49 protein-coding genes (2 of these 49 running past the window's edge) are annotated in these 57,671 nt (G+C 57.2%); 25 read left to right on the top strand and 24 right to left on the bottom strand.

Features of this window, described 5'->3' with window-relative positions; all coding sequences use genetic code 11:
• The 3 genes from DFP90_RS05945 to DFP90_RS05935 form a co-directional block, all read left to right on the top strand.
• Positions 1-403 carry the final stretch of an AraC family transcriptional regulator gene (locus DFP90_RS05945; RefSeq protein WP_181905210.1) on the top strand. It extends 419 nt beyond the left edge of the window, so only the last 403 of its 822 coding nucleotides appear in the window; its start codon lies beyond the left edge, outside the window; its stop codon occupies positions 401-403.
• Between the two features lie 241 nt (positions 404-644).
• Positions 645-1,103, top strand: a complete 459-nt coding sequence (locus DFP90_RS05940) for a (2Fe-2S)-binding protein (RefSeq protein ID WP_115935450.1) — start codon at positions 645-647, stop codon at positions 1,101-1,103.
• A 2-nt stretch (positions 1,104-1,105) separates the two neighbouring features.
• Complete coding sequence (locus DFP90_RS05935; RefSeq protein ID WP_115935449.1) at positions 1,106-3,277, top strand: xanthine dehydrogenase family protein molybdopterin-binding subunit; 2,172 nt, start codon at positions 1,106-1,108, stop codon at positions 3,275-3,277.
• Between the two features lie 76 nt (positions 3,278-3,353).
• On the opposite strand, the gene DFP90_RS05930 is transcribed toward DFP90_RS05935, so the two are convergent.
• Positions 3,354-4,190, bottom strand: coding sequence for a substrate-binding periplasmic protein (locus DFP90_RS05930; protein ID WP_147300943.1), 837 nt, complete (start codon positions 4,188-4,190; stop codon positions 3,354-3,356).
• Between the two features lie 424 nt (positions 4,191-4,614).
• Between DFP90_RS05930 and DFP90_RS05925 the strand changes: the two genes are divergently transcribed.
• From DFP90_RS05925 to DFP90_RS05910, 4 genes are all read left to right on the top strand, one after another.
• Complete coding sequence (locus tag DFP90_RS05925) at positions 4,615-5,199, top strand: LemA family protein (protein WP_245956972.1); 585 nt, start codon at positions 4,615-4,617, stop codon at positions 5,197-5,199.
• Entirely contained in the window at positions 5,196-7,133 is a 1,938-nt protein-coding gene (locus DFP90_RS05920; protein WP_115935446.1) for a DUF2207 domain-containing protein, read from the top strand. Before DFP90_RS05925 ends, DFP90_RS05920 begins: the two co-directional genes overlap by 4 nt.
• 19 nt (positions 7,134-7,152) lie before the next feature.
• Positions 7,153-7,980, top strand: coding sequence for a hypothetical protein (locus DFP90_RS05915; protein WP_115935445.1), 828 nt, complete (start codon positions 7,153-7,155; stop codon positions 7,978-7,980).
• Positions 7,981-8,068: 88 nt separating this feature from the next.
• Positions 8,069-8,773: a DUF899 domain-containing protein gene (locus DFP90_RS05910; protein WP_115935444.1), complete on the top strand. Its 705-nt coding sequence runs from the start codon at positions 8,069-8,071 to the stop codon at positions 8,771-8,773.
• Here the strand turns inward: DFP90_RS05910 and DFP90_RS05905 are convergent.
• Together DFP90_RS05905 and DFP90_RS05900 are read right to left on the bottom strand one after the other, a co-directional pair.
• Complete coding sequence (locus DFP90_RS05905; protein WP_115935443.1) at positions 8,767-9,426, bottom strand: HAD-IA family hydrolase; 660 nt, start codon at positions 9,424-9,426, stop codon at positions 8,767-8,769. The two genes, DFP90_RS05910 and DFP90_RS05905, sit on opposite strands and share 7 nt — an antisense overlap.
• Positions 9,427-9,507: 81 nt before the next feature.
• Positions 9,508-10,368 carry a LysR family transcriptional regulator gene (locus tag DFP90_RS05900; protein WP_181905209.1) on the bottom strand — a complete coding sequence of 287 codons (861 nt, stop codon included), beginning with the start codon at positions 10,366-10,368 and terminating at the stop codon, positions 9,508-9,510.
• A 103-nt stretch (positions 10,369-10,471) separates the two neighbouring features.
• Between DFP90_RS05900 and DFP90_RS05895 the strand changes: the two genes are divergently transcribed.
• Positions 10,472-11,143, top strand: a complete 672-nt coding sequence (locus DFP90_RS05895) for a glutathione S-transferase family protein (protein ID WP_115935549.1) — start codon at positions 10,472-10,474, stop codon at positions 11,141-11,143.
• A 7-nt stretch (positions 11,144-11,150) separates the two neighbouring features.
• Here the strand turns inward: DFP90_RS05895 and DFP90_RS05890 are convergent, their stop codons facing one another.
• Entirely contained in the window at positions 11,151-11,693 is a 543-nt protein-coding gene (locus DFP90_RS05890; RefSeq protein WP_181905208.1) for a TetR/AcrR family transcriptional regulator, read from the bottom strand.
• 1 nt (position 11,694) lies between these two features.
• Positions 11,695-12,249, bottom strand: coding sequence for a dihydrofolate reductase family protein (locus tag DFP90_RS05885; RefSeq protein WP_115935440.1), 555 nt, complete (start codon positions 12,247-12,249; stop codon positions 11,695-11,697).
• A gap of 163 nt (positions 12,250-12,412) precedes the next feature.
• Between DFP90_RS05885 and speB the strand changes: the two genes are divergently transcribed.
• A complete protein-coding gene (gene speB / locus DFP90_RS05880) occupies positions 12,413-13,402 on the top strand; it encodes an agmatinase (RefSeq protein ID WP_115935439.1) in 990 nt (329 codons plus the stop codon).
• On the opposite strand, the gene DFP90_RS05875 is transcribed toward speB, so the two are convergent.
• Both DFP90_RS05875 and DFP90_RS05870 read right to left on the bottom strand, forming a co-directional pair.
• A complete protein-coding gene (locus DFP90_RS05875) occupies positions 13,389-14,084 on the bottom strand; it encodes a GNAT family N-acetyltransferase (RefSeq protein ID WP_115935438.1) in 696 nt (231 codons plus the stop codon). The genes speB and DFP90_RS05875 overlap by 14 nt on opposite strands.
• A gap of 77 nt (positions 14,085-14,161) precedes the next feature.
• Positions 14,162-15,835, bottom strand: coding sequence for an adenylate/guanylate cyclase domain-containing protein (locus tag DFP90_RS05870; RefSeq protein ID WP_245956971.1), 1,674 nt, complete (start codon positions 15,833-15,835; stop codon positions 14,162-14,164).
• Positions 15,836-15,940: 105 nt separating this feature from the next.
• Here DFP90_RS05870 and DFP90_RS05865 point away from each other — a divergent pair, with 105 nt between their 5' ends.
• Positions 15,941-16,879 (top strand): alpha/beta hydrolase, encoded by a 939-nt coding sequence (locus tag DFP90_RS05865; RefSeq protein ID WP_115935437.1) that lies wholly within the window; start codon positions 15,941-15,943, stop codon positions 16,877-16,879.
• 61 nt (positions 16,880-16,940) lie between these two features.
• Here the strand turns inward: DFP90_RS05865 and DFP90_RS05860 are convergent, their stop codons facing one another.
• The 4 genes from DFP90_RS05860 to DFP90_RS05845 are packed head-to-tail and all read right to left on the bottom strand — an operon-like array spanning position 16,941 to position 21,989.
• Positions 16,941-18,584, bottom strand: a complete 1,644-nt coding sequence (locus DFP90_RS05860) for an ABC transporter ATP-binding protein (RefSeq protein ID WP_115935436.1) — start codon at positions 18,582-18,584, stop codon at positions 16,941-16,943.
• Positions 18,584-19,408, bottom strand: coding sequence for an ABC transporter permease (locus tag DFP90_RS05855; RefSeq protein WP_115935435.1), 825 nt, complete (start codon positions 19,406-19,408; stop codon positions 18,584-18,586). The genes DFP90_RS05860 and DFP90_RS05855 overlap by 1 nt, the downstream gene beginning before the upstream one ends.
• 9 nt (positions 19,409-19,417) lie before the next feature.
• Complete coding sequence (locus DFP90_RS05850) at positions 19,418-20,380, bottom strand: ABC transporter permease (protein WP_115935434.1); 963 nt, start codon at positions 20,378-20,380, stop codon at positions 19,418-19,420.
• Between the two features lie 13 nt (positions 20,381-20,393).
• The gene (locus tag DFP90_RS05845) at positions 20,394-21,989 is read right to left on the bottom strand and encodes an ABC transporter substrate-binding protein (protein WP_115935433.1); all 1,596 of its coding nucleotides are present in this window, start codon (positions 21,987-21,989) and stop codon (positions 20,394-20,396) included.
• A 365-nt stretch (positions 21,990-22,354) separates the two neighbouring features.
• Here DFP90_RS05845 and DFP90_RS05840 point away from each other — a divergent pair, with 365 nt between their 5' ends.
• Positions 22,355-23,185 carry an alkaline phosphatase family protein gene (locus tag DFP90_RS05840; RefSeq protein WP_115935432.1) on the top strand — a complete coding sequence of 277 codons (831 nt, stop codon included), beginning with the start codon at positions 22,355-22,357 and terminating at the stop codon, positions 23,183-23,185.
• A gap of 102 nt (positions 23,186-23,287) precedes the next feature.
• On the opposite strand, the gene DFP90_RS05835 is transcribed toward DFP90_RS05840, so the two are convergent.
• On the bottom strand, positions 23,288-25,339 hold the full coding sequence (locus DFP90_RS05835; protein WP_245956970.1) for a CocE/NonD family hydrolase: 2,052 nt from the start codon (positions 25,337-25,339) through the stop codon (positions 23,288-23,290).
• Positions 25,340-25,449: 110 nt separating this feature from the next.
• Between DFP90_RS05835 and DFP90_RS05830 the strand changes: the two genes are divergently transcribed.
• Complete coding sequence (locus DFP90_RS05830; RefSeq protein WP_115935430.1) at positions 25,450-26,118, top strand: DNA-3-methyladenine glycosylase I; 669 nt, start codon at positions 25,450-25,452, stop codon at positions 26,116-26,118.
• Positions 26,119-26,135: 17 nt separating this feature from the next.
• Here DFP90_RS05830 and DFP90_RS05825 read toward each other — a convergent pair whose 3' ends face one another.
• Positions 26,136-27,026 carry an MBL fold metallo-hydrolase gene (locus DFP90_RS05825; protein WP_115935429.1) on the bottom strand — a complete coding sequence of 297 codons (891 nt, stop codon included), beginning with the start codon at positions 27,024-27,026 and terminating at the stop codon, positions 26,136-26,138.
• Positions 27,027-27,090: 64 nt separating this feature from the next.
• Entirely contained in the window at positions 27,091-27,666 is a 576-nt protein-coding gene (locus tag DFP90_RS05820; protein WP_115935547.1) for a cysteine hydrolase family protein, read from the bottom strand.
• Positions 27,667-27,801: 135 nt separating this feature from the next.
• Here DFP90_RS05820 and DFP90_RS05815 point away from each other — a divergent pair, with 135 nt between their 5' ends.
• Positions 27,802-28,242, top strand: a complete 441-nt coding sequence (locus DFP90_RS05815; RefSeq protein ID WP_181905207.1) for an Lrp/AsnC family transcriptional regulator — start codon at positions 27,802-27,804, stop codon at positions 28,240-28,242.
• A gap of 3 nt (positions 28,243-28,245) precedes the next feature.
• Here the strand turns inward: DFP90_RS05815 and DFP90_RS05810 are convergent, their stop codons facing one another.
• The gene (locus tag DFP90_RS05810; protein WP_115935427.1) at positions 28,246-29,016 is read right to left on the bottom strand and encodes an isocitrate lyase/PEP mutase family protein; all 771 of its coding nucleotides are present in this window, start codon (positions 29,014-29,016) and stop codon (positions 28,246-28,248) included.
• Between the two features lie 411 nt (positions 29,017-29,427).
• Positions 29,428-30,753, bottom strand: coding sequence for an isocitrate lyase (gene aceA, locus DFP90_RS05805; protein WP_245956969.1), 1,326 nt, complete (start codon positions 30,751-30,753; stop codon positions 29,428-29,430).
• A 243-nt stretch (positions 30,754-30,996) separates the two neighbouring features.
• Between aceA and DFP90_RS05800 the strand changes: the two genes are divergently transcribed.
• A complete protein-coding gene (locus DFP90_RS05800) occupies positions 30,997-32,487 on the top strand; it encodes a helix-turn-helix domain-containing protein (protein WP_115935426.1) in 1,491 nt (496 codons plus the stop codon).
• Here the strand turns inward: DFP90_RS05800 and DFP90_RS05795 are convergent.
• On the bottom strand, positions 32,484-33,218 hold the full coding sequence (locus tag DFP90_RS05795) for an SAM hydrolase/SAM-dependent halogenase family protein (RefSeq protein WP_115935425.1): 735 nt from the start codon (positions 33,216-33,218) through the stop codon (positions 32,484-32,486). The two genes, DFP90_RS05800 and DFP90_RS05795, sit on opposite strands and share 4 nt — an antisense overlap.
• Positions 33,219-33,311: 93 nt before the next feature.
• Between DFP90_RS05795 and DFP90_RS05790 the strand changes: the two genes are divergently transcribed.
• Positions 33,312-33,812 carry a putative pterin-binding protein gene (locus DFP90_RS05790; protein ID WP_181905206.1) on the top strand — a complete coding sequence of 167 codons (501 nt, stop codon included), beginning with the start codon at positions 33,312-33,314 and terminating at the stop codon, positions 33,810-33,812.
• Positions 33,809-36,898, top strand: coding sequence for a hybrid sensor histidine kinase/response regulator (locus DFP90_RS05785; protein WP_115935423.1), 3,090 nt, complete (start codon positions 33,809-33,811; stop codon positions 36,896-36,898). The genes DFP90_RS05790 and DFP90_RS05785 overlap by 4 nt, the downstream gene beginning before the upstream one ends.
• Before the next feature lie 52 nt (positions 36,899-36,950).
• On the opposite strand, the gene DFP90_RS05780 is transcribed toward DFP90_RS05785, so the two are convergent.
• The gene (locus DFP90_RS05780; RefSeq protein WP_115935422.1) at positions 36,951-37,430 is read right to left on the bottom strand and encodes a peroxiredoxin; all 480 of its coding nucleotides are present in this window, start codon (positions 37,428-37,430) and stop codon (positions 36,951-36,953) included.
• 87 nt (positions 37,431-37,517) lie between these two features.
• The gene (locus DFP90_RS05775; protein WP_115935421.1) at positions 37,518-39,662 is read right to left on the bottom strand and encodes a protein-disulfide reductase DsbD family protein; all 2,145 of its coding nucleotides are present in this window, start codon (positions 39,660-39,662) and stop codon (positions 37,518-37,520) included.
• A 254-nt stretch (positions 39,663-39,916) separates the two neighbouring features.
• On the opposite strand from DFP90_RS05775, the gene DFP90_RS05770 reads away from it, so the two are divergent.
• Positions 39,917-40,495, top strand: coding sequence for a YqgE/AlgH family protein (locus DFP90_RS05770; RefSeq protein ID WP_245956968.1), 579 nt, complete (start codon positions 39,917-39,919; stop codon positions 40,493-40,495).
• Positions 40,496-40,568: 73 nt separating this feature from the next.
• Positions 40,569-40,907: a DUF1491 family protein gene (locus DFP90_RS05765; RefSeq protein ID WP_115935420.1), complete on the top strand. Its 339-nt coding sequence runs from the start codon at positions 40,569-40,571 to the stop codon at positions 40,905-40,907.
• 1 nt (position 40,908) lies between these two features.
• Here the strand turns inward: DFP90_RS05765 and asnB are convergent, their stop codons facing one another.
• A complete protein-coding gene (asnB, locus tag DFP90_RS05760; protein ID WP_115935419.1) occupies positions 40,909-42,729 on the bottom strand; it encodes an asparagine synthase (glutamine-hydrolyzing) in 1,821 nt (606 codons plus the stop codon).
• Entirely contained in the window at positions 42,729-44,663 is a 1,935-nt protein-coding gene (locus DFP90_RS05755) for a motility associated factor glycosyltransferase family protein (protein ID WP_147300942.1), read from the bottom strand. The genes asnB and DFP90_RS05755 overlap by 1 nt, the downstream gene beginning before the upstream one ends.
• A gap of 222 nt (positions 44,664-44,885) precedes the next feature.
• Here DFP90_RS05755 and DFP90_RS05750 point away from each other — a divergent pair, with 222 nt between their 5' ends.
• Positions 44,886-45,725 carry a branched-chain amino acid aminotransferase gene (locus DFP90_RS05750; protein ID WP_115935417.1) on the top strand — a complete coding sequence of 280 codons (840 nt, stop codon included), beginning with the start codon at positions 44,886-44,888 and terminating at the stop codon, positions 45,723-45,725.
• Between the two features lie 69 nt (positions 45,726-45,794).
• Positions 45,795-47,480: a sensor histidine kinase gene (locus DFP90_RS05745; RefSeq protein WP_115935416.1), complete on the top strand. Its 1,686-nt coding sequence runs from the start codon at positions 45,795-45,797 to the stop codon at positions 47,478-47,480.
• A 106-nt stretch (positions 47,481-47,586) separates the two neighbouring features.
• On the opposite strand, the gene DFP90_RS05740 is transcribed toward DFP90_RS05745, so the two are convergent.
• Positions 47,587-49,179 carry a lysine--tRNA ligase gene (locus DFP90_RS05740; protein ID WP_115935415.1) on the bottom strand — a complete coding sequence of 531 codons (1,593 nt, stop codon included), beginning with the start codon at positions 49,177-49,179 and terminating at the stop codon, positions 47,587-47,589.
• 243 nt (positions 49,180-49,422) lie between these two features.
• Here DFP90_RS05740 and DFP90_RS05735 point away from each other — a divergent pair, with 243 nt between their 5' ends.
• Entirely contained in the window at positions 49,423-50,559 is a 1,137-nt protein-coding gene (locus tag DFP90_RS05735; protein ID WP_115935414.1) for a PAS domain-containing sensor histidine kinase, read from the top strand.
• 77 nt (positions 50,560-50,636) lie between these two features.
• A complete protein-coding gene (locus DFP90_RS05730; protein ID WP_115935413.1) occupies positions 50,637-53,411 on the top strand; it encodes an ATP-dependent DNA helicase in 2,775 nt (924 codons plus the stop codon).
• On the opposite strand, the gene DFP90_RS05725 is transcribed toward DFP90_RS05730, so the two are convergent.
• The gene (locus DFP90_RS05725; RefSeq protein ID WP_115935412.1) at positions 53,396-54,334 is read right to left on the bottom strand and encodes an AEC family transporter; all 939 of its coding nucleotides are present in this window, start codon (positions 54,332-54,334) and stop codon (positions 53,396-53,398) included. The genes DFP90_RS05730 and DFP90_RS05725 overlap by 16 nt on opposite strands.
• Positions 54,335-54,550: 216 nt before the next feature.
• Between DFP90_RS05725 and DFP90_RS05720 the strand changes: the two genes are divergently transcribed.
• Positions 54,551-54,955 (top strand): tellurite resistance TerB family protein, encoded by a 405-nt coding sequence (locus tag DFP90_RS05720; RefSeq protein ID WP_115935411.1) that lies wholly within the window; start codon positions 54,551-54,553, stop codon positions 54,953-54,955.
• Positions 54,956-54,974: 19 nt separating this feature from the next.
• Positions 54,975-55,880, top strand: coding sequence for an NAD(P)-dependent oxidoreductase (locus tag DFP90_RS05715; RefSeq protein WP_115935410.1), 906 nt, complete (start codon positions 54,975-54,977; stop codon positions 55,878-55,880).
• Between the two features lie 283 nt (positions 55,881-56,163).
• Here the strand turns inward: DFP90_RS05715 and DFP90_RS05710 are convergent, their stop codons facing one another.
• Positions 56,164-56,610 carry an Lrp/AsnC family transcriptional regulator gene (locus DFP90_RS05710; RefSeq protein ID WP_115935409.1) on the bottom strand — a complete coding sequence of 149 codons (447 nt, stop codon included), beginning with the start codon at positions 56,608-56,610 and terminating at the stop codon, positions 56,164-56,166.
• Between the two features lie 122 nt (positions 56,611-56,732).
• Between DFP90_RS05710 and DFP90_RS05705 the strand changes: the two genes are divergently transcribed.
• Positions 56,733-57,671, top strand: the beginning of a protein-coding gene (locus DFP90_RS05705; RefSeq protein WP_115935408.1) for an aminotransferase class III-fold pyridoxal phosphate-dependent enzyme. Its footprint extends 2,097 nt past the window's final position; 939 of the gene's 3,036 nt are visible here — the first part of the coding sequence; it begins with the start codon at positions 56,733-56,735; its stop codon lies off the right edge, out of view.

The raw sequence follows: 57,671 nt of genomic DNA, 5'->3' as shown, positions 1-57,671 counted from the left end.
GTATCGCGATACCATGACATTGGCGTTGGCGGCGCATCTCTTCCGGGCTTATGGCCGCCTGGAAGATCCGGCGGCATCAAGCCGTGATCCCCGGATCAAGCGGGTGATGGATTATATCGAAGACCATCTGGCCGATCCTCTGAGCCTGGATGAATTGGCGGGCGTGGCTGCCATGAGCCGTTATCATTTTGCCAAGACGTTCAAAGACCATACCAACATGCCGCCGCACCGCTATGTGGCGGAACGGCGGATTGAACGCGCCAAGAGGCTTCTGGCGGGGTCAAACCTCCCGGCATCTGAAATTGCTTTTCAGGTAGGCTATGGCAGCCAGAGCAATTTTTCCGCCACTTTCCGGCGGCTGACCGGCGTGACCCCGATCGGATATCGTACGGCTTTGGCCTGACGGTGGCGGGGGGGGTGGCATAGGGGCCGCGATCACAATTTCGCGCGCGGCAGGCCAGAACCCCAAGAATTTGATAAACTTCCCCAAGATCCGGCCTAACGGGGGATGGCTCCCTGCCTTATCTTCAAGCTGTATCGTTTTATTAGGATCGGAACGACCCGTAAGACCAACCGGTTTTTATTAACCGCGTGATTTGGTTGAAAACGGGCAACTTAACCAGAATCAGGTTGGGATCAGGACAATGATCAAATTCAAATTAAATAACGAAGAACGGACGGTGGATGCCGACCCGGATACTCCGCTGCTTTGGGTGATCCGGGACGAGATCGGCCTGACGGGGACAAAATTTGGCTGTGGCCAGGGCCTGTGCGGTGCCTGCACAGTGCATCTTGACGGCGAGGCCGTGCGCTCCTGCCAGACCTTTGTCGGTGATGTGGAAGGCCTCTCCGTGACCACCATCGAAGGTATTGGAAGCAAGGCGGCCAAGGCTGTCCAAACCGCCTGGCAGTCGCTGGAAGTGCCGCAATGCGGTTATTGCCAATCGGGCCAGATCATGCAGGCGACAGCCCTTTTGACCGAGAATGCCAAGCCGAGCGACGCGGAGATTGACGAAGCGATGAATGGCAATGTCTGCCGTTGTGCCACCTATGTGCGGATCCGCAAGGCGATCCATCATGCATCCGAACTGATGGAGGCCTGATCATGAACCAGATTAAAACCATTGAAACCAGCCGACGCGGCTTTTTGAAAGGCGCGGGCACGGCGGCTACCGGGCTTGTGGTCGGTTTCCAGCTCACGGGGCGTGGTGCCAAAGCGGCCCATCATGAAAAAGCCTTTGAAGCCAATGCGTTTGTTAGGATTGCCAAAGACAATTCGGTTACCGTGATCGCCAAACATATTGAGTTTGGCCAGGGCAGCCATAGCGGCCTGGCAACGATCCTGGCAGATGAATTGGATGCGGATTGGGCACAGGTGCGGGTCGAAGCAGCCCCCGCCGATGCCACCAAATATAACAATCTCTTTTGGGGGCCTAGCCAAGGGACCGGCGGATCGACCGCCATCGCCAATTCCTGGATGCAACTGCGCGAAGCCGGGGCTAAAGCCCGTGCTATGCTGGTCCAGGCAGCCGCCGCCGAATGGAACGTGGCAGCCAGCCAGATCCAGGTCTCAAAGGGGATGGTTTCCCATGGCGGGAAAAGCCTGAGCTTCGGGGAACTGGCGGAAAAGGCGGCCATGCAGCCGGTGCCGGAAACGGTCACCTTGAAAACGGCGGATCAATTCACCCTGATTGGCGGCACAGGCAAACGGAAGGATATCCCGGGTAAGACCGATGGCACGGCTATCTTCACCATGGATGTCAAACGACCGGGCATGCTCTACGCGGTGTTGAAGCGTTCGCCGAAATTTGGTGGCGTGGCAAAAAGCTTTGATGATGCGGCCACAAAAGAAATCAAAGGCGTTGTCGGCGTGGTGGCCACTCCGCGCGGCGTGGCGGTGCTGGCCAAAAACACCTGGGCGGCGATCCAGGGGGCGGACGCGCTGGCAGTGGAATGGGATAATAGCCAGGCCGAACAGCGCAGCTCTGCCGAAATCATGGCCCATTACCATGAACTGGCGGATCAGCCCGGCGCGACTGCAGTGAAGAATGGTGATGCCGATGGGGCCATCGCCGGGGCCGTCAAAACCCTGGAAGCCAGTTTTGATTTCCCCTATCTCGCCCACGCACCGATGGAGCCGCTGGACGCGGTGATTGAAGTGACCGACCAGGGGGCGGAGATCTGGACCGGCAGTCAGATTCAGACCGGCGATCAGGCCTGGGCCGCGGGAATCCTCGGGCTTAAGCCTGAACAGGTAAAGGTCAACACCCTGCTGGCAGGTGGCAGTTTCGGTCGTCGCGCAACCCCGGATTCCGACATGGTGTCCGAGGCGGCGATGATCGCCAAGGCCATTGAGGGCCGCGCACCGGTAAAACTGATTTGGACCCGCGAGGATGATGTGCGGGGTGGGCGTTATCGTCCGGCCTATCATCACCGGCTGAAAGCGGCGCTGGATGAACAGGGCAACCTGATTGGCTGGCAACATAAGATTGTTGGCCAGTCCATTGCCAAAGGCACGGCATTTGAACCCTTCCTGGTGAAGGATGGCGTTGATGCCACCTCGGTGGAAGGCGCGCATAACCTGCCCTATGCCATCCCGAACATGGATGTCAGCCTGGTGACCAGTGACATTGGTGTGCCGGTGCTCTGGTGGCGCTCGGTTGGTTCCACCCATACCGCTTATTCCACGGAAACCTTCCTGGATGAGTTGGCCGAAGCGGCGGGCCGGGATCCGGTGGAATGGCGCTTGGAATTGATGAAGGATCATCCGCGTCATCTGGCGGCGCTGAAACTGGTGGCGGAGAAAGCGGAATGGGGTAAAGAACCCGCCCCGGGGCGGTATCGCGGTGTTGCGGTCCATGAAAGCTTCAATTCCGTGGTGGCCCAGGTCGCGGAAGTCAGCCTCCGGGCCGATGCCACCATCAAGGTGGAAAAGATCTGGTGTGCGGTCGATTGTGGCACGGTGATCAATCCGGATGTGGTTGCCGCCCAGATGGAAGGGGGCATCGGTTATGGGCTTGGGGCGATCCTGCGCAACCAGATCACTTTGGATGGCGGTGTTGTGGATCAATCCAACTTCCATGATTACGAGCCGCTGCGCTTAACCGACATGCCGGATGTCGAGGTCTTTATCGTGCCAAGCGATGCGGCCCCGACCGGTGTTGGTGAGCCCGGGGTACCGCCGGTGGGGCCGGCAGTTGCCAATGCGGTGTATCAGGCGACAGGAAAACGCATCCGCAAACTGCCCTTCACCGAAGGGCTGCCCAATTCAGTCTGATGCCCTAATCCGCCCGGTTTCGGTCGGGGGATGGGGGAAGCGGCCGGTTGCAGGTGCAACCGGTCGTTTTTTTTCACTAATTGAGGGCTGCCGGCGGGGAAAGGGCCTCTGGCATATGGGCGCGATAGCTGGGATCGATGTAGCGATCGAAGATATCTTCCAGGGTACCGTCTTCCGCCATGTCGGCAATGGCCTGATTGATGGCGGGCAGCAGCTGGACATTGGGATCCCCATTGCTGAAAGCGAGATGGACGTTATTGACGGCAACGGGGGGACGGATCGACCGGACGCTATCCAGGTTGTCTGTTTCCGCCAGCAGGTTCCATCCGGCGATTTCGACCGCCAGAAAGGCATCCAGCTTTCCTGCCTGCAGCTTGCGCAGGTTGCTCGCATCGTTTCTAACCTCTTCGACCCTGAACAGGCCCTGCTGGCGCAGGTGGTCAAAACGATCACCGTAGCTCCACCCCTGGATGGCTCCAATGGTCATACCGGTCAGATCGGACAAGGTGAACTTGTTGTTTTTAGGACGCTCGGTCGGCACGAATAACAGGATGGCATCACTGTGAAAGGGGCGGCTGAAAGCAAACACCTGATCACGCTCAGCCGTTCTATAGATGCCGCCTGCCGCCAGCTGACCGGTTTCCAGGCCCGCCAGGACCCGCCGCCAGGGGTAGGCCTTCAGGGATACAGGCTGATGGATACGGTTGAAAACCTCGCGCACAATCGCCGGATATAGGCCGGTCGCTTTGCCATTGTCTGAAAAACTGAAGGGCCGGCTGTCATGGTCAAAGCCGACCACGACGTGAACCTCCCTGGCCTCCGCGCCGGTTATTGAAATCCAAATGAACAGGAAAACCACAGCCATGGCTATCAGGCCTGCGGTGATCCTCGCTGTAAACCGTTCCAACATCATGGACGATAATAACACGGAGTGAGCACAAAAAAAATTGCCGGAAGCAAGGCTTCCGGCAAGTTGAACAGGGAGGCTTCACGTCTGGGAGACGTATGTCCGGCGGACGGCACAATCGGCTGGGGGCCGCAGCGTCTGCCGGGGTTGTTGCAACGCAACAACTGAAGCAGGTTGTATATAGGTACCACAGCCGCGATTGGCTAGAGCGATTTTTGCAAAGGAGCCATGCAAAAAAGCATAGCTCCCCTGAATTACGGTATTCTCCAAATTAAAGTGATATATATCAATGTACTAGGGAGAGGGGCCAATTTGTGATCCGGCCGGTTTTATCAGCGAAAATAATTGAACCCTTCTTGGAGGGAATCCGACTAACCTGTTGAGGGTGGCTCTGACAGGCTGCATCGGTTCGTAAAAGTTCAGGGGATTTATGATGTCAGGTTTAGGATTAGTGTTTGGGATCATCGTCCTGGGAGGCATTGCCGCCCTGCTGGCGGTGATTTTTCTCTATAACAAGCTGGTCTCCCTCCGCCAGCGTGTCCTGGAAGGCTGGAGCGGCATTGATGTGCAACTGAAGCGCCGGTCGAACCTTGTGCCCAACCTGATAGCGGCGGTGAAAGGTTACATGGCCCATGAAAAGGGGTTGTTGGAAGATATCACCAAGTTGCGGGCGCAATGTGTCGAGGCAGATACCGGTCCGAAAGATCGCCAGGCGATTGAAGGGGAGATGTCGACCGCGTTGATCCGTCTTTTTGCCGTGGCGGAAAACTATCCGGATCTGAAAGCCGACAGCACCTTCCTGGAATTGCAACAGGCCTTGGGGGAATTGGAAGACCAGATCCAGATGGCCCGCCGCTATTACAACGGCACGGTCCGGAATCTGAACATCCTGATCGAGAGCTTTCCGGCCAACCTGCTGGCCCAGCGTTTCGGGTTTGTAGCGGCGGATTATTATGAGGTGGAACATGCCGCCGAGCGTGCCGTGCCCCAGGTGGATTTCAAGGGGGGCGAATGATGATGCGTTTCCTTGCGGTTTTCTTCTTCGCGGCCCTGCTTTCCCTCGGCGCGCGGGCGGAAGAGCGGATCACTGATTTTGCGGTTGAGGTTGTAGTCCAGGCGGATGGCACCCTTCAGGTAACTGAAGAGATTGAGGTTCTCTCGGAAGGCCGGGAAATCAAGCGGGGGATCTATCGCGACATTCCCTTGCGTACGATCACGGCGGCCGGATTGAACCATGTTGCCGGTTTCGAGCTGTTGGATGTCTGGCGTGACGGGGTGCCTGAACCCTATTTCACCCAGGATCTGGCGGCGGGCATACGCATTTACATGGGGGAAGAAAGTGTTTTCTTGAAACCGGGCCGCCATCGTTATCGGATCCGTTATCTGACCGACCGGCAACTGATTCATGGTTCGGATCTTGACGAACTTTATTGGAATGTCACGGGTAACGATTGGGCCTTCCCCATCGACCAGGCCTCCATTCGTGTGACTTTGCCGGGCGGGATTACGATTCGCCAGCATGCGGCCTATACCGGTTACATGGGGGAACAGGGCCAGGATTTTGCCCTGGTTTTCCAAGGCGACAATGAAATGGCGCTGAAAACCACCCGGCGGTTGGAGAGCTGGGAAGGCTTCAGCATCGCGCTCGGCTGGCCAGCCGGTCGGATCAGCCGTCCGGACGCAAGCCAGGAATTTGCCTGGGTTGTGCAGGATAACCGTGGGCCGATCATTGGGATCGTCCTGTCTGGTTTCTTGGTCCTCTATTATTGGTTGGTCTGGCGCCGGGTTGGCCGGGATCCGGAAAAAGGCACGATCATCGCGCGTTTCGAGCCGCCAGAAGGTTTGTCGCCGGTTGGGGCGGGCACGATCTGGTACCGGGGCAACGGCGACCGCTTCCCTTCTGGCCGCGCTTTTTCTGTTGCCCTGACCAGTCTTGCGACCAAAGGGGTGATAACCTTGGAAGCGCTGGGCGGTGGACGTTATGAGGCCCGCAAGCTTTTGGAGCCGCATGGTTTGCCGGACGGTGAACGGGCCGTTGCCGAAAATATGTTTCCCAGCGGTAGAAAAATCACTTTTGGCAAGAAATATGATGCCCGGATCAGTCTTGCGCAGGATGCCTTGGGCAGCAGCTTTGGCAAGGAGTTTGAAAAGCTCTATTTCCGGAACAACTGGAAACAGTGGCTGGTGGGGGCGATCATGACCGCCATTGTTTCCCTGGCGACCCTGATGCTGGATGTTACCGATTCCAATAACCGGGCGATGGTTGCCTTCATGGTGCCGTTCGGGGCGGTTTTCTCGATCCCGAGCCTGTTTATCCTGGTGCGGCTGGTCCAGGGCATACCGCCCATGATCCGGCGCGGCAGTGTCGGCAGCTGGTTCGCCATGATCTTCATGCTGCTGATTGCTTTTGCCTTTCTGGGGCCGGTCGGCGCGATTTTCTATTTTGTATCAGATACGGTATCGCCTCTTGCCATGATCGTGGCGCTGTTGCCTGTGCCGGTCACGGTGGCCTTTTATCACTGGATGAAGGCCCCAACGCTGGCCGGGCGCGATATGCTGGATCAATTGGAAGGATATCGACTTTATCTGACCGTCGCGGAGGAAGACCGTCTGAATATGGCGGGCGAAGGTCAGGAAATCACGGAGGCGCTTTTTGAAAAACACTTGCCCTATGCCATGGCCATGGATGCGGAAGATGCCTGGACCGAGCGGTTTTCGGAAAGTCTGGCCCGCAGCGGGCATGACCCGGCGGCGGCAGGCAGCTATCAACCCCGCTGGTACAAAGGGGACAACAGACCCTGGCGGTCCAGTCTGGGCGGCGGCCTGTCCAGCAGCCTGACCGGGGCGGCCTCGAAGGCCGGATCCCGACCATCGAGCAGCTCTGGCAGCTCGTCTGGCGGCGGATCTTCCGGCGGTGGCGGCGGCGGTGGTGGCGGCGGTGGCTGGTGATGGATCAGGGAGAGGGATCATGAAACGCGAACTGTTGATCATGCTCTATCTGACCATCCCTTTCCTGCTGGTTGGATCGGTTTTCTTCCTCCTGGGCAAGACCACAGGTGACGGCCCCTGGAAGGCATTGGGATATCTGATCCTGATGGGCTATACGGCGATTGCCTGGACTGTGGTGATGGTCGGTTATTCCAGCTGGATCCTAATGCGGGACGGTTTCCAGGCCAGCAGCTGGCCCGCCATGGTTATTCCAGGGTTGGTACTGATTTCCGGCGTTTATTGGGGGATCAGTACCTTCCTGGCACATCATGGCGAGGGAAAGGCCCGGACCTTCATTGAAGAATTTGTTGCGGCACGCGGAACCGAAAAAGACCGGTTGGTGTCGGAAAACCGCGCCCTGCTGGAAAAGGGCGGGGATGTCATGCGCGAGACGATCGCCTTCAGGATCGGCTATAATCCGGAGCCGGTCTATGGTCGGCGGTCGCCCGACGATGGCGAGCGGATGCGCATGTTGGAAATGCTGTTGCAAGGGGGGCTCCGGGTGGATAGGCGTCTGTTTTACGCGCTGGTGGCCGACCAAGGCGACCTGGTGGCGGCCAGTGTTCTGGTGCGTTTCATGAAGGCGGACCACCGTCAGGACCAATCCTTTGCCGCGATGGTTCCAGACCATGCCTTTAAGCATATTCTTGGCCGGTCACGGGCATGCTCGTCAGAATTGGCGGATGGGCCAACCATCCGATATCGAGGGGTCCTTAAGCATCTGATAGAAGAAATCCAGCCTGATCTGTCGGAATTCCCTGAAACGGTTCGGAAACAACTCGACTGTTTGAAGGTCGGTCAGGATTAATTTAACAAAACGGTTAAATTAAATTGACACGAACATTATTCCTAGATTATTTAACGCTTGTGTTAAATAAATGAAGGAGGGTGATGTTATGTCTGTTCCCGTCATTGCCGAACAACAGGAATGGCTGAAAGCAAGGCTGGCCTTGCTGGAAAAGGAAAAACAGCTTACCCGTGACCGGGATGAGATCAGCCGCCTGCGCCGGGAGCTGCCCTGGGTTGCCGTGAAGGAGGATTATCGCTTTGAGACCGAGAATGGACCGGAGGCTTTATCCGGATTGTTCAACGGAAAAAGCCAGCTGATCATTTATCATTTCATGTTCGGGCCGGATTGGCAGACGGGCTGTGGTGGCTGTTCTTTCTGGTGCGATCATTTTGAAGGTTTGATTGTGCATCTGGCAGCCCGGGATATCGCTTTTGTCGTGGTATCCGAAGCGCCGATGGAAAAGATCCTGCCTTTTAAAGAGCGTATGGGCTGGACCTTCCCCTGGGTCTCGTCCGCGGGCAGCCGGTTCAACGCTGATTATCAGGTGGGGTTCACCGACCGCGCGGACAAATCCGATCCGGTTTATTATAACTATCGGGAGACATCATTCCCGGTGGATCAGGCACCGGGTGCCAGTGTCTTTGCCAAAGATGGCAAAGGCGGGCTCTATCACACCTATTCCACCTATTCCCGCGGTTTGGATATTCTGAACACCGCCTATCACCTGATGGATCTCACGCCCAAAGGCCGGGATGAGGATCCGGAAAATCCGTCCAGCTGGCTCAGGCATCATGACCGCTATGATCAATAGCGGGCAAGCACATCTGGTATGTCGCGGAAATCATCCAGCTGATGGCTGGGACTCAGGCTTTCCAGAGGCACCCGGCAATAGCCGAATGTGAGCAGGATGGTGGGCAGATTTGCCGCTTGCCCGGCCAGGATGTCATTTTCGCTGTCACCAATCATGATGGCGTTGGATGAGGATTTGCCCATACGGTCCAGCAGGCCGGTCAGGTGGCCGGGATCGGGTTTGCGGACGGCGAAACTGTCGCCGCCTGCCACATCCTTGAAATACCGGCTGAGATCCATTGCATCGAGGATCTGTAAGGTGGGTTTGATCGGTTTATTGGTGCAAACCGCCATTGCATAGCCGTCCGCCAGCAGGCGATCCAATGTTCCAACGACACCGGGATAAGGAGCTGTCTTATCTGTTGCACAGGCCGAATAAATCTCGAGGAAATCCGCCAGCAGGCGATCCAGGTCGCCGACCAGCCCCCCGGTCGCCTCGAACGCGCGCTCAACCAGTTTGCGGCTGCCATCGCCGACCAACTGCTTGGATTCTGCCGCGCCGACCGGTTCCCGGCCATGTTTTTTCAAGGTCGCATTCAGCGCATTAAAAATGTCTGGATGGCTGTCGATCAAGGTGCCATCAAGGTCGAAAAGCAGGGTCGGGCGAGCGGTCATGGAGAACACCGGATTGGTTTAGGGGGGAACTTGTCCCACCATTCCCGAAATGGCCGGATCACACAACGCCAATCACGCAGTTCAACCAACCGTTAGATGGTCTGCCAGGAAATCCAGCACCGCTCGGATGCGCGGACTGTGGCGCAGGTCCGGATGGGTGAGCAGCCAAAGATCCGTGTTCCAGTCGGCATTGGGTTTTTCCAGGCGGGCCAGCTCTTTGCAGGGGTCGCCCAAAAAGGTTGGCAGCAGCGCCAGCCCCAAACCCGATCTGGCCAGATGGAAGGCGGCATGCAGACTGTTCACCCGGATGACCGGCTCAATGTTGGGGCAGGTCTGGCTGAGCCAGCGCGCGGACCGCAAATGACCCAGCGAATCCTCAAATCCGATCCAGGGCAGGTCTTCCAGGTTGATCCAGTCATTCCGCTTCAGCCGTTGCTCCGCCGCGTAGATTGCCGTCTGGATCAGGCCTAGCCTGCGTCCGACCAGGGTTTCCGGCGGGCTGTTGGTCGGGCGCAGCGCGATATCCGCCTCGCGCCGGTTCAGCATCATGGCCCGGCAATCCACCAGGATCTCCAGCTGGATCCGGGGATAGACCTGGTGGAAATCCGCCAGCAGCGGCATGAGCCGGTCATAAAACAGGCTGTCGGTGGTGGTCAGGCGCACCCGCCCTTCCGGGGCAAGCTCCGCTCCGGCCAGTTTGCGTTCCAGCCCTGCCAGCTGCCGATCGATATCGTCTGCCAGGCTGGCGATCTGCTCGGCTGCCGGGGTCGGGTGATAGCGCTGGTCCGCCTTGGTGAAAAGCGGATAACCCAGGCTCTCTTCCAGGTCGCGCAGCTGTCGAAAGATGGTGGAATGATGCAGGCCCAGCTTTTCGGCTGCGTCCGCCATGCGGCCGCTTTCCGCGAGGGTCCTGACCAGGTGCAGATCTTTTGATTGGAACATGGGTATATTCTTTGCATTTGTGCAAATCAATGTTGAAAATATACAGATATTATTTGTAATCACGCAAGCATATATCTTCTGCATGAACTTTCAGGAGGAAGAGATGCAAGAAGAGATTGAACTGGTCAGCTTTCCGCTTTGCCCGTATGTGCAGCGCTCAGCCATCGTGCTGGCGGAAAAAGCTATTGCCTTTCGCCGCACGGATATTGATTTGTCGGACAAACCGGCCTGGTTCCAGGAGATATCGCCGCTTGGCAAAGTGCCGCTGCTGCGCCATCGGGGGGCGGTCTTATTTGAATCCTCGGTCATTTGTGAATATCTCGATGAGGTGACGGCGGGCAGCCTGCATCCGGAAAACCCGCTGGAAAAAGCCCGGCATCGAGGCTGGATGGAATATGCCTCCAGCACGCTGAATGATATTGGAAGCCTCTACAACGCGGCGAACGGGCAATTGCTGGATCAAAAAGCGGCGGCCTTGCGGGAGAAATTCACCAGGCTGGAGGGTGAAATCAAGGGGCCACTTTTTTCGGGGGCAGCGTTCCGGATGGTGGATGCGGCCTTTGCGCCGGTTTTCCGTTATTTCGACGTGATCGACGGCCTATACGATCATGGCATTCTGGACGGGCTGGACCGGACACAGGCCTGGCGCAAGGCATTGTCTGAGCGCCCATCTGTTATCGGTGCGGTGCGGCAGGACTATCCGCAACTGCTGTTGGCTTTTTTACAACGCAAACCCACCCAGTTAGGTCTGATCGCGCGGGACCTGGCGGCTTGACGGTGTTTCAGGCAGGGCTTTGGAGGATCCAGGCCAGGCCCTGCCTGTATTGATCAAGGCCGGGGGCGTTTGCCAAGCCTGCCGATCTTGCAGCGGCGGCAGAGAGGGCGAAGCCATGGGTGTAATCAACGATCACATCGCGCACAAGCTGTCCTTTGCCCGCCAAAGTGAGGAGGGATTGCAATTGCACGGTCAGCTGTTCCAGGGGGCCAGGATAGTAACGCAGAGGATCGGAAAATACGATCTGAACCAGCCTGGGATGGGCGAGAACCCGGCGGCAATAATCCGACATCAAGGCCAGTATTCTCTCTGATGGGGACTGGTTGGGATTGATTTCTTCCATCTGATGAAAGACTGAAAGGACCATCGCCTTCAGGAGATCTTCACGGGTACCGATGTGATGGGCAAGCGCCATGGGTGTGACGGACAGCTGCTTTGCGAGGGATCGGAAGGAAATCCCCTGGGGTCCCTCTGCCTCGATCTGCCGCAGGGCCAGATCGGTGATTTTGCGGGCGGAGAGGTCAGATCTGCCTTTTTCCGGGCGTGCCATATCAATCTTCCTTCCGGCTGGCGTTATCCAACCGGTAGTGGTGCTGTACCAGCCCGGATTTGAACGTCCGGCTATCCAACAATTCAAGGATGATATCGTCGCCATCATGGCCAAACAGCGGCAGGCCTGATCCGATGAGGAGCGGTGCGATGGTGAGAGTGATCTCTGAGATCAGCCCGTCCCGCAGGAAAGAACGCACCAACCGGCCGCCATCCACATAAACCTGCCGCCAGCCTTTTTCCGCAAGGGTGGCCATGGTCCCGGCCGGGGATTGCCGGCCAATTTGGACCCGGTCACGCAATTCCGGCGGAATGCTGTCGATTGTCAGGTTTCCGCTCATCACCATGACCGGCAGGCGATAGGGCCAGTCACCAAAACCGAGCACTTTTTCAAAGGTTGCCCTGCCCAAGACGATCCCATCCATCCGGCTGATGAAATCATCATATCCGTGATCTTCATGGGCGCTGTTAAACGGCATCAGCCAGTCCAAACTGTGGTCGGGGCGGGCAACAAAGCCATCCAGGCTGCATGCCATAAAAACGAAACCAGTGCACATGAACCAATCTTTCTCTAAAAATTATACATTGTATAAATAATTTCTTGCGGGAAACCAAGGCAAATATGACGGGCCTGGATAAAGGTTGCTGGCATGGGATGGACGGGGGCAAAAAAGACTGTCAAAGTTCCGGCAATGAAAAACAACAGATGCGGGACAGGGCATGACGGATATTCCAGTTTTCAAACCACAATCGGGCATGGATTTACCGCGCTTTGCTGGTATCCCGACCTTCATGCGGTTGACCCATGTGAAACCGACCGACGCCCTGGCCAGGGACCATGTGGATGTGGGCATAATCGGCGTGCCCTGGGATGGCGGCACCACCAACCGTCCGGGCGCGCGCCACGGGCCGCGCCAGATGAGGGATCTCTCCACCATGATGCGTAATGTGCATCATGTCAGCGGCATCAAACCTTTTGACCTGGTTCGCTGTGCGGATCTAGGCGACAGTCCGGTCAATCCAATCGAGATCATGGACACGATTGAGCGGGTGGAGAATTTCTATAAATCGGTGAAGGCGTCGGGCATCACCCCGCTTACCGCAGGGGGGGATCATCTGATCTCCCTGCCGGTGATGCGCGGCATTTATGACGGCACGCCATTGGGCATGGTGCATTTTGATGCCCATACCGATACTTGGGACCGATATTTCGGGGACAGCCAATATACCCATGGCACACCGTTCCGGCGGGCGATTGAAGAAGGGTTGCTGGATCCCAACCGCACGATCCAGATCGGTATTCGCGGGTCACTCTATACGCCCGAAGACAAGGATTGGGGGCTGGAGCAGGGCATCCGGGTGATGGAAATTGAAGAATGTTTTGACCTCGGCCCCGAGGCCATCATCGCCGAGGCCAGGCGCGTGGTCGGCGATGGCCCGACCTATATCAGTTTTGATGTAGATGCCCTGGATCCGGTCTATGCGCCGGGTACGGGCACGCCGGAGATCGGCGGGCTCACCACCCATGACGCGCAGCGCATCCTGCGCGGGCTGCAGGGGCTGGATCTGGTCGGCGCCGATGTGGTGGAAGTTTCCCCGCCCTTCGATCCCAGCGGGGCGACCGCCCTGGTTGGCGTGACCATGATGTTTGAAATTCTCTGCCTGCTGGCGGACAGCATGGCCACGCGGGGGCGGGTCAAGGGCAATTGAGCCTGCTTTTCTGAGCACCGGTTGCATCGAAATTATCGGACCGCAGCCACCGTTCCATTTCGGCTTGGATCGCGGGCCATTCGCTGTCCAGGATTGAGAACCAGGCGGTGTCCCGGTTGCGACCCTTATAAATGCCTGCCTGGCGGTGGATCCCCTCCGGGGTGAAGCCCAGGCGGCGTGCGGCCTTGCAGGATTTTTCATTCAGCGCGTTGCATTTCCATTCATAGCGGCGATAACCCAGGGAAAAGGCCTGGCGCATCATCAGATACATAGCCTCGGTCCCGGCCGGGGTTTTCTGCATCAGCGGGCTGTAATTGATGTGGCCCACCTCAATGGATCCCATGGCGGGATTGATCCGAAGATAGCTGGCCACACCAGTCACTTTTCCAGTGCCGAGATCAATGATGGCATAAAAGAAAGGATCTGTGCCGCCACTGACGGAGGCAATCCAATCGGCATAGGCGGCCTCGCTCTCAAAAGGACCATAGGGTAGATAGGTCCAGATCGCTCCGTCTTCATCACTGGCATTTGCCTGAAAAAGACCGGTCGCATGATCCGGGCGCAGGGGCTCCAACCGACACCAGCTACCTTCAAAGGCTTCATCTGTGGGGCGGGGACAGGCTTTCCAGCCGGGCACCGGTGCATCCAGGGGTTGTCCCAATTCATTTGTCTCATAGGCCATAAGAATACTCTTCACTGTCAAGGGATACACAGCGGAAGATCAGTAAAATTGGCCCTGAAAGCCAGATCCAATTCCAATCAACTATTGGGGCCAATTTCAGGTGCGGTATTGAGGGCATGGAACTGGACGGGCTGGGTCTTGCCCCGCACCACGACTTCATGCTGATCCCCTTCCGAAACGTTGATCCCGCCCGCCTGGGCTGCCTTGTCGGAGAGGATGAAAGGCACCCCATATTCCTTGGTCAGGCTCTCCAACCTTGCAGTCAGGTTGATATTGTCGCCAATGGCGGTCAAAAGCTGGTTGTTGGGTGGGCCCATGGGGCCGACGATGGCTTCACCGAAATGAATGCCGATGCCCATTTTCAATGGCTCGGGCAATTCGCTCGATAATTGTTGGTTCAATCCTTCCAGGCGCTCCAGCATGCGTTTTGCGCCACGAACCGCATTGCGGATCGCCACTTTCACCTGGGTGTCATCCTTATCTTCCTCAAGCCCATAGAGCGCCATCAGGCCGTCCCCGTTGAACTGGGCATAGTGGCCATTGGTTTCCTGGATCGCCAATGTCATTTCGGCGAAAAACTGGTTCAGGATGAAAAGCACATCATAGGGGAGCTTGTTTTCGCCCAGCTTAGTTGAACCGCGCAGATCGATAAACATGCAGGCAACCCGGGTTTCCCGGCCCTCCAACCCGCCCGGACGGCGGCCATCGCGGGCGCTGGCATTGGGCGGCAGCAGGGGCGCGATGGTCAGATTGGAGGTTGGCCGCAACTGGCAGGCCAATCGGACTGATTCCAATGCATGGATGCGGGTTAGCGCCCGGCCTTCCACCTCGTCCGGGGGCGGCAGATTATCCCCGCCTTTGATCACCCGGATCCGGCAGGTGGTGCAGCGGCCACGGCCACCGCAAATAGCGGCATGGTCGACCGAATGGTCACGCAGGACCTCCAGGATGCTAGCGCCGTTTTCAATGCGATAGGCCCGCCCGTCCGGCAGGGATAGCCGGGGGGCGCTTTTAAGATTGACCGTCACCTGTCGGGCGAAGCGGGCGACGAACGGCAACAGGATTACCCCGATCAGAACCATCCGGGTTTGAAAGGCGAGATCCGTCAGCGCGGCAATGGTATCCGGCGTGAGTTTGGATACGGCCAGAATGGATTCTACATAGCCCGGCATCAAGGTCGCTTCTCTGGTTTCAAGGCCTGATGCGATATAGCCGGAAAGTGAGAGGGTTGGATAGGCCACCGCCAGAAGGCCCAGAAGACGCCGCCATTTGGCGTAGCCTTCCTTGGTGCGCAGCCAATAATGAAGGCCGATGCAGGCATGGGTCCAGACCACCAATGTGGCGGCGAATTGCAGTATGCTTTTGCCCGGAGCCGCAACCCACAGGGCCATCAGAACCCAATAATAGCTGGGTTCGGTGTCGTATAGCGGTTCGGACAGCCCCATGGCGACCACATGTTCCGCCAGCAGGATTGGAATGGATAATCCCATGGCCAGCTGTGTCCATTCCCAGCCGGAAAGTCTCAGCGTGCGCCGGGAGTAAAGCGAATGGAGCGCCAGGACCGCATGGGTCAGCAAGGAAGCCAGCAGAAGGAAACCGCCCAGCAGATTTTGCCAGGGTGCCAGGAAGATCAGGCGGGCCTTATCCATGGCGGCGACCGAATGCAGCCCAAGCATATGGTTGCCCAGATGGCAGATGACAAAGAGAAACAGGATCAGGCCACTATAGAGGCGCAGGTTGGAATAGATCATCGGCCTGTCTGACTTTTTTGCTGCGGGGATTTTATCATAGCGGCATTTTCGGTTTTATTGTAGGCAGTTAAACAGTTTGTGTAGTCAATGGCGGGATGAGCGGCAATGCTTGATCAGGAAATTCAGGGTTTCATAGAAAAAACCGATGCGTTTTACCCGGCGGATGCGGTCAATCATTCGATCCCGGAACAACGGCGCTGGTATGATGCTCTGTGCCGTGAATTTGCAACCCCCCGGCCCAAACGGGTAAGCGCGCAAGATGAGATCCTATCCCTGCCGGGCCGCCAGATCGGGCTGCGCCGCTATCGGCGCGAGGATCCGAATGACTGTGCGGTGATCCTGTTCCTCCATGGCGGCGGTTTTGTCCTGGGTGGTTTGGAAAGCCATGATGATCATTGCAATGAGATCTGTGATCGAACGGGCCTGGATATTGTCGCGGTGGATTACCGGCTCTCGCCGGAATTCACCCATCCAGCAGCTTTTGATGATGCGCTTGCCGCCTTTGACCATGTGGTGGCGCTGGGGAAGCCGATCATCCTGGTCGGGGACAGCGCCGGTGGCACGCTTTGCGCGTCTGTTGCTCAGGCCAGGAAGGCCCATACTGGCACAGCGCTATTCGGTCAGGTTTTGATCTACCCCTCACTCGGCAGTGATCTTGAAACGGGATCCATGATCAGCCAGTCGGAGGCACCGGGTCTGAGCACGGCGGATGTCGCTTATTATTTCAAAATGCGCGCGGGTGGCGAACCGCCGTTGGAGGATCCGACATTCTGTCCGATGGCGGCAGAGGATTTTTCCGGGGTGCCGCCAACCATCATGATGGCCGCGGAAGTGGACCCGCTCTGCGATGATTGCGTCCTCTATGCCGGTCGGCTGGCGGAAGCCGGTGTGCCGGTGCATGCCCAGGTGGATCAGGGGCTGATCCATGGCCATCTGCGGGCCAGGCGCATGAGCGCGAAGGCGGCAAAAAGCTTTGACGATATCTGCCACGGTATTGAAATTTTGGCCGCGGGTGACAGCCTGGAAGCACTGAAAAAACGCTGATGAATAAGAAAAAGCCCCGGAAAATCCGGGGCTTTCTCCAACGAGTTTGCAGCGCGGACCGTTAATGGCCGGCTGATTCCATTTTTCTGTGTTTGAGGACATTTTCCAGCCAGCCAAGCTCCATTTCCGGCACGGAAGAGAGCAGCAGGTCGGTATAATCATCAAACGGCGGTTCCAGCACCTGGGATTTCGGTCCGAACCGGACCAGCTTGCCCATATACATCACCGCAATGGAATCGGAGATCGCCCGAACCGTGGCGATATCATGGGTGATGAAAAGATAGGCAACTCCAGTTTCCTTTTGCAGCTTCAACAGAAGCTTCAAGATGCCGTCGGCGACCAGCGGATCGAGGGCGGATGTCACCTCGTCACAGATGATCAGGTCCGGTTTGGCGGCAAGGGCGCGTGCGATACAGACACGCTGTTTCTGGCCACCGGACAATTCGGCCGGATAACGATCATAAAAGTTCTCGTCCAACTCGATCTTCTTGAGCAGTTCGATCACCTGCTTGCGTTTCTCGCGGCCTGTAACACCGAAATAAAACTCGATCGGGCGACCGATGATCTGACCGATGGTTTGACGCGGGTTCATGGCCGTGTCCGCCATCTGGTAGATCATCTGCAAAGACCGCAATTCTTCTTTCGAGCGTTGTTTCAGCTCTCTTGGGAGCTGTTGGCCCTTGAAATAGATATCCCCGGTTTCCTGGGGCAAGAGGCCGGTGATCACCCGGGCCATGGTGGATTTTCCGGAACCGGATTCCCCCACGATTGCCAAGGTCTGGCCCTTGTGCAAATGCATGGAAACATCATGCAACACCCGGATGGAATTGGAATAGGAGGCCGTGATGTTCCGGCAGTTCAAAACCGGCTCCGCATCCAGCTCTCCGCCTTCTTCCTTCAGGATCGAACGCACCGAGACCAGGCTCTTGGTATAGTCCTCCTGCGGGTTGTTGATAATCTGGTCAACGGAACCATATTCCACCATCTCACCATTGCGCAGCACCATGATATCATCCGAGATCTGGGCGACGACCGCCAGATCATGAGTGATATAAAGCGCTGCGGTGCCGGTATCGTGAATGGCATCCTTGATCGCCGCCAGAACATCGATCTGAGTGGTCACATCCAACGCGGTTGTCGGTTCGTCAAAGACGATGAGATCCGGCTTGGAACAAAGTGCCATGGCGGTCATGGCACGTTGCAGCTGACCCCCCGACACCTGATGGGGATAACGCCGCCCGAAATTATCCGGGTCCGGCAGGCCCAGCTTGGCAAAGAGATGATCGGCAAAGGCCTTGGCCTCGGATCTTGAGCTGAGGCCATGTTCCATGGCGGCTTCGATCACCTGGTCGCCCAACCGGTGGGCCGGGTTGAAGGAGGCCGCTGCCGATTGCGAAACATAGGCCACCTTGCGGCCGCGCACCTTGCGGATTTGGTCATGGGAATGGCCGAGGATCTGTTCCCCATCCAGCCACACTTCGCCACCGGTGATCTCCACACTGCCACGGCCATAGGCCATGGAGGAAAGACCGATGGTGGATTTTCCGGCACCCGACTCCCCGATCAGGCCCAAGACCTTGCCCTTTTCCAGGGTGAAGGAAACCCCATGGACGATCTCAATGTCATAGGGTTTTTCGCCCGGCACCTGGATGGTGGCACCAATCTTGAGGTCGCGTACATCCAGAAGAAGATTATTGTCAGCCATCAGCCGCGTCCTCCCTTCAGGCTTGTGGTTCGCTGCAGGATGCTGTCCACCACCAGGTTGACGCAGATGGTGAGTGTCGCGATGGCGGCGGCGGGGATCAGGGCGGCGGGAATGCCAAAGACGATACCGTCTTTATTTTCCTTCACCATGGAACCCCAATCCGCTTCCGGCGGCTGAATGCCCAGCCCCAGGAAGCTGAGCGTTGCCAGGAAGAGGACCGCAAAAGCAAAGCGAAGCCCGAATTCCGCAAACAGCGGGGAGAGTGCATTGGGCAGGATTTCCCGGAAGATCACCCACATTTGTTTTTCACCGCGCAGCCGTGCCGCCTCGACAAACTCCATCACCTCGATATCAACCGCAACCGCCCTGGAGAGGCGGTAAACGCGGGTGGAATCAAGAACGGCCATCACCAGGATCAGGGTGATGATATTGGCCGGCAGGACCGACAAGACCACCAGAGCGAAAATCAATGTCGGGAAGGACATCATCATATCGTTGAAACGGCTCAAAAGCTGATCGATCCAGCCTTTCATCACCGCGGCAAAGAAACCGAGGAAGGTGCCCATGCAAAAAGAGATGACGGTTGCCGCACCGGCGATGAAGAAGGTGTTGCGTGCGCCATAGATCAGACGGGTTAGGAGATCACGGCCCAGTTGATCGGTGCCGAACAGAAACTGCGCGGAAACAGGCTCCCAGCCTTCGCCGACAATTTCAGTTTCTCCATACGGAGCGATGATGGGGGCAAACACGGCGGACAGGGCAAAGACCAGGAATCCGATCAGGCCAATTTTCGCGCCGAATGACAGGGATTTAATAAATTTCATGGGCCCGCCTCACTTAGGATGTCTGAGACGCGGGTTGGCGATAATAGCCAGGATATCCGCAGTCATATTGAGCAGGATGTAAGTGGCGGCAAAGATCAGGCCACAGGCCTGAACAACCGGCATGTCCCGTTTGATCACATGGTCGACCATCAATTGGCCCATGCCCGGATAAACGAAGATCACCTCAACGACGACAACCCCGACAACCAGATAACCCAGGTTCAGCATCACCACGGTGATGATTGGGGCAATGGCGTTGGGGAAGGCATGGTGGAAAATGATCTTGAAGGAGCTCAACCCCTTCAATTCCGCTGTTTCCACATAGGCAGAGGACATGACGTTCAAAATCGCAGCCCGGGTCATGCGCATCATATGTGCCAGCACCACCAGGGTCAGCGTGGTGGCCGGCAGGGCAACTGCATAGAGTTTTTCCATGAGGCTCATCCCGGAATGCACAAGGGCATTGGACGGGAACCAGCCCAGCTGCACAGCCACAAAATAAATCAACAGATAACCGATAAAAAACTCCGGCAGGCTGATCGCGCCCAAGGTGGACATGGAGATCGCCTTGTCGATGAATCCGTCTTTGTAATGCACGGCGATCATGCCAAGCAAAACCGCCAAAGGCACGGACATGACTGCGGCGACACTGGCAAGGAAGAAAGTATTGCCAAGCCGGGTTCCGATCATGGAGCCAATATCTTGTTTATTCGTCAAAGAGGTGCCGAGATCGCCTTGCAGGATCCCGCCAACCCAGTCGAGATAGCGAACATATGCCGGTTGATTAAGTCCTAATTCCTCCCTCAGGTTGGCCAGGGACTGCTCGGTGGCGGACTGGCCGAGAATACTTTGCGCCACATCGCCCGGCAGCATTTCAGTGCCGATGAAGATCACGAGCGAGATGGCGAACAACAGGACGATGCCCAGCGCTAGGCGCTGGGCAATCATCCGAATCAACGGGTTGGACAACATTATGCCTGACCGATCAGGCTTCCAACCAGCAGCGGATCGCTGCATAGCCGTTGGACAGCGGGGACGGACCGGAGGGATCGCGTACATAACCGCCGACATTGTTGGAAACGGCGTCGATGAAGTCGTTGAACATCGGGCAGATCAAGCCGCCTTCGTCGCGGACCAGCATGCCGGCCTCTTTGTAAAGCTGGGTACGCTTGCCTTTGTCCAGCTCGGTCCGGGCCTGTTTGATGAGGCCGTCGAACTGTTCGTTGAAGAAGCGGGTGTCGTTCCAATCCGCGCTGGAAACATAGGCGGTGGAATACATCTGATCCTGAACCGGACGGCCGCCCCAATAGGAAGCGCAGAAGGGCTGCACGTTCCAGACGTTGGACCAGTAACCATCGGCCGGCTCACGCTGGATTTCCAACTCAATGCCGGCTTTTGCGGCGCTTTGCTGGAACAGGATCGAGGCATCGACCGCGCCCGGGAAGGCGGCATCGGAGGTGCGCAGCAGAACCTTGCCGGAATGGCCGGATTTCTTAAAGTGATGCGCTGCTTTGTCCGGATCATAGGTCCGCTGTTCGATGTCATCGGAGAAGAAGCTGTAGGCGCTGTTGATCGGCATATCGTTACCGACGGAACCGTAACCGTTCAGGATACGTTTCACCATGTCTTCACGGTCGATGGCATACTTCAACGCCAGGCGCAGGTCGCGGTTGTCGAACGGCGCGGTGTTGCAATGCATGATAAAGACATAATGGCCGCGGCCCGCGGTGTTTTCCACCGTGACGTTCGGGATGCGCTCAACCAGCTTCACAATTTTCGGCTCAACACGGTTCATCATGTGGATCTGGCCGGATTGCAGCGCGGACATACGCGCGGTGCTGTCCGCCATCAACAGGATTTCCATGCTGTCCACATGACCCACTTCCGGGTTCCAGTGGTTGGCGAATTTGGTGGCGGCATAGCGCACGCCATGATCGGCTTCTTCAACTTTGTAAGGACCGGTGCCGATACCGGCATCCGGCTTGTCCATGCCGCCATTGGGCTGGATCACCAGATGGTAATCCGCCATCAGGTAAGGGGTGTCGGCATTGCCTTCCTTCATGGTGATGACGACGGTGTTCTTGCCGTCAGCCTTGATGCTGTCGATCCCTTTCACAATGCCACCGGCACCGGATTTGGTTTCTTCGCCGGAATGGCGCTGCAGGGTTTTAACGACGTCTTCCGCTTCCAGGGTCTTGCCATTGTGGAATTCAACACCCTGGCGCAGTTGGAAGGTCCAGGTCTTTGCGTCCGCGGACCCTTCGAAAGATTCGGCCAGCATTGGCTGGATGGAACCGTCCGGGTTGGTGGTGACCAACAATTCACCCCAGGATTTGGAGAAGGCGGTGCCCATGTCGGATGTCAGGGTCGCCGGGTCCAGGCTGTCGGTGGTGCCGCCGCCGACAAGACCCAGTTTCAGGGTGCCGCCCTTTTTCGGGCCAGCCGCCTGAACGGCGCTGTTCATCAGCGAGGTTGCGAAAGGCGCGGCGACGCCCAACGCTGCCGCGCGACCGAGAAAGTCGCGGCGTGACAGGCGGCCCTTGGCAACCATCTTGCTGAGATAATCGAGTTCTTTCGACATTGTAGTAATGCTCCCTACCGGTTTTTTTATTGAACGTATGATTAAGAATAACCGAAGCAAGGTCGGTTTGTCATTCAGACTTTTCTAAAAACGTCTCCCGTGCCTGTTGTAGCGTCTCTGTTCGGCCCTGATTTTTTTTTATAGGCCTTTTCCCCAGCCTTAAAAAACTGCGTTGCTAATGATCAGCATACTTTTAGTTTTACGTCGCGTAGTGTCATCTTTGCGTCGCTCGGGTTTCATTCTTGTTTTTTTCAACCCGATTAGATAGGGGCCTCTATTATGCGCTTGCGATCCAATTTTCAAAGGGGGTCGCTCACAAAGAATCTGACGCCTTAGGGTCAGAATAATTTAAAAGGGTTTTCGGGATGGGCAAGGCGATATTGATGATCATTGACGGGCTGGGCTATTCCTATTGCCGTCGTTTGCTGGGCAATGTGGAAGGCTGGGTTGCGCGCGGTGACGCCCGGGTCTGGAAAGGCCAGTCGGTTCTGCCCAGCACATCGGGGCCCTGTTATGCCAGCATCCATACCGGCCTGGATCCGCAGGATCATGGGGTTTTGACCAATGGCCATACCGGCCGGGTGGCACAGCCCGATATCTTTTCCGAGGCGCGCAAGGCGGGCTTGCGAACCGGCGCGATCGCGCATTCCTATTTTTCAGACTATTTCCAGCGCAGTCCGTTCGACCCGCTGGAAGATTTGGAAGTGGATGACGAAAACGCACCAATCCAGCATGCCCGTTTTTACACCATGGCCGGCGAAGGCGGGGGAAACCTGGCCATTCCCAGCGATTATGACCTGATGGCGCTGATGACAATGATGATCAAGCGCAAGGCGCCTGATTACATCCTGTTCCATTCCAGCACGACCGATTCAATCGGCCATGCCTATGGTGCGGACAGTATCCAGATGGACCAGACCGCCTATACCATTGACGGCGCGATTTCGACCTATCTGCCCCACTGGCTGGAACAGGGCTATGAGGTTTTTATCACCGCCGACCATGGCCAGTCCGGGCGCGGCCATCATGGCGGCACCGAGGATCTGATGCGCGATATCGCGATCTATTATTTCGGCCAGGCCGAAGGGCCGCAACAGGACGCGGTGATCAGCCAGCGCGCCCTGGCCCCGACCATTTTGAGCCGTCTTGGCGTGCCGGTGCCGGACAGCATGAAGGAACAACCGTTCCTGGTGTAAATGGATGGATTGGCGGATCCCCGGGTCAAGCCCGGGGATGACATGTATCTTTACCTATTTTCGTCATTGCCGGGCCTGACCCGGCAATCTGCCTGAAACGGGTCAAAGCCAATCCCGCGGGATGGTTTCCTTCCAGTGTTTTTCGAAGATGCGCTTATCATCCTCGAAAGCTTCCAGGCTGGCGCTGATATGGAAATGGGTCTCGTCACTCCACATACCAAGTTCGGTGGCGGTGCGCACATGCCAGCCCTCCCGGATCAATTCCTGGGTCCAGCTGGTCTCCATATTGGCGGAAAGCGGATTGTCGGGATGGATCCGGTAAACCTCCCGTGCGGTGGAACCGGTGGCAAGGCCTGTATCCAAGTCCCGGCCCAGGCCGAAATCATCCTCGATGGTCAGGATGCTGACTCCGGATTCCATATCCTTCATCACGGTCCGGCTGTTGCTGGCTTCCCGCAGGGTTTCGCGCTGCTGCGGGCTGGCCCCTTCCGGCGGCGGGAAATCCACATTGTCGGTCCGGGTCTCCATGCGCATGGGCAGTTCCAGGATGCTTTTGCCAGGTTCAATGGTGATGGTGACCGGTTTGGGCGATGGCCAGACCATCGGCCAATAGGCGGTGGAAAGCGATAGGCGCAGATGATGCCCCTTGGGCAGGCGGTAGGCGATGTCGTCCAACTGAAGGCGCAGCCGGACCGGCTTACCCACCGGCATATCCTCCGGCCGGTCATGGCCCTGTCGGTGGCACAGGTTCAGTAGGCCGTAAGTGATCCGGCTTGAAGCGCCGTCAGGACCAACATCACAGAGCCTGGCGGCAATGAGGGCCTTTGGTTGATCCACGGCCACTTCCAGATCCAGCACCGGCGCGCCGAACAGCTCGATATCCTCAACCGCCGGCGCACCGTCAAAGCAAAGCGATCCCGCATCATCCACCCTCTGGTCGCCCGGCATGTCGGCGCCCATCCAGATTGGGCAAAACTCGCCGCTGGCCTGGCCGGTATCCTGCGGGGATCGGTAATGCATGTCCCGCCAGGGATCGGCGGTCTGCTGCAGCAGGCCGTGATTGAGGAAGAAGGGCAGCATCTGGATATTATCGGATGGCCATTCCGGTTCCGTGACCCAATGGCCGGGCCGTTCGGAATAAGAGGTTTTGGGCGCGATTCCGTCCATCATATAGGCGGTGTAGGTGGCATCATGCATGACGCCGGTCTCAATGCCTTTCAGCCATTTGTCCCACCAGCGCAGTGCTTCCTGCAGAAAGCCGATCCGGGGTTCGGGCGTTGCGAAATGCGGGTATTTATGGATCCAGGGGCCAATGATGCCGCGGGCCGGGCTTTTCAGGTTGGACAGCAGGCGCGGGATCGCATTGGAATAGGCGTCGGCCCAGCCGCCAACCGCCAGAACGGCAGCGGTGATCTTGGCATAATCCTCACAGACGGATCCGTGTTTCCAATAATCGTCGCGAGTCTGGTGGCGCAGCCACAGATCGCTCAGCAGGGGCTGATTCTCCAGCCGCTCCAGCCAGATCTCGCGCCATTTTTCCCCGACATGGGCCGGGTCGGGCGGTCGAGAACTGTAAGACAGCATGGTTGCGCCCCAGCCCAGATTTTCATTCAGTAGGCAGCCGCCTTTGTAATGGATGTCATCGGCATAGCGGTCGTCGGTGGAGCAGAGCGTGATTACCGCTTTCAAGGCTGGCGGCTGCATTGCGGCCACCTGCAGGCCGTTGAAGCCGCCCCATGAAATGCCCATCATGCCGACATTGCCATCGCACCATACCTGGTCGCACAGCCAATTGATCACTGATACCGCATCATCCAGCTCCTGCTGGCTGTATTCATCTTCCATCAGGCCGTCGGAATTGCCGTTTCCACGCATATCGACCCGGATGCAGGCATAGCCATGGCCGGCCATATAGGGATGGGTCAGATTGTCCCTGGCCCTTGTGCCATCGCCCTTGCGATAGGGCAGATGTTCCAGGATCGCTGGGACAGGCGCTTGTTCAGATCCTTTCGGTTTCCATAGCCTTGCGGCGAGTTGCACACCATCGGGCATGGGGATCCAGATATTTTCAAATTCCTCCACCTCGTGTTGGAAATCGGTGATGGTTTGCATGGGCTGCCCTGTCTGCTGGTATTTTACTGTTTGCGAAATCATGCGGTGATCTTTTCCATGGGGCAATCGGGAATGAGAACAGTTGTTGAAGTTTTTTCCGCGCTCCTGTCAAATCCGGGGCGGGATCGGATCAGAAGCAGGGATGGAATGTGATGCGCAGTCTTCAGGAAATCAGGGACATGGCGGTTGCCCACAAGGGCAGTGACGCGGCGGTGGAGGCCCTTATGCCGGAGGGGCGGACAGCGGAAGAGATTGCTGCCCTCGGTGATGACCGTTTGCTTGCTGAAATGGCCAAGCGGATTTTCCAGTCCGGATTCGTCTGGAAAGTGGTGGAGGCGAAATGGCCGGGCTTTGAAAAGGCCTTTGATGGGTTCCATGTGGGCCGCGTGGCCTCGCTCAATGATGAAGAGATTGAGCAGCTTCTCTCGAACAAGGAGATCATCCGCAACGGGCAGAAGATTGTCGCGGTGGTCAAAAAAGCGCAATTCCTGATGGAACTGGCCGGTGAGCATGGTTCCGCCGCCAAATTCATCGCCGACTGGCCGGGGGAGGATATCGTCGGGCTCTGGGCGCTGCTTAAGAAAAGGGGCACGCGGCTGGGGGGCAATACGGGCCAGTATTTCCTGCGTTTCATCGGCAAGGATACTTTCATCCTGAGCCAGGATGTGGTGCGTGCCTTGATCCGCGAAAGCGTGATCGAGAAGGAGCCGACCTCACAAAAGGCGCTGGCCGCAGTTCAAGACGCATTCAACGGTTGGCAGCGGGAGAGCGGCCTGCCGCTGGCCCATATCAGCCGCCTCCTGTCCCTGTCGGTGGGGTGAGGGCGGATCCGGTTCACCTAGAGAATGTCGATCGGCACTTTGAGATAGCGGTTGCCCTGATCATCGGCGGGCGGGAAATGCCCCGCGCGCATATTGACCTGGAGCGAGGGGATGATCAGGTCCGGCATATCCAGCTCCCGGTCGCGCTCGGTGCGTTTCTTGATGAAATCGTCGCGGCTGTTGCCGGCACCAGCGTGGATGTTGTTGGCTTTTTCCTCTGCAACCGTGCTTTCCCAGGCAAAACCCCTCTCATCAGTGCCATAATCATGGCATATGAATAGGCGCGTCTGGTCGGGCAGGGTGAAGATCCGCTGGATCGAATCATAGAGAGTTCCGGCATCACCACCGGGGAAATCCGCTCTGGCGGAGCCGCTGTCGGGCATGAAGAGCGTATCCCCAACAAAGGCCGCATCGCCGATGATATGGGTCATGCAGGCCGGTGTATGCCCCGGCGTGGAAAGGGCGAGGCCGGTCATGCTTCCGATCTTATAACGCTCGCCTGGTTCGAAGAGATGGTCAAACTGGCTGCCATCCCGCTGAAATTCCGTGCCTTCGTTAAAAACCCGACCAAAGGTTGCCTGAATGACGGTGATGTTTTGCCCGATGCCGAGCCTGCCGCCCAGCTGTTGCTGGATGTAGGGCGCGGCCGACAGGTGGTCGGCATGGACATGGGTTTCGATCAGCCATTCAAGGCTGAGGCCTTCTGCACGGATATGGCGGATGATCTTATCTGCGTTTTCAAAGGAAAGGCGGCCCGCGGCATAGTCGAAATCCAGGACCGGGTCGATGATGGCGCAGGCCGAGCTTTCTGGATCCCGCACCACGTAACTGACGGTATGTGTGGCCGGGTCAAAGAAAGGTTTGACCTCTGGCTGGATCATTAAATCGGTTGAAACGCTGTTTGTCATCACCCGGTCCCTGGAAGGAAATGCCATTTAATTAGATAAAACTAATATAATGAAGGATACCGGATTATACAAGATTATCAGGCGGGGCGATAATATCCCGGCTGTTTCGCACAATGCAGAATTCTTCGTGAAGATTGGTAAGGGAAGTGTCGTGGATCAGCTGAGAGTCAAAGACCCGGCCATCCAGACCGGTCCGGTCGAAGGTTGCGCAGGCATCTCCGGCCAGCTGCACGTCAAAGCCCATATTGCCAGCCATACGGGTGGTGGTGGAAACGCAATGGTTTGTGGTCAGACCGCAAATCACCAGATCATTGATCTTTGCCCGGCGCAGGCAGCCGTCCAGATCGGTGCCGATAAAGCCGCTATTCATGCGTTTGGCCAGCTGGATTTCACCTTCGCGCGGGGCCAGCAGGGGAATGATCTGGCCACCGGATTTCTCCATGTTCAAGGGGCTTTCCGGGTTCAGGCTGTGATGGCTGACATAAATCACCGGCAAATCTTCCGTGCGCCAGTGATCCAGCAGCATTTTGGCATTTTCTTCCGCCGCGGGATTGTTGCGGTTGCCGCCCCAATAATCCCAGTCGTCAAAGCCCACCTGCCAGTCGATCATGATAAGGGCGGTTCTATTTGTTTTGGTCATGCCGAAACATCCTTGGTTAATCGGGTTCAGGCCCTTAAGATCGGCGGGAATCGGCGACGCCTCAATATGATGATGCCGCCAAATTTGACCTGTTTTCATGTCGAATCCACTAACCGCTCATGTCCCAAAACGAACATGTCCCGAAAAGTACTTGATCCACGAGATTTGAAACTGCTCTCCCTGTTGGAAGCAGATGCGCGCCTGCCGATCAGCGACCTTGCCCGGGCGGTCAACCTGTCGCCGACCGCCGTGCGCCAGCGCCTCGCCCGGTTGGAACGGGATGGTGAGATTGCCGGTTACACCATCCGGCGGCCCCCCCTGGCGGCGGATAACAAGACAACCGTGGTCATGTCATTGCGGCTGACCGGGTCGCGCTGCAAGGCATTGTTTGCCGATATCGGCCACCTGACCGAAATCCGCAAATTCTGGTCTTTGGCAGGCGACGTGGATGCCTGCCTGATCCTGCAGGTGCCGGATATGGCGCGCCTCCAGGAAATCACAGAGATGATCAGTGATCATCCGGTGGTGGACCGGATCCAGTCCCATGTGGTGATCGAAACCCATCGGGATGAATGACGGCTATGCCGCCCCGGTGATCGACCGATAATGATCTCGCAAGGCGGCTATCAGGCGCAAATAGGGCAGCGGACCAAAGCTTGCGCGCGCAATGCCAAGAGTGGCCAGTTCCTGGAGTGGCGGCATGCCTTCCATGATCATGATATTGACCGGCAGGTCGGTGCATTTGCAGATGGCCTCAATTAAATCCGGAGATTGAAGGCCCGGCACGAACAAACCGTCTGCCCCGGCTTGTTTATAGGCTTCAGCCCGTTCTAGAACGGGGTCCAGCAGGGCCGCATGTTTCTCCTGATCCGCTTCCTGTAGAAAGAAATCGGTGCGCGCATTGATGAAGACGGGGATCTCCATCTCAACGGCGCAAAGACGCAAAAGCGAAATCCGTTCTGCTTGCTCTTCTGTGGGCCGGATGCCGCCAGCCCGGATCAGCTGGTCTTCAAAATTGACACCGATCACGCCGGTTTTGATGAGGGCTTGGAAATTGGCCTGAAGCGCGGCAGGGTCTTCACTGAAACCGCTTTCAAAATCGACGCTCAACGGTTTTTCCGTGTTTGAGGCAATCCGATCTATGGTTTTCAGCAGGCTGTCAAAGGGCAGGGCTTCGCCATCGGGATAGCCCTGGGCCGCCGCCAGGGACCAACTGCCGGTGGCCAGGGCAGTCGCCCCCGCATCCTCTAGGGCGGCAGCGCTGCCGGCATCCCAGATATTGTAAAGGGTCAAAGGCGAGCCCTTTTGATGTAGGCTGGCAAAGGTGCGGGCTTGTTCGGCCTGGTTCATGGGATCTCTCCGCGTGGTTGGTTGATGCTGTCGCGATTCCTATCCCGGGCAGCCCGAAAACAATGGCCATTTTCGGACCTGAACCAAAAAAGGAACCTGCCTTGATAGGGCAGGCTCAATTGAGAGTTATTGCTGCGGAAAACTGCCGGGGTTACCGGCAATCAGGATGATAGCGCGAAGTCTAAGACATTGGGAAACGACGATTTCTCAAGGGGGGATGAAGAAAATTCACTATCCTTGCGGGCAAAAAAAGACCTGCCGGGAATCCGGCAGGTGCAATAGTTGGGGTCGGTGCGGTACCAAAACCGGGGAGAACCGTTCCGGGCCGTTTGACAAATCTGGATAAGCCCGGGTGGGGCTGGCTGCCCGGTCACGTCAGCCAGCCCCCGGTATCTTGGGTTGGCCCGTTGCTTAGAACTGGGCCTTTTCGGTGCTTTCACCCATGGCGGTGGTGGATGCCTCGCCGCCGGCGGTGGTGTTGTTCACCGTATCAAAGTAGCTGGTGCCAACTTCATGCTGGTGGCGGGTGGCGGAAAAACCGTGCTGTTCAGCGGCAAATTCAGCCTGTTGCAGTTCGGAATAACCAGCCATACCGCGTTCGTTATAGGCCCGTGCCAACTCAAAGGTGGCATAGTTCAAGCTGTGGAAGCCTGCGAGTGTGATGAACTGGAATTTGTAGCCCATGGCGCCCAATTCACGCTGGAATTTCTCCATGGTGGCGACATCCAGGTGCTTAGCCCAGTTGAAGGAGGGCGAGCAGTTATAGGCCAGCATCTGATCGGGATATTCCTTGCGGATCGCTTCAGCGAAGGTCCGGGCCTGTTCCAGGTCTGGCGTGGAAGTTTCCATCCACAGCAGGTCTGCGTAAGGCGCGTAGGCCAGGCCTCGGGCAATGCCCATCTCCAGGCCACCGGTGATCCGATAGAAGCCATCAGCGGTGCGCTCGCCGGTCAGGAATTCATGATCGCGCTCGTCAATGTCGGAGGTGATCAGGCGAGCGCTTTCCGCGTCCGTCCGGGCCATGATGATGGTCGGCGTACCCATGACGTCGGCAGCGAGACGGGCGCTGTTCAGGTTGCGGACCGCCTGTTGGGTCGGCAGCAGGACCTTGCCGCCCAGATGGCCGCACTTCTTCTCCGAGGCCAGCTGGTCTTCGAAATGAACACCTGCGGCACCGGCCTTGATCATGGCCTTCATCAGTTCAAAGACGTTCAGCGGGCCGCCGAAACCGGCTTCGGCATCGGCTACGATCGGCGCAAACCAGTCGATATCGGTGGTTTCCTCGCCGCCCAGGCGCTCCATGGTCTGGATCTGGTCCTGGCGAATGAAGGCATTGTTGATCCGTTCGATCACCTGCGGAACGGAGCTGACCGGATAGAGGCTCTGATCGGGATACATCTGGCCCGCATTGTTGGCGTCGGCCGCGACCTGCCAGCCGGAAAGATAGATCGCTTTCAGCCCAGCGCGCACATGCTGGGTCGCTTGGCAGCCGGTGAAGGCGCCGAGGGTGTTTACATAAGGGGTTTCCGTGATCAGCTTCCAGAGTTTCTTGGCGCCCATCTCAGCCAGAGTATGGCGGATCTGGATGGAGCCGCGCAGTTTTTCCACATCGGCCAGGGTATAGTCACGGCGCGTGGTGGCCCAGCGGTCCGGTGCATAATCCGGGGTCGGCCAATCGGTATTGTCGTTGTTGCTGCCTTCGTCCCAGGCGAAATCGATATTCATGCTGTCAGTCATCTCAGTCAATCCTTTACAGTTATCTTTACAAGATAAACAGAATGTGATCGCCGCCCCTGTTTGCATATGATTGGCCTGGATTTGGCCCGTCTATTGCGGGATTGGCTTGTTGAGATAGTGATAGCGAATAGCTGGTCGATGCAGCAACGCTTTCTGACATTACTAATCTGTCACTGGTTTTTGTTGATTTTTTACTAAATGTAAATATTGTAAATAATCATGTAAAAATCGTGAGGAAATCCGATGGCAAAAGGGGCGACGGCTGGCGGCAATCCCAAATTGGGGGCCAAGATCCGGCGATTGCGGCGGGATCAGGGGAAGACCCAGGCGCAGCTGGCGGATCAGTTGGGAGTGAGCGCCAGCTATCTCAATCTGATCGAACATAACCACCGCAAGGTGACGGTGGATATGCTGTTGAAGCTTTCAGAGCTGTTTCAGCTCGACCTGAAGGATCTGGCGGAAGGCGATGAAAGCCAGCTGATGGCGGATCTGATGGCGGTTCTGAGTGATGACCTGTTTGAAGAGCTGGATTTGACCAACACGGATGTGCGTGAGCTGGTATCCACCAGCCCCAATGCGGCCAAGGCGTTGTTGATGCTGCATGACACCTACCGGAAATCCCTGGATGATGCGCGCGGCCTGGCCTTTCAATTGTCGGAAGAGACCGGAGACGAAAGCTTTCCCCTTGGCGGCACGGTGGCCCCGGCGGATATGGTGTCGGATTTCCTGCAAAACCATTCCAACTATTTCCAGGACCTGGAGGATGAGGCCGACCGCGTCCGGCGTGAGATCGGCATTATCGAAACCCAGAGCAACGATTCCCTGGTGGATTACCTGAAGACCGCCCATGGGGTGACGGTCCAGACAGTGTCTCATGAGGCAGGGGAAGGGTTCCAGCGCCGCTATGACCCGGCGCAGAAACTGTTGCAGCTCTCACCCCGGGTGGATCATGCCCGGCGTAACTTCCAGCTGGCGCATCAGATCGGTCTGCTTTCCGCTGCGCCGGTGATTGACATGCTGCTGACCGAGGGGCGCATCCGGGAAGGGGATGTGCGCAATCTGGGCCGGGTGGCCCTGGCCAATTATTTTGCCGCGGCCCTGTTGATGCCCTACCAGGCATTTTTGGATTCGGCGCGTGCAGTGCGCTATGACATTGAGCTGCTACAGCATCAATATGGTGTTAGTTTCGAGCAGACAGCGCAGCGGCTGACCTCGCTCAATAAACCCGGCAACAAAGGGATACCGCTGCATTTCCTGCGCGTGGATATCGCGGGCAATATCTCCAAACGCTTTTCGCTTTCCGGCCTGCCGATTCCGCGCCACGGGGGGGCCTGCTCACGTTGGAATGTCTATTCCGCCTTCATGAATCCGGGCGTGATCCAGGCGCAAATGTCTTATCTGCCAGATGGTGCCGGATTTTTCTGCATTGCGCGCACGGTGCGCAAGGGGGGTATAGGTTTCGGGGTGCAAAGTTCGGTCTTTTCCATCGGGCTTGGCTGCAGTGCGCTTTATGCGGGCGAGATGATCTATTCCGACGGTATCGATCTGGATAATCGCGATCGTGCATTTGGGATCGGGGTCCATTGCCGGATCTGTGACCGGATGGATTGCGGCCAGCGCGCATCGCCACCGGTACATCAGCGTTTCCGGGTGGATGAAAATGTGCGTGGTCTTTCGCCCTATGCCTATGCCGGTTGGCCTCATCACCACCGGGAGCTGGGCGGAACCCGTTAGTCCTGAATGCGGACCTTTGCGCCGATCCCGGCTTTTAGGATCCGGGCGGCATGGCCCCTGTTGGCGGCGATCTCCACCAGCCCCTGCGAATTCTCGTACCAGAAGAGCCGGCCCGCGTCAGTGTCGGAAAAAGTACGTACGTTTGGCAGGCTGGTGGCTTCATAGCCGATGGCGGCCCCCTCCGGCATGGTGCTGGCCCGAAGGCCGGTCATGCAGTTGCCATAATCATCAATATAGATGATTTCATCGAGATCATCGGGCCAGTCCAGCCAGGGACCGATGGCGTCCTTATCTGTCAATTTCGATCGCGGAAAGTCGGTGCCGGTTGCGAGCATCGCGGCAACGGGGGCAAACAGATCCCGGCCGTGAAAGCTGTTTGATAAGGTCTCTGGCCGCCAATCAATTCGATAAAGGGCGGCTTGATCTGCGCGGCGGCGTATCAATTCCAGCAATCCATTATGGGGCCCGACGAACCAACGGCCATCTGCATGAAGGCAGACCGGCAGGCGGTCGCTGCCGACACCGGGGTCGATCACACAAAGCTGGATGCCTTTTTCCGGAAGATGGGGGGCCATGGCCGCCAACAGATAGCCGGCGGCTTTTGGATCGAAGGCCGGGGCGTCATGCATCAGATCGACGATGTCATGGTCCGGTGCCAATTTGTTGAGTACCGTCTTCATCTGTCCTACATAGGGACCATGCCAGCCGAAATCGGTGTAGAGCGTAATCATTCTGTTAATAATCACTATGTTATAATTCACCCGTTAATCGAAAGTATTGATTGTTCGACAAGTTTTCGGTCAAGAACTTTCGGGGGGAAAGTCATGTTATTGCGTAATCTTGCCCTATTACTGTTGTTGGGACTGATGCCGGTTGCGGCACAGACCGGTTTGGCACAACCCAAAGATATCATCCTGACGGTCAGCGGTAAAATCGGAGATCGGGACCGCCAGGAAGGCAAAAGCTACAATCTTGCCGGACTGACTGAGATTGGCACTGCCATCATCACCACCTCTTCCCCCTGGATCAGTGGGCGCGCGCGCTTCAAAGGGGTTTTGCTGCGCGATCTTCTGACCAGGCTGGATGCCTCAGGGCACAGCAAGGTGATCGCTACGGCTATTGACGGCTATTCAACGGAAATTCCTGCGGAAGATATTGCAAATTATGATGTTTTGTTGGCCTTCGAGATGAATGGTGTGCCGTTGACACCGCGCGACAAAGGCCCACTATGGATTGTCTATCCGCTGGATGATCATCCCGAACTGTCTTCGGTGGAGGTCAATTACCGCTGGATCTGGCAGCTTAAGTCATTGGAAATTAGATGATCCATCTGCGTAAAAGAGCCCTCTACCTGGTCTTGTTTTCGGCCCTCGTCCTATTCGGGATCAGCGCCATCGGCGGCTTTCTGCGCCTGAATGATCACCAGCAATATATCACCAATACCCAGCCGGAAAGCGGACTTTGGCACGCCAGCCAGCTGGAGCTTGCCTATCAGCAGGTATTGGAGAGCCTCTTGATGACAAAAGCCGGTATCCGGGCTGGCGCGGATGAGCAGCTCAGTCAGCGGGTGGATGTGCTCTGGAGCCGATTGAACCTGTTTCAGGAAAATGCCCCGGATCCGCGTTCCAGGATCCTGTTAGCCCATCGGGAAACCTTTGATGAGCTGCGTGAAGCCCTGGTTCATATAGATGAACGGATGGCCTCCCTGCAGGAAGGGGATCGGGAGGCTTTGACTCAGACTTATGAAGGGCTGGTCTTGATGCGCTCGCGTGTTCATCAGCTTGCTTTAGATGGGTTGCGTTTTGAAACCAGTATGATCGCGGATTCGGAAACCCGGATTGACGAAATCCTGAACCGCCTGGCAATCGACCTGATTGCGCTGGGGCTGAGTGTCGCGGTGGTGGTGTTTTTGCTGGCCCGCCAAATCAATGTTGTTGAATTGACCAGGCGTGAGGCCGATGAGGCCAAAGAAGCCCTGGCTCAGGCGATTGAAGGGGTGAGCGAGGGATTTGCCCTCTTTGACGCCTCGGATCGTCTGTTGATGGCCAACAGCGTTTACCGCGAGATTTATCAGGGCGATGAAGAAGATTTTGCCGCCGGCATCCAGTTTGAGGATATGTGTCGGTCGGCTGTGAAAAAGGGCATTCACGCCGATGCGGCCGGGCGGGAAAAAGAATGGATCGCCCGGCGCCTGGCGGCCCATCTCGGCGAGGCACCCTTTGAAGAGGAACTGTCCGACGGGCGCTGGATCCTGGCCCGGGATCAGCGCATTGAAAGCGGTGGGATGGTCGGGATCCGCAGCGACATTACGGACCGGAAACAGGCCGAGCTCAAATTGCGCGATGCCCTGAGCGAGGCCCGGATCGCCACCAAGGCAAAATCGGAATTCCTGGCAATCATGAGTCACGAGATGCGCACGCCGCTCAATGGGGTGATCGGCCTCTTGGGGCTTATGCTGGACAGTAAACTGGATCCCGAACAGCGCGGTTATGTGATGACGGCGCGGGAATCCGGGGAGATGCTGCTTTCACTCATTGAAGATGTGCTTGATTTCTCCAAGATCGAAGCGGGCAAGCTGGAACTGGAGGAAACCGCCTTTGATCCCTCTGACCTGGTATCCGGCGTGGTCGAGGTCCTGGCCCCCAGGGCGCATGCCAAAGGCATTGAAGTACTTTCTTACGTGGATCCGTCGGTGCCCGGGCATCTGCTGGGGGATCCCGGGCGCTTACGCCAGATCATCTTCAACCTGGCAGGCAACGCGGTCAAATTCACCGAACGTGGCGGTGTTACCGTCGAATTGGCCCTGGCCGCCGAAGATGGTGAAACCGTTGTCCTCAGTGGGGCCGTTACGGATACGGGGATCGGCATTCCCTACGAAGCCCAGGAAACGCTTTTTGCCGAATTTATCCAGTTGGATGCTTCCTATTCCAGACGTTTTGGCGGCACAGGCCTGGGGCTGACCATCACCCGGCGGTTGGTTGAGGCGATGAAAGGGGCTGTCTGGGTGAATAGTGAACCGGGAAAAGGCAGCGTTTTCAGTTTTTCAGTGCAGTTGAAACGGGATCCGGCGGAAGCGGTCATTGCGCCCAGGAAAGCGCCTGTGGCCCGCAAGATTCTGTTCTGGTCGGATGAGGGAATCACGTCCGATCTGACGATTAAATGCCTGCGCGGTGACGGGCATAAAGTGGTGAATGTACAGACCGAAAATGATGCGGTCGCACGCCTGACCGGCAGTGATTTTGATGTGGTCATGATTGATTGTCGCCCGCAGGATGAAACCGGTTTTTACCTGGCCAGCAAATTGCGGGATCTCAACATTGATACCCCGGTCTTCCTGCTGCGGCCGGGCAGCATTCAGTTGCGCAATGAAGGTGAGTTGCCAACAGATGCGATCACCGGGATCCTGGCCAAGCCTCTGCAAAAAGAGATGCTGAAGTCGGCATTGGAGACGCTGAGCGGGGAAATCATCCAGACCGAACAGGGCCCGACTGAAGCAGATCAGGCGGCCAGGACGATTGGTGCGGGCTATCGGCTGCTGCTGGCGGAAGACAGCCCGACCAACCGTATGGTCGCCTCGGTCATTTTACGCCGGGCGGGTTTCCGGGTCGATTGGGTCAAAGACGGCGTTGAGGCGGTCGAGGCGATCAAGCGTCTTTCCTATGATCTGGTTTTGATGGATATCTCTATGCCCAATATGGACGGCGTGGAGGCCACCAAGGCGATTCGGTCCCTGGACGTGGCCGGTGCGACTGTGCCGATCATAGCATTGACCGCCCATGCCATGCCGGGTGACCGCGAACGGTTCCTCTCTGCCGGCATGGATGATTATTTGACCAAACCCCTGCGTGGTGAGGAACTGCTGAAAGCGATATCGGAATTTTGTCCGCCCAAATCACCGGAGGACCTGTCGGCACAGGAGAAGGTGGAGGGGGCTTCTGTTGCACCGTCGGAACCGCTGCAAGCCCCAATCCAGGCCCAGACGGTGTCGGCCAGTCCGCAAGCTGCCAGCCCGGTCTTGGCTGTTTCGAACGATACGGAGGCCAAGGCCGGTCCAAGTCCGAAAATTGAGATGTCACCTGTGGTGGATGAGATTGTTTTTCGGCAGTTGCAGGAAGATGCCGGCCCGGAGGTTGTGCCCCAACTGATTGATGTTTTCCTGAATGAGCTGGTCGGGCGGGTGTCACGCATTAACGAAGCGGAGCCTGATGGTGATTCGGAAACCATTGCCAAGGAAGCCCATGCTCTGAAAAGCAGTGCAGGCAGTTTCGGCGCAACCAAGCTGCATTTACTGGCCAAGGATGTTGAAAAGGCCGCCCGACGGGAAGAGCGTAAGCTGTTGTCCGATCTGGTGCCGCAGTTATCTGATACGGGCGAGGAAACGGAACGTCAGTTCCGCCTTCTGATCAAATGAAGACGGCCCGCAGGATATGCGGGCCGTTGCAAAAATCATTCTCAGCAGACAATTAGAGCGCTTCGAGGATTTTTTCCGCAGAGGAAACGTCAAAGGCACCGCCTTCTTCGACTGCCAGATGACTGATGGTGCCGTTATCGACGATCATGGCGAAACGCTGGCCGCGTTTGCCAAGGCCCGCAGCGGTCAGATCCAGTTCCAGATCAACGGATTTGGTCCAGTCGCCGCTGCCATCGGCCAGCATGACCACCTTGTCACCAGCCCCCTGGGATTTGCCCCAGGCGTCCATGACGAAGGCATCATTCACCGCGACACAGGCAATGGTGTCGACCCCTTTGGATTTCAGGGCGTCATGCTGCTCGATAAAGCCCGGCAGATGCTTGGCGGAGCAAGTGGGGGTGAAGGCACCCGGCACCGAGAAGACAACAACTTTTTTGCCGTCAAACAGGTCTGATGCGCTCATATCCTGGGGGCCGTCGGCACCCATGACCTTGAAGCCAACGTCAGAAATCTTATCGCCTACCTTGACCATTTTCCCACTCCATCAGTGATTGTATTTGTTCCGGGATTATTCCCCATCAATCTACATAGGTAAGACATCTGAGGGATTTTACCAGTGTCAATTGAATGAATCTGCGTTCGCCAGGCCTTTTGCCCCAGCGGCCTGGTCCAGGGCCTCGACCACTTCACCGCTGATCAGGAACTCGGACAGGGCGATTCCGTCCGGCTGGCCCGGGCCATAGATCATGTTGAAGGGGATGCCATAGCGGCCGTGCCGGTTCAGATAATCGGCGATTGCCGGGTCGGGCCGGGTCCAGTCGGCCCGCATCAGGGTGACGTTCCCACTGGCAAGAAGGCTGGCGACCGGTTCAGCTTCCAAGACATTTTTCTTGTTGAACAGGCAGGTGATGCACCAGTCGGCGGTAACATCGACAAAAACAACCTGCCCCTGGCCGACCAGAGCCGGGATGGCGGTTTCGTCAAAGGAAATCCAGTTATCCGGGCTGGCCGGACGGATCGGCGCTGGGCTGGGGGCCTTGAGGGTGACCGCGGTAACGGCACTGCCTGCCAGCAGCAGGACCAGCAAGGGGGCCATACGCGCCACGCGCGCCGCCGGCAGCTTGCTGCGCACCAGAAGAACCGCCAGTATCAGCGCTGTGAAGGCGGCAATGATCGTGACCAGTTCGCTGCCCGCGATCCCATCCAGCACGGTCAGCAGCCAGGCGGCGGTGCCGATCAGCGCCAATGACAGCACCAGTTTCATCTTGTTCATCCAATTGCCGGGGCGCGGCAGAAAAGAGACCAGGCCCGGTAGAGCGGCAATCATGAGATAGGGCAGCGCAAGGCCGAGGCCCAGCATTGTGAAAACCATCAGGATATCGGCTGTGTCCCGGCTCAGAGCAAATCCCACGGCGGGGCCAAGAAACGGTGCGGAACAGGGGGTTGCCAGTAGGGTTGCAAACATGCCGGTGATGAAATGTCCGCCAAGCCCTTTTTGGCCGCGCCCGGCATTGGCGGCATAGTTGGAGAGGGATCCGGGCAGGCGCAATTGGAACAGGCCCATTAAGTTAGCGGCAAACAGAATTACCACCAGGATCATTACGGTGATGAACAGCGGGTTCTGGAACTGGATGCCCCAGCCGACGGCAATGCCGGCCTGTTTCATCAGGGCCAGCGCGCCACCCAGGATCAGGAATGCGGTCAGGATCCCGGCTGCGGAGGCCAGGAATCCGACGCGGACGGTCCGGCGCGCACTGCCGCCATGGCTCAGTACGGACAGCAACTTCAGTGAAAGCACCGGCAAGACACAGGGCATCAGATTGAGGATCAAACCGCCAAGAAGGGCAAAACCCAGGATGGTCCAGAGGCCGGAATCGGCGGGTGCATTTGTCGCGGAGGCAATAAACGGCAACCCGGTGGAGAGGGAGACGGGGGCCTCAACAGATCGGGTGCCATCCCAAAGAGTGACTGTAATGGCGTCCGCCAGCATCGCGTCTTCTTTTACGCCTCCGCCTTGAACCGTGAAGACCGCTTGATCATTCGCCGCCGCCAACTGGACTTTAGGTTTATGAAAATAGCTGCCTTCCGGCCCTTCGACGATCAGATCCGGCTGATCAAATCCAACGCGACTGGTTGCTTGAATCTGCAGTGTGATGACATCCTCTTTGATGTCGAAACCGGCCTGTGGAAAAGTGATACCGGCTTGATCGGCCGGCACCGGCACGGCCCCGTCATAACGGCTGATTAAATGGGCGTCCGGCGAGGCGGTATCCGCACCTGCGGGCAGGTTCAGGGAAAGATTGGCCTCATAGGGAATGCAGACCTCACTACAGGCCAGATAGGGGATCTTCGCGGCCAATTGCAGCGGCGCACCCGGTGTTTCCGGGATGACGGTCAGCGGAAAAACCACTTCATCCTTATAGCCCAGGGTTTCAAGATCAAAGATTTCAAACCGGTCCGGGCGTGGCCAGCGCATCTCGACATTGGAGACATTGGCCGATGGGCTCCAGTCCGGAATGGGGGGGAAGCCGGCATCGCCCGGTGTGCGCCAATAAATTTTCCAGCCCGGCTGCAACTGGAACTCGAGACCTAACGGCAAGGCGTCTCTTTCCCCGGTGCCCTCAATGGCCGAGATCAACCGCACGGCCGCATGCTCATTGCGATCCCATTCGCCGGATCCCGCCTGGGCGGAATGGGGCGGAGCGAAAAAAAGGGCCAGGAAGCCAAAAAGCAGGGAAGGCGTGGGAAACGGATGTCTGATCAAAACCGGTCTCGATAATTATAACGGGCAAGTTGAGCTAAATATAATCCCGCAAAGCCGGAGATCCAGCCCATTTCCGATCCGGGTTTTTCAAAATTCCGTGTGCCGGTCAACGGGACGGAATAGCTTTGGTTACACTTTTTAAACTGTATTGGGATACACTTGGCTTCTGTCTGCGATGCACTTCCTGCTCTGGATTACTATGTCGGAAGAGGATATTACAGCGGACCAAATGACGCAGATCGGATCAATAATTCATGGTTTCTGACATGGACGACAACAAGGGGTATCTTGCGGGGCAACTGCTGGTGGCCATGCCAAGCATGACGGATCCGCGGTTCGAACGCACCGTAATCTATGTCTGTGTCCATAACGAAGACGGGGCCATGGGCCTTGTTGTGAATCGTTTGATCGATACCCTGACCTTTAACGAACTTCTGGAACAGTTGCGCCTGCCGCCGCCGGACCAGGGACAGGAAATCCTGGTGCATTTTGGCGGGCCGGTCGAAGCCGGGCGTGGGTTCGTGCTTCATTCCAGCGATTATTTCCGGGAAGGCACCGTCCAGATGGGCAATGGGGTCGGATTGACCGCCACCATTGATATCCTGCGCGATATTGCCACCGGGGATGGCCCGCGTGAAAGCCTGCTGGCGCTGGGGTATGCCGGCTGGGGTGCCGGGCAGCTTGATGAGGAAATCCAGGAAAATGCCTGGCTGCATTGCCCGGCGGATGAACAGCTGGTCTTTGATGAGGATCTGGGTTCCAAATGGCAGCGTGCCATCAGCAAGATCGGAATTGACCTTTCCCTTTTGTCCGGTGAGGCGGGTCACGCCTGAGCCGGTTTTCCCTTTCCAAACTCAATCCATTCATCTAAGGCGGGGCTTTAGCCCTGCACAGGAATAAAAAACAATGTTCGAAGAACGCCTGCCCACCCATATCTGGATCGGCGCACAGATCCGACGCCTGAGCGCTGAAGCTGTGCCGGTTGCGATTTTGCATAAGGGAGAGGCCAATAGCGGGTTGGTCATCGTGAAGATGAACCTGCTGGGCGATGGTTTCAGGGTTTTCAGCCAGGCCCGGGACATGGATGGGGTCATGGGCTGGATGGCGGCGCTGAAAGGCGGGACTGTACAGGAAACTGAGGCGGATGCCTATATCGAGCGGTCCCTGAAACGTGATCCCGATCTTTGGGTCGTGGAAGTGGAAGACCGCAGTGGCATTAACCCGTTCGAAGGGCGGGTTTTCTAAATCAGGCCTCGTTCAGGTAGAAAAGCTGTGCGGAGGCAAAGGCAAAGAGGAAATTGTCATAGCCTTCCAGCGGGGTGTCTGGTTTCATCAGCTGTTCGATCCGGTCCCGGCGCAAGATGTCGAAAACTGGGGTGTCGCTCATCAGGCGTTCCACAACATCCGGATTGTCCCGGTAAAGCAGGGATGTGATCCGGGCATTGAAGCCGACCTTGCGCGACATATCCAGGATCTCCGGCGGCACCAGGCCGCGTCCAGCCTCGCGCAGCAACGCCTTGGCCCGCCCGTCGCGGAACAATAACTCACTGGGGACGCTATAGAGGAACCGGGCCAGGTCCCGGTCGAGATAAGCGCTTCTGGATTCAACGGATTGCGCCATCCAGTTATGGTCCCCGGCCAGCAAATAGACCGGCACCGCCTCATGATGCAACTCGTTGAGCATCCGGTTGCGTAACAGATCCCGGCTGTAATCCCGTTCCAGGCCGTAGGCACCCGGTGGGCGGCAGGTGAATTCCCCGATATCCGGCATGCTGAGATAGAGATGATCCCGGAAGCCGGGCTCCCTGGAAAACCGGTGCGGGTCTTTCAGCAACGGGTTCCGGATCCATTGCCCCATGGAAGCGCGCCATTCTGACACCTTTTCCTCATAGGCAGGCGTGCCGTCAAAACCAGCCAGATAATAAAGGTAGTGATCGTAATAGCCGCTGAACAGCTCGTCGGAACCCATGCCATTGAGCGCGACCTTATAGCCCGCTTCGCTTACCGATTCGGCCAGCCAGGCGTCCAAATACATGGCGATGGTGGGCACCGGCGCGTCTTGCTGGTGCACGATGCGCGCCAGGCGGTCCATGAAATCATGGCCATGAACCCGCATGATATGGTGATCGCATTGAAGGGCTTCCACGGCCCGGTTGATCAGGGGTTCCTCGTTATAGCCGATCTCGGCCTCAAGCATGGAAAAACTGTGAATGGTCTGGTCAAACTCATGGGCGGCAATGGCCGCCAGAACGTTGGAGTCGATGCCGCCGCTTAAGGTGATCGCCACGTTGGTATCTGCCCGGAGCCGAAGCTTGATGGCATTTTTCAGATGATGTTTGGTACCTTCTACCGCCTCCATCCAATTCATGGGCTGAGGATCGTGCGTAAGCTGCCAATAGGAACGGGGCTGATAATCGGCGGGGGAGGACAGGCGGGCATGATGGCCTGGTGGGAAAGGCGTGATATTTTCGTAAAATGAATCCGCACGGCCATTTAGTGCGCGGTATCCATGGATCAGGAACCGTTCCATGCGATCCTGATTGATGTCGCCCGCCTGCACACCCATCTGCCGGAGAAGCTTGATCTCGGACGCGAAATAGAGACCTCGCCCATCCTGGTGAATGAAAAGCGGTTTTTCCCCAAAGCCGTCCCTGGCAAGGATCAGGCAGTGTTCCTGCCGGTCAAAAATCGCAAAGGCGAACATGCCTTCAAACCGGCTGATGCAATCCAGGCCCCAGGCTCGATAGGCCTTGATGATGACTTCGGTATCGCCGGTTGTTTCAAACTGGTGCCCCAGCTGCGCCAGCTCTTCACGCAATTCAACGAAATTATAGATCTCGCCATTGAAAACCAGCAGGCAGTCATCCGCGTCAAAGGGCTGGTCCGAGCGTGCTTCCGGATCAATGATGGCCAGGCGCGTATGCAGCAAATGCAGATGATTATCCCCAACCGCCAGGCTTGCCTGACCACTGCCATCGGGGCCACGGTGATGCATGGCCGTCAAGGTTGCCTGCAGGCGGTCGGGGGAAATGGCGTCGGGGCCAAAATATCCGGCTATACCGCACATCAGCCCTGTCCCTGAGACTGTTCCAGGTCGTTTAATTGCCGGCGCATATCGGGAAGATGCTCAACGATGCTGCGATGCAGGGTTCGGCAGAAATCCGACCGGTCCTTGGGATCAATGCGCCGGGACAGGAAATGGCCCAATTGCAGAACCCGGCCGATCCCCCCCAGGAATGTCCATCTCGCTGCTTTGTCCGGGCTGTTCACCTGTTGCGTGGTTGCTTCGTTGATCAGGGGCCAGAGCGCCTCATAGAGAGGGGCAAAACGGTCTGGTGGTGTTTTGGACAGCGCCTGTTCGGCCTGGTCCAGCCATTGATGTGCGGCATTTCGATATTCCTGGAAACGCTCGGTGATCTGGAAATATTCCGGCCCGATATCGGGAATTTCCGCGCGGGTTTGTGCCACGATCTCGGCCACCGGTCGCTGGGATGCAGGAATTGTCATGTCCGTAGGATCCATGGCGGTGGTTCCGGCGATGTCAGCGCCATCACTGCAATTAATAAACTGGCATTGCGGGAAACTCAGGAACAATTGCTCGAAATAAGACCGGCTCAGCATGAAGGACGCGATGGAATAAACCGTACCGCCACGTGCGCCTTTCACCGGGATGGCCAGCGGGTCCATGTCATTGCCGCGGTTCCAGGAAGGCTTTTCCGAGAGGGTATAGATGGAATGGGCGGAATGGTGCTGATCCGGTTTCTTGCTGCCAAGATCGATTCCGAACAAGCAATGCTGGGGATAGCCCAGTGCTATCGCCGAACGGCTGGCCAGGTTGGTGACGGACGGCACCGCATAGGCCATAGGCTGGTGCTGGCCCGCGAATGCCCGTGTGGAAGATATGGTGTCGCGGAAGAAATAGATCACATCATCAAACATGTCCGGCACACGCGGATCCACTGATGTGCTGGCGATCAGGCGGATGCCCGACAGGTCGTGGCGGGCGGCGGTCTGGGTCAGGCCGTCGAAAATATTGGTGGTGTTTTCCATTTCGCAATGGAAATCGGGGCGGATGCCATTATCCAACAATCCGTTCAGCCCGGTTCCGCCGCTAAAAATAACAACGCGGTCGCGCCATTGCCGGATCAGGTCGAACTGGCCGTCAATGGAAGGGCCGCTGCCGATGATAAAGGCGGGAACATTTTTGATCGATCGGTCGGTCTTGTCTTCCAGAAAACCGTATGGGCCCTGGCTGAGATTGGCCAGGCTGTTGCGCATCATGGTCATCTCGTCTTCGACAAACCCTTTGGGGCCGAACAAAAGCGGCCGGACCTCCGCCAGTTTTGCCACGGCCCCGTTCAGGAACGGGCTGCCATAGGTCTGGAAGACATAGGACCCGTCGAGCAGGCTGTGATGGGGGCCGCGTATCACATGTACAAGCAGGTTGATCGCCGCATCGGGGCTGTCATTCAAGATGAAATGGATCTGGCCGCCGCGTGCGGTGATGCGATCAACAATTGGAGACCAGTCAACCAGGGACAATGCCAGTTTCAGAAACTCGGGACTTTCCTCGATGACGATTAGATCCCGGAAATCCAGTTGTTCCACCAGCGGGGACAGAGCGAGGCCAATGCCCAGGCCAAACATGAAGAGATAACCGCCGCCGGCTTCCGGTAGGGTGGAAAGCTCAAGCCCCTGATGGGATTTCAGGATCTCCTGCATCATCCGGTCGGCGACGCCGGTGGCTTTTGGATCCAGGCCACCGAGACGGGCATAAAAACGGTTGGGGTTTTCCAGGTAACGAGTGATTTGTTCACGTGAATGTTGGATCGCATTCGGCTCAAAAAGAGGGCGCCCGCCCGCCATCAGATTGAGGTCACCTGTCTCGACCGATCCGGTAATGGAAAAGCCGGGGGAAAGTTCGGCCAACTGCGCCGCCAGGCCCGGAGGGAGACTGGCCTCAAGAAGTTTGAGATTGGACTGCAGTAAATCTTTGTTCATCAAAGAAATATGTCTTGATTCAGCAATAAAGCCAAGGGATCTGATCAATGTCTCAGGTTGGATTTGCCCCCGTTGGCCTCCTTTCTATCTTTCCACTATTTTAAGATATATGGTTTACTGAAGAATGAATCATAATCGGACCGGTAAAGCCGTTGGAGAAAAAGGAAGAAATCCTCCCGCGGCTCGAAATCCGGCCAGCCAGTCTTGAGGGAGAGGGAATAAATGAGCAGTGTAGTCTGGAATGACGGTGCCTGGCGGGATGGCGCGGAACCATTGCTGAGCGTAAATGCCAATGGTGTTTGGCTTGCTTCTTCGGTTTTTGACGGCGCGCGTGCATTCGAGAATGTTGCACCGGATCTGGATCTTCATTGCCAGCGCTTGAATCGCTCTGCGGCCGTGCTGGGCCTTAAGCCCTTGATGAGCGCCGGTGAAATTTTTGATCTCGCATGGGAGGGGATCAAGAAATACCCGTCAGGAGCCGAATTATATATCAAGCCGCTCTATTGGGCCGAAAGCGGATTTGTCGCGCCGGATCCGGATAGCACCCGGTTCGCCCTTTCGATTAGCGAGGCACCATTGCCGACCGCCGCTGGATTCAGTGCCTGCCTGTCCTCCTATCGTCGACCGTCACCCGAGGTGGCACCCACCCAGGCCAAGGCTTCCTGCCTTTATCCCAATGCGGGCCGTGCACTGCAGGAAGCCCAGGCCGCGGGCTATGACAATGCGGTAATGCTGGATCCGATCGGTTTTGTGGCTGAATTTGCCACAGCCAATATCTTCATGGTTAAGGATGGCGTTGTCTCCACCCCGGTGCCCAATGGCTGTTTCCTGAACGGGATCACCCGTCAGCGTGTGATTGCCCTGCTGCGAGGCCGCGATATCGAGGTTCAGGAACGCCAGATCACGCCTGAGGAACTGGAGCAGGCGGATGAAATTTTCAATACCGGCAACTATAGCAAAGTCATGCCGGTCATTCGCTATCAGAGCCGGGATCTGCAACCGGGGCCGGTCGCTGCATTGGCCCGAGAGCTCTATTGGGAATTTGCCCATAAGACATCATGAGTGAGGATTGCATAGTCCATGTATGTTGCCGGTAAAATCTGTCAGGATCTTTGGTAGGCGGTTTGTCTCATGGGCTTGCGTTTTCGGGATCGTATCTCCTTCAAGCTGGCCCGTACCGGGGTGGTTCTGGCCTTCCTGGTTGGGTTGCTGCTGAGCAGTTTCCAGCTTTATTGGGATTATCGTGAGGAAGATACCGCCCTGCAGGCCATCATTGACCGTATCCTATCGGTCGCCCAGCCGCCTGCCAGCCGGGCGGTGCATATCCTGGACGAGGATCTGGCTGCGGAGGTGGTTGACGGGCTGTTGAAATATCGGTTCGTGCGCAAGGCCGAGATTTTTGACGATTTGGGCATTGAACTTGCCAGCAAGGAAAAGCCGGAAGAGAACAGCTCTACCCGCTGGATCACGCGCAACATCACCCGGGAATTTGAAGAACATACTATATCGCTATTGTCCGAGGATCTATTGGATGTGGCACCGGGGAGATTATCGGTGACCATTGACCGGGACCGGGCGCTGGCGGATTTCTTCGGACGTTCCCTTCTGGTTCTGGGTTCGGGGATTGTGCGCAACATGCTGCTGGTGCTGCTGTTGTTCGTGGCTTTTTATTGGCTGTTGACCAAGCCGCTTAACCAGCTGGCCCATTCCATCGGGGTCATTGACGCCAAAAATCCCAGCGGCGGCCTGGTCGAGGTGGCCCCCCGGCATCAGCAGGATGAGTTGGGCCAGGTGGCGGATATGACCAATCGGCTCATGAAGTCCGTGCGTGACTTGCTCAAAGAGCGCGCAGAGGCGGAAAAAGCCCTGATCGCGGCGCGCGATCAGTTGGAAATGCGTGTGCTGGAACGCACTAAAGAACTGCAATATGAGATTTTTGAGCGCCGCAATGCCCAGGAAGCATTGAAGCAGGCAAACCAGCATCTGGAAGAGCGGGTAGAAGAGCGGACATCTTCGCTGATGGCGGAAATTTCGGAGCGTAAGAAGGCTGAGCGGGAATTGATCGCGGCCAAGGAGAATGCCGAGTTGGCCAACCGGACGAAAAGCGAGTTCCTGGCCAATATGAGTCATGAATTACGCACACCTCTGAACGCGGTGATCGGTTTTTCCACGATCATGAATGAAGAAATGTTCGGGGAGATTGGCAATCCAAAATATAAGGAATATTGCCATGATATCTACCGGTCCAGTACACATCTGCTCCAGTTGATCGGCGATATTCTGGATATTTCCAAGGTTGAGGTGGGTGAACTAACCCTTAAGGAGGAAGTCAGCGATGTTGATACCATTGCCGATACCTGCCTCAAAACCCTGGAGACCTCGATTGACAACAAGAAACTGAAGATCGTCCGGGCTTTTGATGATTTTCTGCCGCAGTTATTTGCCGATCCGCTGCGGGTTCGGCAGGTATTATTGAACCTTTTGTCCAACGCGGTGAAATTCACCGAGGTAGGCGGCGCGATCACCCTGACCATCACATCCGGTCCCAAGCAGGAAGTCATTATCGCGGTCCGCGATACCGGAATCGGCATCCCCGCGGATAAACTGACTCGTGTTCTGGAACCGTTCGGTCAGGTAGATAATGTGCTGTCACGGACTCATGAAGGGATCGGTCTGGGATTGTCCCTGACCAAGGCTTTGATGGAATTGCATGGCGGTAATCTGGTGTTGGAAAGTGAAGAAGGGGTCGGCACCTGTGTGACCGTGACCTTCCCCGAATCCCGAAGCCGGGTCAAAGCGATGAAAGCCGAGGCCTGATAGCATCCAAAGCCGATGACTGAACCGTTATAAGGCAGGGTAGAAATAAAAAAAGGCGGCAGTTTTTCACTGCCGCCTTTTATTATTCTAAACCTGAACGATCCGATTATGCGGTCATGTCTTCGCCAGACAGTGCCTTGTCGATGAGCGCGATGGTTTCCTGGATGCCATAAAGGCCGATGAAGGATCCCATACGCGGCCCCTGATCCTGACCCAACAGCACTTGGTAGCAGGCTTTGAACCAGTCCCGCAGAGACGCATATTCCTCATGGGCCTTGCCCACTTCGTAAACGGCAGTCTGGATTGCTTCGCCATCGGCGTCCGCGTCCAGCCCTTCCAGGCGAGCACGCAGATCGCCCAGGGCCGCCCGGTCGGTATCATCCGGGGCTTTGAAATTTTTGGTCGGCTTCACAAAGTCGGTGTAATAGCGGATCGCATAGCCGATCAAATCATCCAGCTTCGGATTGTTTTCCGCCGTCGCGCCCGGCACATAGCGGCTGACAAACCCCCAAAGGACGGATTTGTCTTCCGTGTTGCAGACGCTGGCCAGGTTCAGCAGGATTGAGAAGGTAAGCGGCATTTCGCCCCCGTCCGGCACGCCGCCATGGATATGATAGGCCGGGTTTTCCAACTGTTTGGCCGGTTCCTGCTCCGCACAGCTCTTGGCATGGGCGAAATATTCATCGACATTTTTCGGGATGACATCGAAATAGAGCCGCTTGGCAGTTTTCGGCTTGCCATACATGAAGAGCGACAGGCTTTCCGGCGGCGCATAGCGCAGCCATTCCTCCATGGAAAGGCCATTGCCTTTGGATTTGGAGATCTTTTCGCCCTTATCATCCAGGAACAGCTCATAGGTGAGGTTCTCCGGCGGGCGGCCGCCCAGGGCGCGGGTGATCTTGGCGGACAGTTTCACGGACTCGCTCAGGTCCTTCCCGGACATTTCGTAATCCACATCCAGCGCATACCAGCGCATGGCCCAATCCGGCTTCCATTGCAGCTTGGTCCGGCCGCCGGTGACCAGGGTTTCGATCTTCTTGCCGTCGGCACGCTCATAAACAATGGTGCCGGCTTCCGGGTTGGTTTCAATCACCGGCGCCTGCAAAACATCGCCGGTTTCTTCACAGACCGGCAGGAACGGGCTGTAGGTTTTCTGGCGCTCTTCACCCAGGGTCGGCAGCATGATTGACTGGATCTTGTCATAATTGCGCAGCAGCGTCAGCAGCGCGTCATCGAACATGCCGGATTTGTAACATTCGGTGGAGCTGCGGAACTCATATTCGAACCCGAAATCATCCAGGAAGGCACAGAGGCGCGCATTATTATGGGCGCCGAAACTGTCATGGGTGCCGAACGGATCCGGCACCTGGGTCAGCGGCTTGTTCAGGTAGCCGGCCAGCATGTCTTGGTTTGGCAGGTTGGTCGGAACCTTGCGCAGACCGTCCATATCGTCGGAAAAAGCGATCAGCTTGGTCGGGATATCGCTGATCATCTCGAAGGCGCGACGGACCATGGTGGTGCGCAGCACTTCGCCAAAGGTGCCGATATGCGGCAGGCCCGATGGGCCATAGCCGGTTTCAAACAGCACATATCCCTTTTCCGGTTTCTTGCCACCCACGCGCGCAAGCACCTTTCGTGCTTCCTCGAAAGGCCAAGCTTTTGCCATCGTTGCCAATTCGCGCAATTGAGTGTCAGACATGATATATGCTTTCCAAAATAGTCTGTTATTCGCCCGTGCGGCGGGCCGGGCCGGAGATCGGTGATGACCGATATGCCGCGGTGCCGGAAATTAGGCCTAACCCGGCGCGGCGTCAATCTTTCCCGCGATATTCACCATTGTTGGCCAACAGGGTTTAATTCCGAATAAATTCCCTCTAGAAATGATTTGTAGTTTTTTTTGGGGAGGTTCTGCCAGCGGGGCGGGGCCGAGGCAGGAATTGAAATGACGGACAATACCGTCGAATTGTACCAATCCATGTTTGAGAATGCGGTCGAGGGTATGTACCGGACCGTGCTCAATGGCGATTATGTGATCGTCAACCCCGCGCTGGCGCGCATACATGGCTGTGAAAATGTCGATGAATTCATGTCCTTCTTTGGTGCCAAGCGGACCGTCTATGTCAATCCGGAAGACCGCAGATACCTGATTGAGCAGATCCGTACGCATAATGTGCTTAAGACCTTTGAATGCCTGGCCTGGCGCAAGGATGGTTCCACCTTCTGGATGTTGGAAAGCGGGCGTGGCTATTATGACAAAGACGGAACCCTGCTGGGCGTTGAAGGTGTGGTGGAGGATATCACCAAGCTGAAAGAGACCGAGCAGGAATTGCGCCAGGCGCGCCAACAAGCGGTCACGGCGGATCGGGTGAAGACGGAATTGCTGAATAATGTCGGCCATGAATTGCGTACGCCGTTGAATTCCATCATCGGCTTTTCCGAGATCATCCAGAAATATTCTGAGGAAAATGATCTTGAGGATGAGCTGTCGACCTACAGCCGCGAGATCAAGGGCAGCGCCAACCAATTGCTGCAGATCATCAATGATCTGCTGGAATTCAGTCAGATTAATGCGGGCCTGCATCGCCAGAAATTTGATGAGGTGGATGTGGTCTCGTTGATCTATTCCATTGATCGCCGCTTCCGGCCGGAAATGGAACGCCATGGGCTGAACCTTGTCATCGATATCTGCCGGGAGACCCCGGCGTTGCGCGCCGATGAGCGGGCCATGAAGCGGATTTTGGAAATCCTGATGTCCAATGCGGTCAAATTCACCCCTTATGATGGCGAGGTGGAGATCTCGGTCCATTTCGGCGCACAGGGGGAATTGATCATCCGGATCACCGATACGGGCATCGGTTTCCGGCAGGAAGATGTAGTGCGGGCCCTGACTCCGTTCATGCAGGTGGATTCGTCGCTCACCCGCAAATATGAAGGCATGGGGCTGGGGCTGCCGATTGCCCATAACCTGGTGGAGCGCATGGGCGGCGTCTTTTCCATCCTGACCGCACCGGAACAGGGCACGGAAGCGACCATCACTTTTCCGGCGGAACTGGTCCGGATCATCACCGCAGCGGACTGACGGTCCGGCGGTGTGCTAAATCGGCTTCTCTTGCGTAATCTGATTGTTCCAACCCGGCGCGGCTGTATGATGCAGGCATGAGTAATTCCGTCTCCCACAACCCGGCAGAAATCCTGTTTCCCGATGCCGATATCCTGGTTACGGGTGCCGCGCATTATGCGGTGCTGACCACTGATGGCGAGATGTTACAAGGCCCAGTCACGGAAGCGCGGAAGTTTCTGTCAACGGACCGGCCACCGGTCATCTGCCATATGCCGGCCACGGCCAGACGGGCGGGGGGAAAACCTTTTCCCGCTTTCGACTTGCTGGAACTGTTTGCCTTTGTGCATCCGGCAACTTTTTGCCTGCCGACCCCAAAAGGCCTGGCGGAGGCTTGTGGCCTTACCCTGCCGGAAAAGTTGGAAGATGAGCCACTGGCGCTGTTTCATGTGATGCAGATTTTGCTGGGCCGTGCGGCGGATCTTGATCAGACCAGCGATCTGCGCCGCCTGCTCTGGTCCATGGGGCGGGGCGGCTGGCAATGGACACCCTTCCTGCTGGCGGCGATCGGAGCGGAGGAAGATGACGGTGTGCGGGCCGGAACCTCGGGCCTGGATGCCTGGAAACGCCTGCCGGAATGGGAAGAGGTAGCTCCGCCGCCGCCGCCCGGTGGCTTTACCATCAGTTCCAATGAAACCCGCATGCGGTTAAAAGACCTGCTGGGCCAGGCGGCGGAAGATCGTCCGGAGCAAAGTGATTATGCGGTTGCGGTGTCAAAGGCCTTCATCAATCCCGAACAGGAAGGCCAGGCCAATGTGATCCTGGCAGAGGCGGGAACCGGCGTTGGCAAGACATTAGGTTACATCGCCCCGGCCAGCGTCTGGGCAGAAAAGAACGAAGCTCCGGTCTGGCTCTCCACCTATACCCGCAACCTGCAGCATCAGATCGACCAGGAACTGGATCGGGTCTTTCCAAACCCGTTGGAAAAGCAGGAACGGGTGGTGGTGCGCAAAGGGCGGGAAAATTATCTCTGCCTGTTGAATTACGAAGACGCGGTCAAAGGGGCGGGTATGCCGGGTGGCCGGGCGGTGGCACTGGGCCTGATGGCGCGCTGGATCGCCTACACCCGGAACGGGGATTTGAGCGGCGGGGATTTTCCATCCTGGCTCTCCGATTTGGTGGGCGGGGCCTATACGGTGGGGCTGAGCGACCGGCGCGGTGAATGCATATATACGGCCTGTGCCCACTATAACCGCTGTTTCATTGAAAACGGCATCCGCCGGTCCAGGCGCGCCGATCTGGTGGTGGCCAACCATGCGCTGGTCATGGTCCAGGCCGCACGGGGAAACCTGGATCTGGGCGGGCGCACGACCCGGTTGGTCTTTGACGAGGGGCATCATGTCTTTGATGCGGCGGATGGTGCTTTTTCCGCCCATTTGACCGCATTGGAAATGTTTGAGCTGCGCCGCTGGCTGCGTGGCCATGAAGGCAAGGCCCGCGGCCGAGCCAGGGGGCTTCGCGCCCGGGCCGAGGATCTGGTCGGCTCGGAAGACGCCATGAAGGCGCTGGATGATTTGCTGCGGGCCTCCACCATCCTGGTGGCCGATGGCTGGCGCCAGCGTCTGAACGATGGCAGGCCGACCGGCCCGGCGGAGGAATTCCTTTATCATCTGCGCTCCATCGTGATGGCGCGTGCGCCCGGCCGGAACGGGCCGTTCGGCCTGGAAGTGCCGGCGGTGGAGCTGGATGAAACCTTCCTGGAACTGGCGCAGAAACTGGAAATGGCGCTGGCCGCCATGGAAAAACCGGCAAGCCGCCTGCAGACGTTGCTGATGCGGCGGCTGGATGAAGAGGCGGACAGTTTGGAAGGCGCGGTCCGGGCGCGGATCGAACTGGTCAGCCGCAGCCTGGAACATCGCTGCAAACAGCTGGTGACCGCCTGGCGCGAGATGCTGAAAGGCCTGCATGATGGTACGCCACCGGCTTTTGTCGACTGGCTGGCGGTGGAGCGGGCGGACGGGCGCGAGTTGGATCTTGGCTTCCTGCGCCACTGGATCGACCCCACTCTGCCTTTCACCCAGGTGGTCTCTGAGCAGGCCCATGGGGTGGTGGTGACCTCGGCGACCCTGACCGACGGGTCGGGGGATGAGGAACAGGATTGGAAAGCGGCGGCCCAGCGTACCGGGGCGGAGCATCTGAAATTTGGCGCGACCCATACCAAGGTCAAATCGCCCTTCAACTATCCCGAACAGACGCGGGTGATCGTGGTCAATGACGTGCGCAAGGATGACCTGGCCCAGGTGGCGTCGGCCTATCGGGAATTGATGCTGGCCTCAAACGGCGGGGCGCTGGGCCTGTTCACCGCGATCTCACGGTTGCGCGCGGTGCATGAACGGATTGTGGCTCCGCTGGAGAGCATGGATATCCCGCTTTACAGCCAGCATGTGGATGCGCTCAACCTGCCGACCCTGATTGATATTTTCCGGGCCGAGAAAGATGCCTGCCTGCTGGGCACGGATGCGGTGCGAGATGGTGTCGATGTGCCGGGCGAGAGCCTGCGCATGATCGTCTTCGACCGGGTGCCCTGGCCAAGGCCGACCATTTTGCACAAAGCTCGGCGCGACCAGTTCGGCAAGCGCTTCTTTGACGACAGTCTAACCCGGCTGAAACTGAAACAGGCCTTTGGCCGCCTGGTCCGGCGCAAGGATGACCGCGGCGTCTTTGTCATGCTCGATTCCATGATGCCGAGCCGGCTGAGCGGGGCCTTTCCCGAAGGCGTAAAGGTCCAGCGCATCGGCCTGGCTGAGGCAGTGGCGGAGGTACGTGCCTTTTTCGGGACGGGTGAAGTGGACCCCGATCAGCCCGGCACGTAATTAGCCAGGATTGCAGACACGGTCAGCAGGGAGCCCACCGTGGTGATCAGGATGATTGCGGCGGAGCGTTTCAGATAGACCTGATATTGCTGGGACAAGAGGAAGACCAGGCCGCCGGTCGGCAGGGCCGCTAGGATGACGGCGGCGGCGGTGTCCAGCGGCGACAGCTCGAACAGGAAGGTCGCCAGCCACCAGGTGATCAACGGCATCAGCAACAATTTCAGCGCGCTGACCCAGGCAATTTCCAGCTTATTGGAACGCGCCGCCCCGGTGATCAGGAAGAGGCCGATGGCAAACAGTGCGGATGGGCCGGCAGCAGCCCCCAGCAGATCACAGAAAGTTTCGATGGCGGAAGGCAGCGGCAGGCCCAGGGCGGAAACCAGCAGCCCGGCAAAGGCTGACATGACCAGCGGGCTTTTGGCGACGCTGGTGAAAACATCGCGAATACCGATCAGAACCCGTCCAGCTTCGACCCGCTCCATTTCCATGATCGCCATGCCAAGGGGCATGACAACCGCGCCATTGAGGATCGTCGCGGTGATGGCGGGCAGCGCGCCGTCTTCGCCAAAGGCGGTCATCAGCAGGGGGATGCCCATATAGCCGGTATTGGAAAAGACCGCACACATGCCATGCTGGCTGAGTTGGGAGAGGCGTCCGGGAAAGACGAAGGTGGCAATGATCAGGGCAATGCCGAAAGTGGCCAACTGGCCGCCGAATACCACGGCCAGATAGGGCCAGTTGAAAATGTCATCCATTGGCGCGCGGGCCATGGAAATGAAGAAGAGGGCGGGCAGCGCCACATAATAGACAAAGCCGTTCAATGCCGCCGTGCTGTCCTGGCCCAGGATCCGGAAACGCCCGCACAGAAAGCCGGTCAACATGATGGCAAAGACGGGGATCGCAACATTGAGCAGGGCATGCATGGGCGGTATCTTCCTGAGATGGATAGGGAAACCAGTATGGCTCGGATGCCTGTTTGCCGGACCCTAACCAGCAGGGCGGGCCTTGTCGAGACACTTTTGTTACAAATTTATGGCCGGTTAAAACCATGAAAAAGGTGGCAAGGGCCGGTGACAGTTCCTATTCTATTAGGGTCTGTTCAAGACATATCAATTTGTATCTGCCTTATTGGAGTTCCCATGCTGAACAAGCATCAATCCCTCGTCTATTGTATGGTTGTTATGTCCGCCGCCGACAGCGACATGACCGATGTTGAATTGATGACCATGCAGCAGATTGTCTCTTTCCTGCCGGTTTTCACCGGTTATGATCCGGGCGACCTGGCGGATGATGCCGGGAAATGCGCCGAGGTCCTGTTGGACGAGGATGGCTTTGACAAAGCCCTGGACCTGATCCGTGAATCCCTTCCGGTCAGCCTGCGTGAAACCGCCTATGCGCTGGCAGTGGAAGTGGCTGCGGCCGATCTGCATGCGGGCGAGGAAGAGCTGAACCTATTGCAGATGATCCGCCACAAGTTGGATATCGACCGGTTGATTGCGGCTGGGATCGAGCGGGGCGCACGGGCGCGCTATTCCGTTTCCTGATCACCGGCGTGCGAAAATAATGTCCGGGCAATCCCTCAAGGGATGGAAGATTGGTGTCATTGGGCTTGGCCTGATGGGAATGCCGATGGCGCGCAACCTGCATCAGGCGGGCGCGGATGTGTTTGTCACCAGCCGCAGCCCCGGCCCGGCGGAAAAACTGGCCGATGAGGGCATGACCGCCTGCGAGAGCCCTGCGGCTATGGCCGATGCTGTGGAAACTGGCGGCATCATTCTCATCATGGTGACTGATACGGTTGCCTGCCGTACAGTTCTGGAGGGACCAGAGGGCCTGCTAACTGGAAACCTGGATGGGAAGAGCGTGATTGACATGGGTACGACCCAGGTCATGGATACCAGGGATCTGGCGGCCAAGGTGACGGACCGGGGCGGGTATTATCTGGATGCGCCGGTTTCCGGTGGCCAGCTGGGGGCAGAAGAAGCGACACTCAGCATTATGGTCGGTGCGGCGGAAGAGGATTTCCAGAAAATGTTGCCGATGTTCCAAACATTGGGCAGCCGGGTTACGCGGGTTGGCGGGATCGGTGCTGGCCAGGTCGCGAAATCCGCCAACCAGATGATTGTCGGCATGACCCTGGATGCGGTGGCCGAAGCCCTGAGCCTGGCAGCGGCGGCAGGAGTTGATCCGGCGAAGGTGCGCGAGGCCTTGATCGGCGGCTTTGCCGGCAGCCGTATATTGGATCTTCATGGGCAGCGCATGATCGACGGCGCTTTTGACCCCGGAGGGCGCATCACGGTCCAGCGCAAGGACATGGTTCAGGCGGCAGCGCTGGCTGATGCCGTGGGGGTGGATCTGCCGGGGTTGGAAAAAAGCCGCGAGATATGGAATTCTGCCGTGGATGCCGGTTTGGGTGAGTTGGATCAGGCCGGGATCTTCAAGTTATTTCGACCAAGAAGTCAGGAATGATTCGGTCATTTAAGCGCGGTATTTCAATAAGTTGAAAGAGCCATGCATTAAATGCATACCCCCGTTGCGAAAATGGCTCTTTAAAATCGCATCCGGAAATCATACATAACCCGTGCTTCAGTTGTTGCGATGCAACAACCCCGGAGTGATCGCTGCGGCGCCCTAGCCGATTGTGCAGTCGCTCTGGACATACGTCTCCCAGACGTGAAGCCTCCCTGTTCAACTTGCCGGAAGCTCTGCTTCCGGCAATTTTTTTTGTACGGCATCTGAGAAACGCTTTTATTCAGCCTGTCGCGCCGCCATTTTCCAGATTTTTTTTCAAAATGATGGATGTGGTGATGTCGGCGACCGCTGCGTGGTTGGCGATCCGGTCCCGCACGCTATTGAGCTGCTCCGCATTGGCGGCTTCAATCTCGATGATCAGGTCAATTTCCCCGGACAGCGAATAACAGCGCCTAACCTCCGTCAGGGCGGAGAGGTCTTCGATCAGGTCATAAGCGGGGGTGTGGTGCAGTCTGGCCAGTAAGACCGCACCGACCTTGCTGGAGGATGGGTCTTGGATCACCGCCTGGTAACCGGCAATGATGCCGCTTGTTTCCAGCCGTTCCAGGCGATGGCGCACGGTGGATCTGGCGATCCCGGTTTTGGTGGCGATTCCCTTCACCGGCTCGCGGCCGTTTTCACGCAGGATCGCGATGATCTTCCGATCTGTTTCATCTAACTGTGACATGGCCGGAACGCTAATCCGGGGCGTCCAAAAAAACAATCTTCCTGTTCATAATGGCGAAAGAGCAGGCCAGGTGGATCGGTTATATTATTTTTCTTCAATAAAACCGCACAGGGTTAGAACTGATGTTTCAATTGCAATCGGACAAAATCGGAGAACAGGAAGCCGGGATCATCACGGAAGCGCTGTTTGGCATTTCCGGCGAGGCCGAGCGATTGGAGGGAGAGCTGGACCTGAATTTCCGGCTGACTGATGGCGCGGGGCAAAGCTATGTGCTGAAGATCCACAACCCGGCAGCGGACCGTGATTTCCTGGAGGCGCAAAATGCGATGATCCGCCATTTGGATGCCCAAAAACCCGATCTTGCCCTGCCGCGCCTGGTGCCGTCTTTGGATGGCTCTGATGGGGGCATGATGTGCGACAGTGAGGGGCATGAGCGGGTTGTCCGTTTGCTGACCTGGCTGGCGGGCGAAACCTGGAATCATGTGGCCAAAAAGGGTGGTTTAACCCTGTATCCGCTGGGCCGGTTCATGGGGCAGTTGGACCAAGCCCTGGCCGAATTCGATCATCCGGCACTAAAGCGGAAATTTTTATGGGAAATGACCGGGGCGGCAGTCCATAAAAAACATGTATCAATGATCGGGGATGACGAGATCCGGGCGATTGTTTCGGACATCCTGAATGATTTTGAGGGACGCGTATCGCCGTTGCTGAAAAACTGCCCGCATCAAGTGATCCATAATGATGCCAATGATTATAATGTCTTGATGGCGCCAGACGGTGCGGTGGCGGGTCTGATCGATTTTGGCGATGCGGTTCATTCGGTCAGGATTGCCGAACTGGCGGTGGCAGGGGCCTATGGCATGCTGGGCCGTGATGATCCCATTGCGGCGGTTCTGCCTTTGGTTGCCGGATTTCATGAAACCAATGCGCTTAATGATGGTGAGTTGGAGATCCTCTATGCCCTGATGCGGGTCCGGCTTGCCATGTCGGTCTGTATGGCGGCCAAGCAGATCGCGGAAAACCCGGATAATGATTATCTGCTGATCAGCCAGAAAGATGTG

The organism is Aestuariispira insulae, from assembly GCF_003385955.1.
GTDB lineage: Bacteria > Pseudomonadota > Alphaproteobacteria > UBA8366 > Aestuariispiraceae > Aestuariispira > Aestuariispira insulae.
The sequence above is the reverse complement of the archived record's forward strand: the minus strand, read 5'-3'. Positions and strand labels throughout refer to the sequence as shown.

What these genes read in the sequence shown, in the direction of transcription:
- DFP90_RS05785 (WP_115935423.1), top strand. Translation starts at nt 33,809, where the DNA reads ATGATCCATCTGCGTAAAAGAGCCCTCTACCTGGTCTTGTTTTCGGCC.
- DFP90_RS05910 (WP_115935444.1), top strand. Translation starts at nt 8,069, where the DNA reads ATGTCTGTTCCCGTCATTGCCGAACAACAGGAATGGCTGAAAGCAAGG.
- DFP90_RS05930 (WP_147300943.1), bottom strand. Translation starts at nt 4,190, where the DNA reads ATGATGTTGGAACGGTTTACAGCGAGGATCACCGCAGGCCTGATAGCC.
- DFP90_RS05740 (WP_115935415.1), bottom strand. Translation starts at nt 49,179, where the DNA reads ATGTCTGACACTCAATTGCGCGAATTGGCAACGATGGCAAAAGCTTGG.
- DFP90_RS05840 (WP_115935432.1), top strand. Translation starts at nt 22,355, where the DNA reads ATGGGCAAGGCGATATTGATGATCATTGACGGGCTGGGCTATTCCTAT.
- DFP90_RS05755 (WP_147300942.1), bottom strand. Translation starts at nt 44,663, where the DNA reads ATGAACAAAGATTTACTGCAGTCCAATCTCAAACTTCTTGAGGCCAGT.
- DFP90_RS05730 (WP_115935413.1), top strand. Translation starts at nt 50,637, where the DNA reads ATGAGTAATTCCGTCTCCCACAACCCGGCAGAAATCCTGTTTCCCGAT.
- DFP90_RS05825 (WP_115935429.1), bottom strand. Translation starts at nt 27,026, where the DNA reads ATGACAAACAGCGTTTCAACCGATTTAATGATCCAGCCAGAGGTCAAA.
- DFP90_RS05765 (WP_115935420.1), top strand. Translation starts at nt 40,569, where the DNA reads ATGTTCGAAGAACGCCTGCCCACCCATATCTGGATCGGCGCACAGATC.
- DFP90_RS05750 (WP_115935417.1), top strand. Translation starts at nt 44,886, where the DNA reads ATGAGCAGTGTAGTCTGGAATGACGGTGCCTGGCGGGATGGCGCGGAA.
- DFP90_RS05905 (WP_115935443.1), bottom strand. Translation starts at nt 9,426, where the DNA reads ATGACCGCTCGCCCGACCCTGCTTTTCGACCTTGATGGCACCTTGATC.
- DFP90_RS05940 (WP_115935450.1), top strand. Translation starts at nt 645, where the DNA reads ATGATCAAATTCAAATTAAATAACGAAGAACGGACGGTGGATGCCGAC.
- DFP90_RS05820 (WP_115935547.1), bottom strand. Translation starts at nt 27,666, where the DNA reads ATGACCAAAACAAATAGAACCGCCCTTATCATGATCGACTGGCAGGTG.
- speB (WP_115935439.1), top strand. Translation starts at nt 12,413, where the DNA reads ATGACGGATATTCCAGTTTTCAAACCACAATCGGGCATGGATTTACCG.
- DFP90_RS05900 (WP_181905209.1), bottom strand. Translation starts at nt 10,368, where the DNA reads ATGTTCCAATCAAAAGATCTGCACCTGGTCAGGACCCTCGCGGAAAGC.
- DFP90_RS05860 (WP_115935436.1), bottom strand. Translation starts at nt 18,584, where the DNA reads ATGGCTGACAATAATCTTCTTCTGGATGTACGCGACCTCAAGATTGGT.
- DFP90_RS05890 (WP_181905208.1), bottom strand. Translation starts at nt 11,693, where the DNA reads ATGGCACGCCCGGAAAAAGGCAGATCTGACCTCTCCGCCCGCAAAATC.
- DFP90_RS05735 (WP_115935414.1), top strand. Translation starts at nt 49,423, where the DNA reads ATGACGGACAATACCGTCGAATTGTACCAATCCATGTTTGAGAATGCG.
- DFP90_RS05885 (WP_115935440.1), bottom strand. Translation starts at nt 12,249, where the DNA reads ATGTGCACTGGTTTCGTTTTTATGGCATGCAGCCTGGATGGCTTTGTT.
- DFP90_RS05895 (WP_115935549.1), top strand. Translation starts at nt 10,472, where the DNA reads ATGCAAGAAGAGATTGAACTGGTCAGCTTTCCGCTTTGCCCGTATGTG.
- DFP90_RS05935 (WP_115935449.1), top strand. Translation starts at nt 1,106, where the DNA reads ATGAACCAGATTAAAACCATTGAAACCAGCCGACGCGGCTTTTTGAAA.
- DFP90_RS05855 (WP_115935435.1), bottom strand. Translation starts at nt 19,408, where the DNA reads ATGAAATTTATTAAATCCCTGTCATTCGGCGCGAAAATTGGCCTGATC.
- DFP90_RS05875 (WP_115935438.1), bottom strand. Translation starts at nt 14,084, where the DNA reads ATGGCCTATGAGACAAATGAATTGGGACAACCCCTGGATGCACCGGTG.
- DFP90_RS05810 (WP_115935427.1), bottom strand. Translation starts at nt 29,016, where the DNA reads ATGAACCAGGCCGAACAAGCCCGCACCTTTGCCAGCCTACATCAAAAG.
- DFP90_RS05790 (WP_181905206.1), top strand. Translation starts at nt 33,312, where the DNA reads ATGTTATTGCGTAATCTTGCCCTATTACTGTTGTTGGGACTGATGCCG.
- DFP90_RS05715 (WP_115935410.1), top strand. Translation starts at nt 54,975, where the DNA reads ATGTCCGGGCAATCCCTCAAGGGATGGAAGATTGGTGTCATTGGGCTT.
- DFP90_RS05870 (WP_245956971.1), bottom strand. Translation starts at nt 15,835, where the DNA reads ATGATCTATTCCAACCTGCGCCTCTATAGTGGCCTGATCCTGTTTCTC.
- DFP90_RS05865 (WP_115935437.1), top strand. Translation starts at nt 15,941, where the DNA reads ATGCTTGATCAGGAAATTCAGGGTTTCATAGAAAAAACCGATGCGTTT.
- DFP90_RS05745 (WP_115935416.1), top strand. Translation starts at nt 45,795, where the DNA reads ATGGGCTTGCGTTTTCGGGATCGTATCTCCTTCAAGCTGGCCCGTACC.
- asnB (WP_115935419.1), bottom strand. Translation starts at nt 42,729, where the DNA reads ATGTGCGGTATAGCCGGATATTTTGGCCCCGACGCCATTTCCCCCGAC.
- DFP90_RS05925 (WP_245956972.1), top strand. Translation starts at nt 4,615, where the DNA reads ATGATGTCAGGTTTAGGATTAGTGTTTGGGATCATCGTCCTGGGAGGC.
- DFP90_RS05915 (WP_115935445.1), top strand. Translation starts at nt 7,153, where the DNA reads ATGAAACGCGAACTGTTGATCATGCTCTATCTGACCATCCCTTTCCTG.
- DFP90_RS05720 (WP_115935411.1), top strand. Translation starts at nt 54,551, where the DNA reads ATGCTGAACAAGCATCAATCCCTCGTCTATTGTATGGTTGTTATGTCC.
- DFP90_RS05780 (WP_115935422.1), bottom strand. Translation starts at nt 37,430, where the DNA reads ATGGTCAAGGTAGGCGATAAGATTTCTGACGTTGGCTTCAAGGTCATG.
- DFP90_RS05830 (WP_115935430.1), top strand. Translation starts at nt 25,450, where the DNA reads ATGCGCAGTCTTCAGGAAATCAGGGACATGGCGGTTGCCCACAAGGGC.
- DFP90_RS05835 (WP_245956970.1), bottom strand. Translation starts at nt 25,339, where the DNA reads ATGATTTCGCAAACAGTAAAATACCAGCAGACAGGGCAGCCCATGCAA.
- DFP90_RS05770 (WP_245956968.1), top strand. Translation starts at nt 39,917, where the DNA reads ATGGTTTCTGACATGGACGACAACAAGGGGTATCTTGCGGGGCAACTG.
- DFP90_RS05725 (WP_115935412.1), bottom strand. Translation starts at nt 54,334, where the DNA reads ATGCATGCCCTGCTCAATGTTGCGATCCCCGTCTTTGCCATCATGTTG.
- aceA (WP_245956969.1), bottom strand. Translation starts at nt 30,753, where the DNA reads ATGACTGACAGCATGAATATCGATTTCGCCTGGGACGAAGGCAGCAAC.
- DFP90_RS05815 (WP_181905207.1), top strand. Translation starts at nt 27,802, where the DNA reads ATGTCCCGAAAAGTACTTGATCCACGAGATTTGAAACTGCTCTCCCTG.
- DFP90_RS05850 (WP_115935434.1), bottom strand. Translation starts at nt 20,380, where the DNA reads ATGTTGTCCAACCCGTTGATTCGGATGATTGCCCAGCGCCTAGCGCTG.
- DFP90_RS05795 (WP_115935425.1), bottom strand. Translation starts at nt 33,218, where the DNA reads ATGATTACGCTCTACACCGATTTCGGCTGGCATGGTCCCTATGTAGGA.
- DFP90_RS05710 (WP_115935409.1), bottom strand. Translation starts at nt 56,610, where the DNA reads ATGTCACAGTTAGATGAAACAGATCGGAAGATCATCGCGATCCTGCGT.
- DFP90_RS05800 (WP_115935426.1), top strand. Translation starts at nt 30,997, where the DNA reads ATGGCAAAAGGGGCGACGGCTGGCGGCAATCCCAAATTGGGGGCCAAG.
- DFP90_RS05920 (WP_115935446.1), top strand. Translation starts at nt 5,196, where the DNA reads ATGATGATGCGTTTCCTTGCGGTTTTCTTCTTCGCGGCCCTGCTTTCC.
- DFP90_RS05845 (WP_115935433.1), bottom strand. Translation starts at nt 21,989, where the DNA reads ATGTCGAAAGAACTCGATTATCTCAGCAAGATGGTTGCCAAGGGCCGC.